This window comes from Erythrobacter sp. S249 (assembly GCF_057364975.1).
In genome coordinates, this window is the sequence record NZ_CP200287.1 from 627,337 (window position 1) to 683,847 (window position 56,511).

General features: G+C 59.5%; 50 protein-coding genes and 1 tRNA gene (1 of these 51 only partly in view). 18 read left to right on the top strand and 33 right to left on the bottom strand.

Translation table 11 applies throughout. From position 1 onward, the window contains the following. Window positions 1-166: 166 nt before the first annotated feature. A complete protein-coding gene (locus AC0V6V_RS03060; RefSeq protein WP_486163992.1) occupies window positions 167-712 on the bottom strand; it encodes a YHS domain-containing (seleno)protein in 546 nt (181 codons plus the stop codon). A gap of 305 nt (window positions 713-1,017) precedes the next feature. Between AC0V6V_RS03060 and leuA the strand changes: the two genes are divergently transcribed. Further along, entirely contained in the window at window positions 1,018-2,691 is a 1,674-nt protein-coding gene (leuA, locus tag AC0V6V_RS03065) for a 2-isopropylmalate synthase (protein WP_486163993.1), read from the top strand. A 115-nt stretch (window positions 2,692-2,806) separates the two neighbouring features. Here leuA and AC0V6V_RS03070 read toward each other — a convergent pair whose 3' ends face one another. Next, window positions 2,807-4,207, bottom strand: a complete 1,401-nt coding sequence (locus AC0V6V_RS03070; protein ID WP_486163994.1) for a methyl-accepting chemotaxis protein — start codon at window positions 4,205-4,207, stop codon at window positions 2,807-2,809. A 296-nt stretch (window positions 4,208-4,503) separates the two neighbouring features. On the opposite strand from AC0V6V_RS03070, the gene AC0V6V_RS03075 reads away from it, so the two are divergent. Both AC0V6V_RS03075 and AC0V6V_RS03080 read left to right on the top strand, forming a co-directional pair. Beyond that, window positions 4,504-5,562 (top strand): amidohydrolase family protein, encoded by a 1,059-nt coding sequence (locus AC0V6V_RS03075; protein WP_486163995.1) that lies wholly within the window; start codon window positions 4,504-4,506, stop codon window positions 5,560-5,562. 145 nt (window positions 5,563-5,707) lie between these two features. After that, window positions 5,708-6,694 carry an NAD(P)H-dependent flavin oxidoreductase gene (locus tag AC0V6V_RS03080; protein ID WP_486163996.1) on the top strand — a complete coding sequence of 329 codons (987 nt, stop codon included), beginning with the start codon at window positions 5,708-5,710 and terminating at the stop codon, window positions 6,692-6,694. 12 nt (window positions 6,695-6,706) lie between these two features. Here the strand turns inward: AC0V6V_RS03080 and AC0V6V_RS03085 are convergent, their stop codons facing one another. From AC0V6V_RS03085 to AC0V6V_RS03095, 3 genes are all read right to left on the bottom strand, one after another. Continuing rightward, window positions 6,707-7,246 (bottom strand): AHH domain-containing protein, encoded by a 540-nt coding sequence (locus tag AC0V6V_RS03085; RefSeq protein ID WP_486163997.1) that lies wholly within the window; start codon window positions 7,244-7,246, stop codon window positions 6,707-6,709. Window positions 7,247-7,267: 21 nt separating this feature from the next. Beyond that, window positions 7,268-8,110, bottom strand: a complete 843-nt coding sequence (locus AC0V6V_RS03090; protein WP_486163998.1) for a hypothetical protein — start codon at window positions 8,108-8,110, stop codon at window positions 7,268-7,270. A gap of 102 nt (window positions 8,111-8,212) precedes the next feature. Then, on the bottom strand, window positions 8,213-8,701 hold the full coding sequence (locus AC0V6V_RS03095) for a flavodoxin family protein (RefSeq protein ID WP_486163999.1): 489 nt from the start codon (window positions 8,699-8,701) through the stop codon (window positions 8,213-8,215). Between the two features lie 82 nt (window positions 8,702-8,783). Here AC0V6V_RS03095 and recJ point away from each other — a divergent pair, with 82 nt between their 5' ends. The 8 genes from recJ to phoB all read left to right on the top strand — a co-directional run bounded on the left by recJ (window position 8,784) and on the right by phoB (window position 17,084). Next, complete coding sequence (recJ, locus tag AC0V6V_RS03100; RefSeq protein ID WP_486164000.1) at window positions 8,784-10,571, top strand: single-stranded-DNA-specific exonuclease RecJ; 1,788 nt, start codon at window positions 8,784-8,786, stop codon at window positions 10,569-10,571. A 95-nt stretch (window positions 10,572-10,666) separates the two neighbouring features. Then, a tRNA-Glu gene (locus AC0V6V_RS03105) sits at window positions 10,667-10,741 on the top strand. A 98-nt stretch (window positions 10,742-10,839) separates the two neighbouring features. After that, a complete protein-coding gene (locus tag AC0V6V_RS03110) occupies window positions 10,840-12,099 on the top strand; it encodes an ATP-binding protein (protein WP_486164001.1) in 1,260 nt (419 codons plus the stop codon). Window positions 12,100-12,197: 98 nt separating this feature from the next. Next, complete coding sequence (gene pstC / locus AC0V6V_RS03115) at window positions 12,198-13,583, top strand: phosphate ABC transporter permease subunit PstC (RefSeq protein ID WP_486164002.1); 1,386 nt, start codon at window positions 12,198-12,200, stop codon at window positions 13,581-13,583. Then, window positions 13,576-14,841, top strand: a complete 1,266-nt coding sequence (pstA, locus tag AC0V6V_RS03120) for a phosphate ABC transporter permease PstA (RefSeq protein ID WP_486164003.1) — start codon at window positions 13,576-13,578, stop codon at window positions 14,839-14,841. Before pstC ends, pstA begins: the two co-directional genes overlap by 8 nt. Before the next feature lie 38 nt (window positions 14,842-14,879). Next, entirely contained in the window at window positions 14,880-15,626 is a 747-nt protein-coding gene (pstB, locus tag AC0V6V_RS03125; RefSeq protein WP_472640893.1) for a phosphate ABC transporter ATP-binding protein PstB, read from the top strand. Next, window positions 15,627-16,295 (top strand): phosphate signaling complex protein PhoU, encoded by a 669-nt coding sequence (phoU, locus tag AC0V6V_RS03130; protein ID WP_486164004.1) that lies wholly within the window; start codon window positions 15,627-15,629, stop codon window positions 16,293-16,295. A gap of 99 nt (window positions 16,296-16,394) precedes the next feature. After that, window positions 16,395-17,084 carry a phosphate regulon transcriptional regulator PhoB gene (phoB, locus tag AC0V6V_RS03135; protein WP_486138823.1) on the top strand — a complete coding sequence of 230 codons (690 nt, stop codon included), beginning with the start codon at window positions 16,395-16,397 and terminating at the stop codon, window positions 17,082-17,084. Here the strand turns inward: phoB and AC0V6V_RS03140 are convergent. The 3 genes from AC0V6V_RS03140 to AC0V6V_RS03150 form a co-directional block, all read right to left on the bottom strand. Continuing rightward, window positions 17,081-17,821 (bottom strand): extensin-like domain-containing protein, encoded by a 741-nt coding sequence (locus AC0V6V_RS03140; protein WP_486164005.1) that lies wholly within the window; start codon window positions 17,819-17,821, stop codon window positions 17,081-17,083. The genes phoB and AC0V6V_RS03140 overlap by 4 nt on opposite strands. Before the next feature lie 88 nt (window positions 17,822-17,909). Continuing rightward, window positions 17,910-19,367, bottom strand: a complete 1,458-nt coding sequence (locus AC0V6V_RS03145) for a UdgX family uracil-DNA binding protein (RefSeq protein ID WP_486164006.1) — start codon at window positions 19,365-19,367, stop codon at window positions 17,910-17,912. Next, a complete protein-coding gene (locus AC0V6V_RS03150) occupies window positions 19,364-20,608 on the bottom strand; it encodes a putative DNA modification/repair radical SAM protein (protein WP_486164007.1) in 1,245 nt (414 codons plus the stop codon). Before AC0V6V_RS03150 ends, AC0V6V_RS03145 begins: the two co-directional genes overlap by 4 nt. 293 nt (window positions 20,609-20,901) lie before the next feature. On the opposite strand from AC0V6V_RS03150, the gene AC0V6V_RS03155 reads away from it, so the two are divergent. Then, window positions 20,902-21,477, top strand: a complete 576-nt coding sequence (locus tag AC0V6V_RS03155; protein WP_486164008.1) for a phosphoribosyl-AMP cyclohydrolase — start codon at window positions 20,902-20,904, stop codon at window positions 21,475-21,477. Between the two features lie 89 nt (window positions 21,478-21,566). Here the strand turns inward: AC0V6V_RS03155 and AC0V6V_RS03160 are convergent, their stop codons facing one another. After that, on the bottom strand, window positions 21,567-21,890 hold the full coding sequence (locus AC0V6V_RS03160) for a PilZ domain-containing protein (protein ID WP_486164009.1): 324 nt from the start codon (window positions 21,888-21,890) through the stop codon (window positions 21,567-21,569). A gap of 102 nt (window positions 21,891-21,992) precedes the next feature. Beyond that, window positions 21,993-23,399, bottom strand: a complete 1,407-nt coding sequence (locus tag AC0V6V_RS03165; protein ID WP_486164010.1) for a sodium-dependent transporter — start codon at window positions 23,397-23,399, stop codon at window positions 21,993-21,995. 145 nt (window positions 23,400-23,544) lie between these two features. On the opposite strand from AC0V6V_RS03165, the gene panB reads away from it, so the two are divergent. Further along, window positions 23,545-24,417, top strand: a complete 873-nt coding sequence (gene panB / locus AC0V6V_RS03170; RefSeq protein ID WP_486164011.1) for a 3-methyl-2-oxobutanoate hydroxymethyltransferase — start codon at window positions 23,545-23,547, stop codon at window positions 24,415-24,417. Here the strand turns inward: panB and AC0V6V_RS03175 are convergent. The 6 genes from AC0V6V_RS03175 to AC0V6V_RS03200 form a co-directional block, all read right to left on the bottom strand. After that, a complete protein-coding gene (locus AC0V6V_RS03175) occupies window positions 24,414-25,388 on the bottom strand; it encodes a bile acid:sodium symporter family protein (protein WP_486164012.1) in 975 nt (324 codons plus the stop codon). The two genes, panB and AC0V6V_RS03175, sit on opposite strands and share 4 nt — an antisense overlap. 49 nt (window positions 25,389-25,437) lie before the next feature. Then, window positions 25,438-26,967, bottom strand: a complete 1,530-nt coding sequence (locus AC0V6V_RS03180; protein ID WP_486166197.1) for a tetratricopeptide repeat protein — start codon at window positions 26,965-26,967, stop codon at window positions 25,438-25,440. Then, window positions 26,951-28,315: a PEP-CTERM-box response regulator transcription factor gene (gene prsR / locus AC0V6V_RS03185; RefSeq protein ID WP_486164014.1), complete on the bottom strand. Its 1,365-nt coding sequence runs from the start codon at window positions 28,313-28,315 to the stop codon at window positions 26,951-26,953. The genes AC0V6V_RS03180 and prsR overlap by 17 nt, the downstream gene beginning before the upstream one ends. Next, window positions 28,315-30,447: an XrtA/PEP-CTERM system histidine kinase PrsK gene (gene prsK, locus AC0V6V_RS03190; protein WP_486164015.1), complete on the bottom strand. Its 2,133-nt coding sequence runs from the start codon at window positions 30,445-30,447 to the stop codon at window positions 28,315-28,317. The genes prsR and prsK overlap by 1 nt, the downstream gene beginning before the upstream one ends. Beyond that, the gene (locus AC0V6V_RS03195) at window positions 30,447-31,832 is read right to left on the bottom strand and encodes a TIGR03013 family XrtA/PEP-CTERM system glycosyltransferase (protein WP_486164016.1); all 1,386 of its coding nucleotides are present in this window, start codon (window positions 31,830-31,832) and stop codon (window positions 30,447-30,449) included. Before AC0V6V_RS03195 ends, prsK begins: the two co-directional genes overlap by 1 nt. Window positions 31,833-31,999: 167 nt before the next feature. Further along, window positions 32,000-33,337, bottom strand: coding sequence for a helix-turn-helix domain-containing protein (locus AC0V6V_RS03200; RefSeq protein ID WP_486164017.1), 1,338 nt, complete (start codon window positions 33,335-33,337; stop codon window positions 32,000-32,002). Window positions 33,338-33,492: 155 nt separating this feature from the next. Between AC0V6V_RS03200 and AC0V6V_RS03205 the strand changes: the two genes are divergently transcribed. Together AC0V6V_RS03205 and AC0V6V_RS03210 are read left to right on the top strand one after the other, a co-directional pair. Then, on the top strand, window positions 33,493-35,091 hold the full coding sequence (locus tag AC0V6V_RS03205) for an isocitrate lyase (RefSeq protein ID WP_486164018.1): 1,599 nt from the start codon (window positions 33,493-33,495) through the stop codon (window positions 35,089-35,091). A gap of 134 nt (window positions 35,092-35,225) precedes the next feature. Continuing rightward, window positions 35,226-35,405 carry a hypothetical protein gene (locus AC0V6V_RS03210; protein WP_472645551.1) on the top strand — a complete coding sequence of 60 codons (180 nt, stop codon included), beginning with the start codon at window positions 35,226-35,228 and terminating at the stop codon, window positions 35,403-35,405. Window positions 35,406-35,563: 158 nt separating this feature from the next. On the opposite strand, the gene AC0V6V_RS03215 is transcribed toward AC0V6V_RS03210, so the two are convergent. Further along, window positions 35,564-36,904: an amidohydrolase gene (locus AC0V6V_RS03215; protein WP_486164019.1), complete on the bottom strand. Its 1,341-nt coding sequence runs from the start codon at window positions 36,902-36,904 to the stop codon at window positions 35,564-35,566. A 230-nt stretch (window positions 36,905-37,134) separates the two neighbouring features. Next, on the bottom strand, window positions 37,135-38,934 hold the full coding sequence (locus AC0V6V_RS03220) for an SLC13 family permease (RefSeq protein WP_486164020.1): 1,800 nt from the start codon (window positions 38,932-38,934) through the stop codon (window positions 37,135-37,137). A gap of 162 nt (window positions 38,935-39,096) precedes the next feature. Here AC0V6V_RS03220 and AC0V6V_RS03225 point away from each other — a divergent pair, with 162 nt between their 5' ends. Beyond that, the gene (locus AC0V6V_RS03225; RefSeq protein ID WP_486164021.1) at window positions 39,097-40,146 is read left to right on the top strand and encodes an alcohol dehydrogenase catalytic domain-containing protein; all 1,050 of its coding nucleotides are present in this window, start codon (window positions 39,097-39,099) and stop codon (window positions 40,144-40,146) included. Here AC0V6V_RS03225 and AC0V6V_RS03230 read toward each other — a convergent pair. The 8 genes from AC0V6V_RS03230 to AC0V6V_RS03265 form a co-directional block, all read right to left on the bottom strand. Continuing rightward, complete coding sequence (locus tag AC0V6V_RS03230; RefSeq protein WP_486164022.1) at window positions 40,127-40,660, bottom strand: GNAT family N-acetyltransferase; 534 nt, start codon at window positions 40,658-40,660, stop codon at window positions 40,127-40,129. The genes AC0V6V_RS03225 and AC0V6V_RS03230 overlap by 20 nt on opposite strands. 130 nt (window positions 40,661-40,790) lie before the next feature. Further along, window positions 40,791-41,579: a LysR family transcriptional regulator gene (locus tag AC0V6V_RS03235; RefSeq protein WP_486164023.1), complete on the bottom strand. Its 789-nt coding sequence runs from the start codon at window positions 41,577-41,579 to the stop codon at window positions 40,791-40,793. Between the two features lie 60 nt (window positions 41,580-41,639). Continuing rightward, window positions 41,640-42,044, bottom strand: coding sequence for a Co2+/Mg2+ efflux protein ApaG (apaG, locus tag AC0V6V_RS03240; protein WP_486138802.1), 405 nt, complete (start codon window positions 42,042-42,044; stop codon window positions 41,640-41,642). Between the two features lie 143 nt (window positions 42,045-42,187). Then, complete coding sequence (locus AC0V6V_RS03245; RefSeq protein WP_486164024.1) at window positions 42,188-44,212, bottom strand: alpha/beta hydrolase family protein; 2,025 nt, start codon at window positions 44,210-44,212, stop codon at window positions 42,188-42,190. An 88-nt stretch (window positions 44,213-44,300) separates the two neighbouring features. Beyond that, a complete protein-coding gene (locus AC0V6V_RS03250; RefSeq protein ID WP_486164025.1) occupies window positions 44,301-44,930 on the bottom strand; it encodes a DsbA family protein in 630 nt (209 codons plus the stop codon). A 317-nt stretch (window positions 44,931-45,247) separates the two neighbouring features. Further along, entirely contained in the window at window positions 45,248-46,750 is a 1,503-nt protein-coding gene (locus tag AC0V6V_RS03255; protein WP_486164026.1) for a SulP family inorganic anion transporter, read from the bottom strand. Between the two features lie 185 nt (window positions 46,751-46,935). Continuing rightward, window positions 46,936-48,153 (bottom strand): trans-sulfuration enzyme family protein, encoded by a 1,218-nt coding sequence (locus AC0V6V_RS03260; RefSeq protein ID WP_486164027.1) that lies wholly within the window; start codon window positions 48,151-48,153, stop codon window positions 46,936-46,938. 10 nt (window positions 48,154-48,163) lie between these two features. Further along, entirely contained in the window at window positions 48,164-48,724 is a 561-nt protein-coding gene (locus AC0V6V_RS03265; protein ID WP_486164028.1) for a TetR/AcrR family transcriptional regulator, read from the bottom strand. A 75-nt stretch (window positions 48,725-48,799) separates the two neighbouring features. On the opposite strand from AC0V6V_RS03265, the gene AC0V6V_RS03270 reads away from it, so the two are divergent. Together AC0V6V_RS03270 and AC0V6V_RS03275 are read left to right on the top strand one after the other, a co-directional pair. Continuing rightward, a complete protein-coding gene (locus AC0V6V_RS03270) occupies window positions 48,800-49,210 on the top strand; it encodes a hypothetical protein (RefSeq protein WP_486164029.1) in 411 nt (136 codons plus the stop codon). 61 nt (window positions 49,211-49,271) lie between these two features. After that, entirely contained in the window at window positions 49,272-50,546 is a 1,275-nt protein-coding gene (locus AC0V6V_RS03275; RefSeq protein WP_486164030.1) for a phospholipid carrier-dependent glycosyltransferase, read from the top strand. A gap of 50 nt (window positions 50,547-50,596) precedes the next feature. On the opposite strand, the gene AC0V6V_RS03280 is transcribed toward AC0V6V_RS03275, so the two are convergent. The 7 genes from AC0V6V_RS03280 to AC0V6V_RS03310 form a co-directional block, all read right to left on the bottom strand. Then, window positions 50,597-50,902: a GIY-YIG nuclease family protein gene (locus tag AC0V6V_RS03280; RefSeq protein WP_486164031.1), complete on the bottom strand. Its 306-nt coding sequence runs from the start codon at window positions 50,900-50,902 to the stop codon at window positions 50,597-50,599. Between the two features lie 34 nt (window positions 50,903-50,936). Continuing rightward, on the bottom strand, window positions 50,937-52,046 hold the full coding sequence (locus tag AC0V6V_RS03285; protein ID WP_486164032.1) for a glycosyltransferase: 1,110 nt from the start codon (window positions 52,044-52,046) through the stop codon (window positions 50,937-50,939). A gap of 21 nt (window positions 52,047-52,067) precedes the next feature. Next, entirely contained in the window at window positions 52,068-53,129 is a 1,062-nt protein-coding gene (leuB, locus tag AC0V6V_RS03290) for a 3-isopropylmalate dehydrogenase (protein ID WP_486164033.1), read from the bottom strand. A gap of 10 nt (window positions 53,130-53,139) precedes the next feature. Then, entirely contained in the window at window positions 53,140-53,742 is a 603-nt protein-coding gene (gene recO, locus AC0V6V_RS03295) for a DNA repair protein RecO (protein ID WP_486164034.1), read from the bottom strand. 28 nt (window positions 53,743-53,770) lie between these two features. After that, a complete protein-coding gene (locus AC0V6V_RS03300) occupies window positions 53,771-55,762 on the bottom strand; it encodes a S9 family peptidase (RefSeq protein WP_486166198.1) in 1,992 nt (663 codons plus the stop codon). A 90-nt stretch (window positions 55,763-55,852) separates the two neighbouring features. Beyond that, window positions 55,853-56,104 (bottom strand): accessory factor UbiK family protein, encoded by a 252-nt coding sequence (locus AC0V6V_RS03305; protein WP_472638436.1) that lies wholly within the window; start codon window positions 56,102-56,104, stop codon window positions 55,853-55,855. Window positions 56,105-56,230: 126 nt separating this feature from the next. Further along, window positions 56,231-56,511: the 3' portion of a TspO/MBR family protein gene (locus tag AC0V6V_RS03310; RefSeq protein ID WP_486164036.1), read on the bottom strand. Its footprint extends 280 nt past the window's final position; only the last 281 of its 561 coding nucleotides appear in the window; the start codon falls outside the window, past its right edge; its stop codon occupies window positions 56,231-56,233.

Consider the following 56,511-nt stretch of genomic DNA (forward strand, 5'->3'; position numbering starts at 1 on the left):
TCGCGCAGCGACCGAAAGGGCGACCGCCCGCCCGCAGCGGCGCGGATTTATCCGCAAGCCGCGAGGAAAGCCTAGCGAACGGATGTGAGCGCCGGCGCTTGAGGCCAACAAAAGAGCCCCGCCGGATTGCTCCGACGGGGCTTTGAATTGTTCGAGACTATCTCGCTTAGTCAGTGAAGTGCTCGTCCGCTGAGTGGGTTGGATAGTTCGCATCGCCTGCTTCGATGAAGCCTGGAATGTCTTTCTGCCAATTCTCTTGAACGCTCTCGTTAAAGTTCAGGTAGAGCTTGCCATCAACGATTTCGTAGACGTTGGGGTCACCCGGTGCGAGCGCATCGTTCGCGCCAATCGCCCAGGCGCAATATCCGCCATAGGCCGGTGCATATTTGGCTGGCTCAGCCTTAAACTTCTCGGCGTTTTCTGCGCTGGCAAACCGATAGTCAAAGCCCTCATAACGCACGGTAAATTCTTCTGAGCCTTCGACGGGAACGCCGTCGCCTTCAAAATAGCTGACGGTGTCATAGCCGCTGACAGCCAGGGTATCGCCTTTGGTCGCAGTGTGAACTGGGCTCGATGCTTCGCCGCCAAGATCAGCGAACAGGCCAGCGCTCTCAGTTGCTTCTGCAACGTCAGGGGTTTGAGCTTCTTCAGCTGGCGCGCCGCAGGCTGCGACAGTGGCCATTAAGGCGATTGCAAATAGTGATTTACGCATTGGGGGGTTCTCCTATTATATGCCTACATGGCACGATGCTCTTGTGTTCGCGCGTATGCAACTTTCGGTTACATTCCACCGAAAATTCCTAGATACTTGCCTTGCGCGCCATTCTGCGCGATGCAGTTAATCATGACGCGAACACGCACGCAGCTACTCCTACGACTTACGCGCCCTTGGGCGTGACCTGACGTATGCTCCCGGCCGGGCATGCGCAGCGCCCAAGGGAAGCCAAGCAAACCCGCCAACAGTCGTAAAATTCAGCTGCCCAACGGCACTCACAAGCACACGAAAGCCGCGCCATCATGCCTATGCTCAACCAGCCTTCGCGAAAATACCGCCCCTTCCCGCAGATCAACCTGCCCGACCGGCAATGGCCTGCGCAGCAGATCACCTCGCCGCCGCGCTGGCTTTCCACTGATCTGCGCGATGGCAATCAGTCGATCATCGATCCGATGGATGCGGTGAAGAAGAACCGCTTCTTCGATCTGCTGATTGAGGTTGGGGTGAAAGAAATTGAGGTCGGCTTTCCCAGCGCGGGCGCGACCGAGTTCGACTTTATCTCTGGCCTAGTAAAGTCAGACCGCGTTCCCGAAGACGTGCTGGTCCAGGTACTCACGCAAAGCCGCGAGGATTTGATCCGCACCTCGTTTGAAAGCCTCGCCGGTGCGCGCGCGGCAATCGTCCACCTCTACAACGCGGTGTCACCCGCATGGCGCGATATCGTGTTCCGCATGTCAAAAGACGAAGTGCGCGAAATCGCCATTGCCGGGGCCAAGGTGATGCGCGACGAAGCAGGCGCGCGGCCCGATACGGACTGGCATTTCCAATATTCGCCCGAGACATTCTCTACCGCTGAATTGGATTTCAGCATTGAGGTGTGTGAAGCGGTGATGAGTGTGCTGGAGCCAACACCGGACAAGCCGATCATCCTCAATCTGCCCGCCACGGTTGAGGCGGCAACGCCCAATATCTACGCCGATCAAATCGAATATTTCTGCCGCAATCTGCCCAACCGTGAAAGCGCAGTGATCAGCCTGCACACGCACAATGACCGCGGCACTGGCGTAGCGGCGGCGGAGCTGGGATTGATGGCGGGCGCCGACCGGGTAGAGGGCTGTTTGTTCGGCAATGGCGAGCGCACCGGCAATTGCTGCCTCGTCACCGTCGCGCTCAATATGTACACGCAGGGGATCGACCCCGGCCTCGACTTCTCCGACATCGACCGCGTGATCGAGACGGTGGAATATTGCAACGATCTGCCCGTCCACGAACGCCATCCCTATGGCGGGGAGCTGGTCTTCACCGCCTTTTCCGGCAGCCACCAGGACGCGATCAAAAAGGGCTTCGAGGCGCGCGGCACTCAGAACGATGAAGGCTGGCGCGTTCCCTATCTGCCGATTGATCCCGCTGATCTAGGCCGCAATTACGAGGCCGTCATCCGCGTCAATTCGCAAAGCGGCAAAGGCGGTTTCGCCTGGGTTCTGGAGCAAGACCAAGGCCTCAAACTGCCCAAGAAAATGCAGGCCGATTTCAGCAGTCACGTGCAAGACATGGCCGACGATCTGGGCCGAGAGCTCAATGCGGCTGACATTTGGGAAGCGTTCAAGGCCGCCTATCACGTCCAAACCGCCAATAAGCATTTCCAGCTGGTCCGCTATGAGGAAAGCCGCACCGGCGATGGCACACGGGTCTTCGCCGGAACGATCACGGTCGCCGGGCAAGAACAAAGCGTCAGCGGGCGCGGAAACGGCCTCATCTCCAGCGTGCTGACCACGTTGGAAGAGAACTTTGGCCTCGACCTTAAAGTGCTCGACTACACCGAACACGCGCTGGGTTCTGGCCGCGATGCCCGCGCTGCTGCTTATCTCCAATGCGAGAGCGGCGGCCGCACGATTTGGGGCGTTGGCATCGACGAAGACGTCTCAACCGCCAGCGTGCGCGCTGTGCTGAGCGCGGCAAATTCGGCGGTCAAATAGGGTAAGAGGCGCGCGCAGGGGGAACGCAATTCCAACTGGTATTGCGAGGGCTATGCTCACTCCTGATGGCGATGGAGGCATCGTAGCCGACCTAAACCGCGCAATTGGCAAGAGCTTACTCGGCCGCTGATCTGCGCGCGGACTCGGGATAGCGCTGGCTTTCCTGCAGAGCAGCTTGAACGGAATTGAACGATAGATTTTTTAGGAATTCGTCAGCGCCCGTTTGTAGGTTCGCGATCTGCGCGTTGAGATTGCTGGTCAGACTGGTTGCCGCAGTCATTTCTTTGGCGATTCCATCGACCAGCTCACGAATGCGCTGAACCGCCTCGCTGGATGACTTTGCGCTGAGCGAAGTCTCGTCAACGCTCGCAGCGATCTTTGTGACGGTCGTCCCTTGCAGAGTTACCTCATCGCATACAGCCTGAGTGAGATCCCGGACTGTGCCAAATGTCTCGTGCATCGTGCGATTGGCATTGAGTGCACGGTCGCTGGCCTTTTCAATCCCGCCCAAGCGCGAAACGATATCATCAGTCGCCTTGGCGGTTTGTTCAGACAGGCCCTTTATCTCGCTGGCCACCACTGCAAACCCGCGCCCGGCCTCGCCTGCCCTCGCCGCTTCAATCCGTGCATTGAGCGCCAAAATGCTGGTTTGTGATGTGATCGATTGGATCATCTGCGCAATCGATTGGATCGAGGCATTTTGCGAGGTTAGATCATAAACTGTATCTTGGGATTCCTCCGCAATCTGCGTGGCGGCGCCCAAAGACTGCGATGCGCGGCTTAGCTCGTACGTCATATCGTCCAAGGTCATGCGCAGGCCACCTGCGGTGCTCGCAGCTTCACCCATCGCCTCGGCCGACTCGCTTGAGGCGATCGTCACCTCGTCGGCCAAAGCACGCAAATCGCGGATCAACTTGTTGGCTTGGTCCGCTTTGCGATTGCTCTGTGCGCTTTGCTGGGCAGCACGCCTAACCGCATCGCTAACAGCCGCCCGAAACATTTCAGTCTGCTCACCGACCCATTGAGAATGTTCGTTTTCACGGCATTGCTGAATCTTTGTCAGCATGATTTCGGCATCCAAAGTGTACATTCGGCTCAGCTCGGTAACCAATGATATGCCGTCATCAAAACTCTCAGCCGCCTCGAATACAGTTCGCAATTCAAACTGCTGCGAGACGCTGATCGCGCCCAAATGTGCCGCCGGATCTGTACGAGAGGTGTAGATCAGCTCAGCAATATCTTCGCAGCGCTCAATCCACTCCTCATCAAAAGGAGGTCGATATTTGGCGAGCAGATTCTTAGTAACCTCTTCGACAAACTTCTGACGCCGATCGCCCTTGATTATGGTGCCGACAATCTTCGCATATTGATCAACATAGATCTCCGCCGTCTGCGATGCGACCGCACTCAGAATTTCGTTGAGCCGATGGTACACGGGCTTATTCGGGTCGTTGATCTCATAGATCTGTAGCCGCGCCAACCGCGTGTTCACTGGGGCAATTCGGGTATGATACATTGGGCTGTCCTGGCTCGATTGCGTTGCAGCCAATCCCTCGCAAGGTATGATTAAGGACGATCTTGGCCGCTTATACGCGCAATGACGTAGCCCAGCATTTCCTACCTTTGCGTGGGCGGCTATGCCTCACCGATGAGCTATTTTCGCGCACAGCTAAATAATCGGAAAACCCGATCAAACGGCGGCGCTGTGATCGATTGGTTTTTCGGCCTAAGACTGTGTTCCACCTGTTCCAAACGTGCTTTGCGTGCGCCGAACGGAGTGGCTATGCCATGGGCCAAGGGAGAGACAATGCCATGAGTGAAGCGATACTTGAGCCTGAGCTGCCGATCATCGATCCGCATCACCACCTGTGGGACCTGCGGCCGATGCTGCCCATGTTCCCAGAGCCACGGCATCGCTTCATCGAGACGCTGGTGGACGCAGCCCATTACACCTTCGATCAGCTGCATTCAGACCTGCAAACGGGCCACAACGTCATCGCCACCGTCTTCATGGAATGCGGCGCGTTCTACAATCCGGCGCTGGGCGAAGACCTGAAACCGGTCGGCGAGGTTGAGTTTGTGAACGGTGTTGCAGCGCAGTCTGCCAGCGGACTCTACGGTCCGCTTCGCGCCTGCGCTGGGATCATCGGCCATGCCAACATGCTGCTGGGTGAAGGCGCTGGCCCGGTGCTCGATGCGCTGATCGAGGCGGGCGGTACGCGGGCAAGCAGCCGGTTCAAGGGCATTCGCCATCAGGGTGCGTGGGATGCGGATCCGGACGTGCTCGGCCCTCCGTTTCACGCGCCGCCAGAGCTGTACCGTGATGCCAGCTTCCGCGCGGGCTTTGCTGAGCTTGGGAAACGGGGGCTCACCTTCGATGCCTGGATCCTGGAGCCGCAATTGCCCGATGTGATCGACCTCGCGCGCGCCTTCCCCGACCAACCAATCTGTCTCGACCATTGCGGCACGCCGCTTGGTTCGGCGAGCTACACCGGCAGGCTCGAAGAGCGCTTCGACATCTGGCGCAGCAACATCATCGAGCTTGGCAAATGCCCAAATGTGATGGTGAAGCTGGGCGGATTGGCGATGCACAATTGCGCGATGCCCGAGGAAGGCCCCGCCGCTGGCGTCGGATCGGCAGAGCTCGCCGCCATGTGGAGGCCCTATATCGAGACCTGCATCGAAGCCTTCGAACCCAAACGCGCAATGTTCGAAAGCAACTATCCGGTTGACCGCTGGGGCGCGACCTATCCGGTGCTGTGGAACGCGTTCAAGCGGATCACCGCGGGCGCAAGCGCGGATGAGAAAGCCGCGCTCTATGCTGGGAATGCCGCGCGCTTCTATGGCATTGAAGAGGTTCTTACCGCTTGATTGCATCGCATTCCGCTACGGCAACGGGGGCTGGTCGCGACCCGACTGCGCTTGGCGCTCGACAGGGCGGGAACCGGCGCTATGGACTGAGCGTAGAAACGCAGACTAACTGCCTGAAACCACGACCGCATTGACGGAGAAATTGATGTCTCTTCCCGCTCCCTTTGATCGCCTGCGCCTGCCCCTGATCGGCTCGCCCCTGTTTATCGTCTCCGGTCCGGAACTGGTGATCGCTCAATGCAAGGCCGGGATCATCGGCAGCTTCCCTGCGCTCAATGCGCGCCCGCAGACGCTGCTCGATGAATGGCTGCATCAGATCACCGAAGAGCTGGCCAAGCACAACCGCGAGAACCCGGACCGGCCAGCTGCGCCGTTTGCGGTCAACCAGATCGTGCACAAGTCGAACGACCGCGTCATGGCCGACTTAGCGACCTGCGAGAAATGGCAAGTGCCGCTGGTCATCACCTCGCTCGGCGCGCGCACTGAGATCTTCGATGCAGTGCGCAATTGGGGCGGGATCACGATGCATGATGTGATCAACAATCGCTTTGCCAACAAGGCTATCGAGAAAGGCGCAGATGGCCTGATCCCGGTCGCCGCTGGCGCTGGCGGCCATGCTGGCACGCTCTCGCCCTTCGCCTTGATGCAGGAAATCCGCGAGTGGTTTGACGGGCTAGTCGCTTTGTCGGGCTCGATTGCAAACGGTGCTTCGATCCTGTCAGCTCAAGCGATGGGCGCGGACTTTGGCTATGCTGGCAGCGCCTTCATCGCAACCAAAGAAGCAAACGCCGACCAAGCCTATAAGGAAGGCATTGTTGAGGGATCAGCGGACGGGATCGTCTACTCCAACCTGTTCACCGGGGTACACGGCAACTACCTGCGCAGCTCGATCGAAAAGGCTGGGCTCGACCCGGACAACCTGCCGGAAAGCGATCCGTCCAAGATGAACTTCGGCAGTGGCGGCAACACCAAGGCCAAAGCTTGGAAAGACATCTGGGGCTCTGGACAAGGGGTCGGCGCGATCAAATCGGTCGACACAGTTGAGGACATGGTCAGCAAATTCGAAGCTGAGTACCACGCGGCGAAAGCAGCGCTGCTGACCAAGTCGGACTACACACGCTGGGCTGACTGACGGGACACTTGGCTAGGTCGCCTTCCAAAGCTGCTCGGCCATCATATCGAGCTCTGTGAAGTCATAGCCGCTGCCTAGCGGGTCCTTGCGGTTGAGCAGCAGCTTGCGCTTCTGACTGAGCAGGTAAGTGCGCAGCGCGCTTTGCAGCAATTGCAGGCGCATCAGCGCCTCAATGAAAGCGGCCTCAGGATCGTGAATGCGGGTCTCGGCCCAGCTTTGCTCAATCCGGCCAACGCGCTCCATCACCATCTCGTTGTAATGGCGATGCGGACCGCGATGCAGCGGCATGCCCGTGCGCACCGTTGCGTCTTCATTGGATGGCAGCAGCAGGCCGTTCGCGCGGAAATCGTCAAAGCCGATCGCCGTGCGGCTAACATCGGCGAACAGTTGGCCAAAACAGTCACGCCGCAGCAATTGCCGAGGTAGCAAATGGTGCCGCTGCAGACCCGCATCATATCCCGGCTCTCTGCGGCGATTGACCGATCGGAACGGGATGACCGCGCGTCGTTTCCCCAGCGCAGGCGCATGCGCTGGCCCGATATTGCCGTGCATGTTGCCCCCTCTAACCGCGTCCTATTCGCGCCAAACCCTCACAAATTTACCATTCTTCGATGGGCGCATGATCAAGCGGCTGCCGTCTGGCGCAACAATCCGCTCGCTCTCACTTAGCCCGCCGACCAAGATCAATTGATTGACCAACCGCACTCCCAATCTAGTAGCGGTAACTTTCCCATCGGCCAAAGGCGGTTCGATCCGCAATTCCTGCCCAATCCAATAGTCCAGCCCAACTGTTTGCAGCGCCCCGTCGATCGTCTCGCGAAAGGCCGTCAGGCCCAATGCCGGGAAAGACCCACCCTCAATCCATGCGGTCGAGACAGATTCGAAATACTGACGCCCAATAGCGCTCTTTGATGGAGACCAGACAACGGCCTCTACATCGTCAAAGTGGTGCGTCAGATCACGGGCAAGTCCCACCATGCCGCGCATGATCGGCAGCGAACGCTCCCCGCCTGACAGATGCTGTCCCACCACGATACGCATTGCCTCGAAGCGGAAACCATTCGGCGCTTGCTCCAGATCGAAGCGGTGCTCAATTTCAGGAAATTCAGATGCGGGGCCTGGCGCAATACCTTCCAGATCGAAGGTCAGTCCCTCGCGTAGCAGCTCCATCCAGGCATGTTCTTGTGCCTCAGGATTGGCAAGGCTGGCTGACTTATCGGACTGCACATGATCAGCATCCACCAATTGCAGCGGTGTCGCATCGCAAGGATCATGCGACAGCAGCACAGTGCTCTGCTCTGCGAAGAATTCCTTCATAGCGGCGCGATCCGGCCGCTTGCCCGTCGCAAACAGCAGGTACAGGCCCGGAGAGCCAGCTTGTCGGTCTTGATCGATTATCCCGGCCCCCTTCCTCATCCCGCCGCGAAATTTCAGATCGTTTGCAATACGATAGTGACTTGTTTCTCGTTCATCGTCGAGTCCCGTTTTGGATTTGCTTGGGGAAACCCATGCAGGCGATCAAAAAACTCCCAACCGCAAACCTTCGGACATTGCCTGGCCCAAAGCGCGCGATTGCTCCAGCGCTTCCGCTGGCACTTGTTTCACTGCAGCAATTTCTGGCGGGGTCTGCGCAGCGAAGTTGACGATCATCGGATCAGCTACTCTTTTGAGGCGCCAGCCAGTGACAATCCGGTCCAATTGCCTCTGCGCCCCTTCCCCGTCCGATCCAGCGGCAATGATGCTGGCATATGGCCTACCTTCTATACGTCCGAGCACATCGTAGTAATTTGCGTCAAACATCTCTTTCATCGCTCCGCTCATCGTCGCGAGATTTTCCGGACAGGCAAAGATGTAGCCGCCTGCTGAAAGCAAGTCCGCGCTCGTTACATCCTGCGCCCTTAAGAGCACACCGCCCTCGCCCGCCCCATCAGCCGCCGCTTTTGCCATGGCTTCGCTGGCCCCCGTGCGGCTGTGCCAGACGATGAGAAGCGAAGCGTTGTTTTCCATTCAACCATCACAAGCGAGCGGGCTGTCGATTGTCAATCAGCGGCGCTGTCACGCGGCGAAACAATGGGCTAAGCTTCACAGCATGGCATCTCCCACAATCTCTCACGTCTTAGGCGTCGCGTCTTCTCTGTCAGAGCGTGCCTGGCAATGGCGCGGCGGCAATATGGAGCTGGGCGCTGAGGCCAATACACTAACGAATGATATCCTCACCCAATTGTTGCTGACCCGGGGCGTCGCGCGCGAGGATGTGGCTCGCCACGCAAAACCCACCATGCGCGATTTTCTGCCGGATCCATCCGAGTTTAACGACATGGAGAGCGCAGCCTCGCGGATCGCCAAAGCTGTGCTTAGCGGCGAGCAAATCACAATTTACGGCGATTATGACGTCGATGGCGCGACCAGTTCTGCCTTGCTGGTTCAGCTGCTGCGCGATCTCGATGTGGAGGCCGGATATTACATTCCGGACCGCTTACTAGAGGGTTACGGCCCTAGCGGTGAAGCCTTAGTCAAGCTCGCGCGTTCGGGATCAAGCCTGATCGTTACCGTCGATTGCGGCGCGATGGCGTACGAAGCGCTGGGCATGGCCCGCGATGAAGGCGTGGATGTGATCGTCGTCGATCATCACAAATGCGGCGCCGAATTGCCGCCCACCACCGCTCTGGTGAACCCAAACAGGCTAGATGAAAACGACCTTGCCGCCGCGCATGGTCATTTGGCCGCTGTCGGGGTCGCCTTCCTGCTTGCGATTGCATTGGTTAGAAACCTGCGCAGCGAGGGTTATTTCAAAGACCGCAAAGAACCTGACCTCATGGCGCTGCTTGATCTGGTCGCGCTAGGCACTGTGGCCGATGTCGCCGCGCTGCACGGTCTCAACCGCGCTTTCGTTGCGCAGGGGCTGAAAATTCTCGCGCGCCGCGAGCGGATTGGCATGGCGGCGCTCATGGACGCGAGCCGTCTCAAACGCGCACCGCAAGCAAGCGACCTAGGCTTTGCCCTTGGCCCGCGGATCAATGCGGGCGGGCGGATTGGCGAATCGACGCTGGGCGTGAAGCTGCTGACGACGCGTGATCCAGAGGAAGCGCGCGCCATCGCGGAACAGCTAAGTCAGCTCAATGAAGAGCGCCGCGCTATTGAGGCCGAAGTCCAGGAAGAGGCCGAGCGGCAGCTTGAGGGGCAGCACAACCATGCGGTCCACGTGCTTTCCGGCGACGGCTGGCATCCGGGCGTGATTGGCATCGTTGCTGGGCGCATAAAGGAAAAGACCGGCCGCCCCGCCATCGTCATCGCCCGCGACGAAACCGAGGGCCAAGGCAAAGGCTCTGGCCGCTCCATCAGCGGCGTTGATCTGGGCGCGGCGATCATTGCCGCACGAGAGGAAGGCCTGCTGGTCGCGGGCGGCGGACATGCCATGGCGGCGGGTCTCACAATCGAGAATGACAAACTCGCCGCATTCGCAGAATTCGTCGACACTCGCCTCGCCAAGGATATTGAGCGCGCACGCCTCGGCCAGCGCATGCAGCTTGACCTGTCGGTTGCGCCCGGCGGATTGACGCCAGAGCTGGTAGAGACGCTAGAGGCGGCGGGTCCCTATGGGGTCGGCTGGCCTGCCCCGCGCTTGGCTGTCGGGCCAGTGCGCATCATAAAGGCCGATATTGTTGGCAAGGATCACCTGCGCCTGATTGCGGCAGGCGAAGATGGTAAGTCGTTTAAAGCCATCGCCTTTCGCGCGGCGGAAACCGAAATGGCGCAGACCCTAATTCACCGATCCAAGGGGCGCCGTTTCCATCTCGCCGGGCGCGCAAAGATCGACGATTGGGGGCCGCGCCCTGCGGCAGAATTGCACCTCGAAGACGCCGCCTTTGCCGATTGATTGCAAGAAACCGCCAAGAAACGCCAAAGTTCTTCGATTACAGGCTTGACCGCCAACCACTACCCCACTAGATGCGCGGCCTCGCACACAAGTGTGGCCCCTTCGTCTAGCGGTTAGGACGCGGCCCTTTCACGGCTGAAACACGGGTTCGATTCCCGTAGGGGTCACCACCTCCTTACAGAACCAAAGTTTTTAAACGCCGATTTTCGGCGCAAATGCTGCTGTGCCCTTCCCACGCTAGTCGCTTGGGGTTACAGGCGAAATTGCGATGGGCAGCCAACACTCAATCCCTCCGGTTAGCGCGCTTTTGGCGCTGGTGACGTTTGTCGCATTGCTGCTGCTCGGCGTAGACCTGATCGTTGCCTGCGCGGCTTTGCTTTTGTGGCTCGGGTCTTTGGTGCTCGCCACCTCAAGCGCGCCCGATCCGCCGAACACGAAGACTGAGGCGCCGATTACGCGGGATGCGATGCGCAATCTGATTGAGAACTCGTCAACGCCGCTTCTTGTTACAGAAGACAACACAATCGCCATCGCCAATCGCACCGCGCGCAAAATGCTGGGCCAGCATATTGTAGGGCAGGACGCGCGCATGGCCTTTCGCCAGCCAAAGGCGATCTCGCTGCTGTCAAAGGGGCGCAACGGACGCGCGGTCGTGCGCGGACTCGTGCAGCGGCGCGACATCTGGCAGATCAACCGTCAAGCGATCGACGAAAAACTTGCGGTGATCGAGCTCATCAACAAAACCGCCGAGGCGGACATTAGCCGGGCGCACACCGACTTTGTCGCCAATGCCAGTCACGAACTGCGTACGCCGCTGGCAGGCATCATTGGCTATGCCGAAACGCTCAGCGACGGCAAAGAGACGCTCGATTCGCCGATCCCACAAAAGTTTCTCGGCACTATCCAGCGCGAGGCCAATCGCATGCAGGCATTGGTATCCGATTTGATGTCGCTATCACGGATCGAGGCCGAAAAGCACGATAAGCCAAGCGAATTGCTCGAGCTTGCACCAATCGTGGCCCGCGCGGCGCGCGATGCAGCAGGCGCTGAACGTCTCGAACGGCTACAACTCGGCAAATTTGAGACGGTGCATATTCGCGGTGACATGCAGCAATTGGAGCAATTGGTTCGCAACCTCGTTGATAATGCGATGAAATATGGCGCAGAGGATGGACCAGTTGCCGTCGACCTTATTCGTTCTAAGGACATGCAGCAGGCCCGGCTGACTGTCACCAACACAGGTGAAGGCATTCCGCCCGAACATTTGCCGCACCTAACCCGCCGCTTTTACCGCACCGATCCAGGACGCAGCCGGGCCTCCGGCGGAACCGGATTGGGCCTCGCGATTGTAAAACATATTGTGGAGCGTCATCGCGGCAGGCTCGAAATTGAGAGCGAATTGGGTCAAGGCACTCAGGTGATCGTGCGAATCCCGCTCGAAACACAAGAAAATGATCAACCGCAGCAGGGCACAAAAGACAGCGATATCAAGGGGCGCTCAGCAAACCAGTCCGATCCCTCCAATTAGTTGTCACGAATTTGTCTTATTTCTTCAACATCGCGGGCGCAGGCACTCAAATTGATGCTGATCCTGTAGCGATTCTCAGGGGTAAACAGGGCTAACACATGTCGCCGATTACGCTTATCCTGATTGCTATTGGTCTCGGCCTTGCCGGATGGCTAGCAGGCCGTGCGAAGGCGTGGAGCTTCCAAAAGTCTGACGCCAATGTGCGCCTGGTGGCGCGCCCAACCTATCACGCTTGGTATGTTGCCGTTTGGGTTGTCCTGCCTGTGCTGGCATTCATTGCGCTGTGGTCGTTCCTAGCCCCGCAGCTGGTAATGCAGACCGTGCTGGCATCGCCTGGTGCGGAAGGCCTACCTTCCTTCGGTTTCCAACGCGATTCGATCCTGTCAGAGGCCCGCGCCGTTGCCACGGGCAGCGCGCAAGGCGTGTTCAATTCTGATGCGGAGGCTCTGATCGAGCCATTCCGCGAGGCGATCTCGCATTACAATCTGATCGGGCTGGTCGTCACAGTGATGATCGCCTTTGCCGGCGGCGCTTTTGCATTCCTGCGGGTGAAACCAGATTTCCGCGCCCGCACTCGGGTAGAGCGCACGGTGATGATCGTGCTGCTGCTCGCCTCACTGGTCGCGATCCTGACGACATTCGGCATTTTTGCGAGCCTCGTGTTCGAGACGGTGCGTTTCTTTGGCATGGTCTCGCCGGTCGACTTCCTGTTCGGCTCGTTCTGGGGCCCGGACCCGATGAGCAACCCTGAGGCGGCTGATGGGACGCGCTACGGCGCGATACCGCTGTTCTGGGGCACGATCTTTATAGGCGCGATCATCGCGATGATTGTCGCGATCCCGCTGGGCCTGATGAGCGCGATTTACCTGACCCAATATGCCAACCCCAAACTGCGCGCCTGGGTGAAGCCTGCGCTTGAGATTCTCGCCGGCGTCCCGACGGTCGTCTATGGTTATTTCGCTGCGCTCACAGTCGCCCCGGCTATCCGAGACATGGCCGTCGCAGTGGGTATTTCCGGTGCCTCTACAGAAAGTGCGCTGGCCGCTGGCGTCGTCATGGGCGTGATGATCATCCCGTTCGTTTCGTCCATGGCCGACGACTCGATAGCTGCCGTGCCCAGCGCCATGCGCGATGGCAGCCTCGCGATGGGAGCAACCCAATCAGAGACCATCCGCCGCGTTCTGTTTCCCGCCGCGCTGCCAGGTATTGTCGCGGGCGTGATGCTAGCCGTAAGCCGCGCGATTGGTGAGACAATGATTGTGGTGATGGCCGCCTCAACTGCAGCCAACTTGACGGTCAATCCGCTCGAGCGAATGACCACCGTTACCGTTCAAATCGTCAAGATGTTGACCGGCGAAGGCAGCTTCGATCACCCGGCCACGCTCAGCGCCTTCGCGCTAGGCTTTGTTCTATTCATGGTCACGCTGGCGCTCAACTTTATCGCTCTTCGCGTCGTCAAACGCTTCCGAGAGGCCTATGACTGATACCGCCAATCCAGAACTAGTGCATCCAACCCGCACACCGGAATTCGCCAAGCGGATTGAGCAGCGATACCGCTCCGAGCGGCGTTTTCGCGCGCTTGGGCTGGGTGCGATCGTATTCTCCGTTGCGGTGCTGATTTTCCTGCTCGGCAATATGCTGATGAATGGGATTGGTGGGTTTCAGCGTGCAGAGCTGGCCGTGCCGATTGACTTTGCCGAGGCAGGTCTGACGGGGGATGCGCAATCGCTCAGCTCACCTGGAGCGCTCCAGTCGCTCGAAACGCAGGGCCTGCGCGCCGTGGTTGAATTCTACGCTGAGCGCGAGCTTGGCGAAGCCGGTGCAGCGGAGATTAGCGATGAGGCCTGGCGCGATGTCGCCAGTGATCTGATCAGCAACCCTTCACTGATCCGCGGTTCTAACACGTTCAATCTGCCCGCATCATCCGACCTAGCATCGGGCTTATCGGGTGAAGGCTCTGCCGAAATGCAGGCGCTCGCACAGCAGCTGGTGAGCGACGGCAAGCTATCGAAGAATTGGGACGCCGGGTTCATGACCCGCAGCGATGCGACCAGCCCGCAGCAGGTGGGCATTTGGGGCGCGCTAAAGGGCTCAATCCTAACGATGACGATCACGCTGCTGCTGGCGTTTCCCATTGGCGTGCTCGCTGCCCTCTACCTAGAGGAATATGCGCCGAAGAACCGTTGGACCGACATTATCGAGGTTTCGATCAACAACCTCGCGGCCGTGCCATCGATCATCTTTGGCTTGCTCGGGCTAGCCGTGTTCCTGACCTTATTTCCGAACCTGAGATCTGCGCCGCTGATCGGCGGTATGACCTTGGCGCTGATGACCATGCCAGTAATCGTCATTTCGGGCCGCAATGCAATTAAGGCGGTGCCGCCGTCGATCCGTGACGGTGCGCTCGCTGTCGGTGCCTCGCCTGTTCAGGTAGTGTTCCATCACGTGCTGCCTCTGGCCCTACCGGGCATGCTAACCGGTACGATCATCGGCATGGCACGCGCGCTTGGCGAAACAGCGCCGCTGTTGATGATCGGGATGCGCGCCTTTGTGGCGACGCCGCCCGATGGCTTCACCTCTCCAGCGACCGTCTTGCCGGTGCAAATCTTCCTCTGGTCCGATGAAATCGACCGCGGCTTTGTCGAACGGACAAGTGCGGCTATCATCGTGCTTCTGCTGTTCCTCCTGTTGATGAACGGCCTCGCCATTTACCTCCGCAACAAATTCGAGAAGACCTGGTGACTGTCATTCACGAGAAATTGGTAGACACGAACGCAAAGATGCGCGCGCGTGATGTGTCGGTCTATTATGGCGAAAAGAAAGCCATTGATGAGGTGTCGATCGACATTTCACCGGACTATGTCACGGCCTTTATCGGGCCGTCTGGTTGCGGCAAATCGACCTTCTTGCGCTGCTTCAACCGCATGAATGATACGATTCCGGTTGCGCGCGTCACTGGCACAATTGAGCTGGAAGACGAAGACATTCATGGCAATGCGATGGACGTGGTTCAGCTGCGCGCGCGCGTCGGCATGGTATTCCAGAAACCAAATCCTTTTCCAAAGTCGATTTACGAAAACATCGCTTACGGCCCGAAAATTCACGGGCTGGCGGAAAAGAAACCAGACATTGACGAAGTGGTCGAAAAGTCCCTCACCCGCGCTGGTTTGTGGGACGAGGTAAAGGACCGGCTCGACGAATCGGGCACAGCCCTTTCCGGCGGTCAGCAGCAGCGCCTGTGCATCGCGCGCGCCATTGCGGTTGATCCAGAGGTCATCCTGATGGACGAGCCGTGCTCTGCGCTCGACCCGATCGCGACGGCCAAAATCGAAGAATTGATCGACGAACTATCCGGTCGCTATGCGATCGTGATCGTCACCCACTCCATGCAGCAGGCCGCGCGCGTTTCTCAGCGCACCGCCTTTTTCCACCTGGGCAAAATGGTCGAATACGGGCCGACTTCCGATATTTTCACCAACCCAATAGAAAAGCGCACCCAAGACTACATCACGGGACGGTACGGTTAAATGGCAGAACATACAGTCAAAGCCTTTGACGAGGACATCACCCGGCTTCGCGGTCTGATCGCCGAGATGGGCGGTCTTGCGGAAGTTGCCATTCAGGGCGCGCTCGATGCTCTGGTGCGCGGCAACCAAGAGCTCGCCAAGAAAGTCGTCAAGAACGACAAGAAGATCGACGCGCTAGAAGCCGAAGTCGACAAGCTCTCGGTGCGGATCATTGCCCTGCGCGCACCGATGGCGGATGATTTGCGCGAAGTGATCGCGGCACTGAAAATCGCCGGCGTGGTGGAACGCATTGGCGACTATTCGAAAAACATCGCCAAGCGCGTGGGCGAGATTGACGGCAAAGACCGGTTCGAACCGCTTACCCTGTTGCCTGCCATGGGCGAAGTGGCGAGCGAAATGGTACACGATGTGCTAACGGCTTACGCGGCGCGCGACCCAGATCTGGCCCGCGAAGTGATCGCGACTGACGCTAAGGTCGATGCCTTTTACAACAGCATTTTCCGCAACCTAGTGAGTCACATGGTGGAGAACCCTGCGACCATTTCAAGCGCAGCCCAGCTGCTGTTTGTGGCCCGCAATCTGGAGAGGATCGGGGATCACGCGACCAATGTTGCTGAGATGGTGCATTACGCCGCGACCGGCGAATATCCGCCGGACGACGACCAGTAGGCGCAAGCTGACATTACTTTCACAAATGACGCGAAGTTGTAGTGAAAGTGACAGATAAAACGCTCTATCGCATCCTTGGGAACGGGAGGGTTCTCAGACATGTCCGCTACCAAACTGCTATTGGTCGAAGACGATCCGGCTCTGTCGGAGCTGCTCGAGTATCGTTTTCAGAACGAAGGCTATGACGTCCGCTCAACCAGCGATGGCGACGAAGCATTAATGCTGGCGAGCGAGGATGTTCCTGATCTCGTGATCCTCGACTGGATGATTGAGGGCACCAGTGGGATTGAGGTTTGCCGCAGGCTGCGCCGCGACAAGCAGACCGCGCATGTCCCAATCATCATGCTGACCGCCCGAGAGGCTGAGGACGACCGCGTTCGCGGCCTCGATACAGGCGCAGACGATTATTTGACCAAGCCGTTCAGCCCGCGTGAATTGCTCGCCCGGGTGGCCGCAGTAATGCGCCGCATTCGCCCTGCCTTGGCCGGCGAGACTGTCGAGGTCGGCGATATCCTGCTCGATCCGGTGGCGCATAAGGTGATGCGCGGCGGCAAGTCGCTGCAACTTGGCCCAACCGAATACCGCTTGCTAAAGTTCTTTATGGAAAGTCCAGGCCGCGTGTTCAGCCGCGGCCAATTGCTCGACGGTGTCTGGGGTACGGGCTCAGATATCGAGCTGCGCACGGTCGATGTGCACATTCGCCGATTGCGCAAAGCCATCGAGGTCGAGGGCGCGAAAGATCCGATTCGCACAGTCCGCTCCGCCGGCTATGCGATGGAAGCGGTTTAGCGGCACACGCCCGACCAGCGCGAGGCTTGGTCAAAATGGAAATGGTCTGCATGGGCAGCGTTGTAATCTGGCGATAGAACGGTCGCGAAAACCCCGCATGCGCCATCGCGGACCTCGCGCAGAAAACGCGCTTCATCGCTATCTTCTGGCCAATCGCGAAGGACGCTGATTGTTCGGCCATCCGTCAGAGTAAATCCCGCAATATCAATCGCATTGGCGGTTGCATGTTCGCTCCAGGCGTTTGAACTGCCGCCGCGCATCCGCCGGCAATTGAATGCTCCCAAATGCTCGATTGCGGCAATCTCGCTGCCTAAAATCTCGAGCGCAGCGGGCTCTACACTGCGCGCGCGCCACATCTCCAAACCGGTGGCCACGGGGCAAGTGACTGCCGGCGTATCGGGAGCAAGCGGAAAAGCGCTCAGCTGTGTGCGATCGGGGCGGGCACAAGCACCCTCACCCGTCGCCGCCAGCGCATCAAAGGCGACCGCACTCCGCTCCAGCACGGCGCGGCATTGCGGCACATCGTCTTTCAGCGCCGCCAGCTTACCCGCCGTTGCCCAGCCAATCGGATGACGCAGGTCAAGCGGTGCGGCGGGATCATGCTCTGGATGCGCCTTCAACCAGCTCCATCCTGCGAACAACACGGTCGCGATGATCGCGAATAGAATGAAACGCCGTTCTTTGCGAAATTGCCCGATCCGGCGACTGATTTTGGTTGGTTTGCGCTTATGAGGCATATCAAGGCCTTAGTAGAAGTCGCGCGACTTCGGCAATATCCGATGGTTACGCGGATGGCCCGTGACGTTTGGAGTTTACCCAAGCGGCCTAAGAAAGCGCATTCAGGCGAGCTTGGACCTTAGCCAGGTCTGCGGCAAACAAAGCTGCTTGCTCTGCGTGCGCTTCGCCATCCAAGCGCAGCAAATAGGCTGGATGCGCGGTGACCCACAGCTCCGCCTTGTCCTCGAGCATGATGGGAGCTCCGCGCGCAGCTTTCAGGCTCACCGTCTTGCCCAGCAATCCGCGCGCCGCCGATGCGCCCAGGGCCAGTATGATGCTCGGTTTAATGATTGCCCGTTCGCTCTCCAACCACCAGCGGCAGGTGTCGATCTCTTTGGCTGTCGGGGTCTGATGAATGCGCCGCTTACCCCGCTGGATGAACTTGAAATGCTTCACGGCATTGGTGACATAGGCTGCGCTGCGATCAATACCGGCTTGCGCCAAAGCTGCATCCAGCAATTGGCCCGCTGGCCCCACAAACGGTCTGCCCGCCAGATCCTCCTGATCACCCGGTTGTTCGCCAACGATCATCAACGGCGCGCTCTGTGCGCCCTCGCCCATAACCGCGTGCGTGCCGCAATCGGCGATCGGGCAATCGCGGCAATTGCCGGCCGCTTCAGCCAGCTCAGCCAAGCTATCCGGGCGTTCGCGCGCCTCGCGCGTTCCGGCTGACACCATTCTCGCCTCGCGCGCCTGCGCCCCGGCGATCAGATCGGGAATGAGCGAGGCCTCTGGCATGTTCTTCCAGTATTTCTTCGGCATTTCGGACAGCATCGCGCCGACTTTCAGCCGCGCCGGATTGAAGATCGATGCGTAATACGACTTCCACAGCTCCTCCACCGGATCGCCATCCGGCGCATCGCTGCGCTGCGCGGGGCCGCTTTCCCGCATAGTCTCACCATCCCAGTGGAGGCACCCGCGCGGGGTCAGGATCGACCAGTTCATGTTGGCAAAGCGCCGCATGAAAAAGCCCGCATTGGCGCGCACGATATGATGATCAGGCTCAAACCAGGCCACATAGTGCTCGCCGCCCGAACCATCCTCAACCTGTCGAAACCGGACGAAGGCGTGCATTTTATGACTGTCACGGCGCACCGACTTATCGAGCTCCTCCACCCGGCGCACATCAAGGTCGGTCTTGTCTTCCATCATGCGCGGATTGCTCTGGAGCCGCCACAGCAGCCGGTAAAGCAGCGCAAAGCGTTCTGGATCGGAATGCAGCGCCGCATTGCGCGCCAGGCTGAGGAACCGCTTGCTCGCCCGCGCAGGCCGGGAATCTCGATCTGGCACGGGCAAACGTTTCGCCAGACCGGACGCGCCGCTTTGCGCAAACAGATCGCCCGTCCCGCCCGGCTCAATCCAAGACACTCTGTCTGGCGGCACTTCGCATTGGACCAGAGCGCGCGCCTGATCCCGCCAAAACGCAAAATCATCAGGCGCTGGCAATTGCACAGCATAATGCGCGCCTATGGAAGACGCCCGTGTTGAGAGAGCTTGCCTGCTCATGATGCAAACAGCTCCAGCTGTTCCTGCTTAGGCGCGAGAAGGCTGCGCAAATCGGCCCGGTCCGTCAGCGTCGTCGGACGCCAATCAAGCGCGGTGATAAAGGGGCGCACCTTGGCGATCGATTGGGTCAGCCGCGCCACGTCATCAAGCCGCAGGGTCCGGTGCCGCCGCGCAGCAATGATGCGCCGCACCGCTGTCGGCCCCAGCCCTGGCACGCGCAGCAGCATCTCCTTGCCCGCGCAGTTCACATCCACCGGGAATATCCCGCGAAATTTGAGCGCCCAGGCAAGCTTAGGATCAATATCGAGCGGCAGATTGCCATCCGCATCCGTCGCCTCGCACACCTCGCCCGGCGCATAGCCATAAAACCGCATCAGCCAATCAGATTGATACAGCCGGTGCTCACGCAGCAAGGGCGGGCGTTGCAACGGCAAAACCGCGCTCGCATCGGGAATGGGCGAAAAGGCGCTGTAATAGACCCGGCGCAGACCAAAGGAATCGTAAAGCCGGCTCGCTTTGCCAACGATATCCGCATCAGACGCCCGGTCCGCACCGACGATCATCTGGGTCGATTGCCCTGCCGGGGCAAAGCGCGGTGCGTGGCGAAAGCGTTTGCGCGCATCCTTTGCCTCGATGATGTCGTCCTTCGTCTTCGCAATCGCCCCTTCGATCTGCCGCTCGTCTTTGTCGGGCGCGAGGCGGGTCAGACCACTGGTCGTTGGCAGTTCGACATTGATGGAGACCCGGTCAGCATACAGCCCCGCCTGGCGCACCAGCTCCGGATCCGCCTCTGGAATGGTCTTTAAGTGGATGTAGCCACGAAAATCATATTCCTCGCGCAGAATGCGGGCGGCCTCAACCATCTGCTCCATCGTGAAATTGGAGCTTTTGATAATGCCCGATGAGAGGAACAGCCCCTCAATATAATTGCGCCGGTAAAAATTGAGCGTGAGGTCCGCGACTTCTTGCGGGGTGAAGCGCGCACGCCGCACATTCGAGCTCTTACGATTGATGCAGTAGTGGCAATCGAAAATGCAATGATTGGTCAGCAATATTTTGAGCAAGGAAATGCACCGGCCGTCTGGCGCATAAGCGTGGCAAATGCCCATTCCCTCGGTCGATCCGATCCCTTTGCCGCCCAGCGAGTTCTTTTTCGCCGTCCCCGAAGACGCGCAAGAGGCATCATATTTCGCCGCATCAGCGAGAATCTCGAGCTTTTCTAAGAGCGATTTTTGAGCCATCGGAACATCCCTTTTGTTCCTTATATGTTCTAATTGAGCTCAGTAACAGTGCGGAATTTGCAACCGCAATTCGAACACGTAGCGATGTGTCACTGAGGTTCGATATCCACCGCACATCAAAGAAATCAGACAAAAGCGCTCCGATTCGGGAACCTCCTCAGCCGCAGTGAGTATTTTGCACAAGTCCGGGCCCCTCTGGCGAGCAATCGTGCTCGTGATGTCGGACGGTAACATGCGGCCACGACCGCACATCTATGACGGGGGCGCCACGGTCCCCCGCAAGGGAGTATGAAATGAAGAAGTTTGTTTGTGTTTCTGTACTCGGAGCAAGCGCTCTGACTCTGGCAGCTTGCGGTGAAACGGCAACTGCGACTGATTCAGGCGAAGGTTCCAACAGCAACCCAATCACTGCAGCAGAAGTAGAAGCCGCTCAGCAAGCATGGGGCGAAGGCATCGTCGCCATCGGCGCGACCTTCACCGAAGAAGGCGATTTCCGCGCACGCGCTGAAGAGCACATCAACACCCACTATGCTTACGCCGATGACGCAACGATCCTGTTCAAGCCAACTTTGGCCGCTGAAGATCAGTTCCGCGAAACCTTTGACGAAGCCCTGAGCTATTTCGTAGGCACCGAAGGCACTGAAGATGGCGGTTTCGCGATCGCTCCTTACACCGCAGTGCGCTGGGAAAATAACGGCACAGTGATCGACGAAGATGGCGACATGGCGGTTGCCATGGGCAATTACTTCTTCACCGGCACCGATGGAAACGAGACCAAGGTCGAGTATTCATTCGCCTATGAAAAAGACGAGAATGGCGAGCTGAAGATCGTTCTTCACCACAGCTCACTGCCTTTCAATCCGAGCTAATCGTTCAAGATTGACACGCTGAATGGGGTCGGTGCCTGGCGGCATCGGCCCTTTTTGCGTTTAGCGATGCTGAAATTGGAAGCGCGCGCTTACTTTTTGCTTGGATCGAAATCGCTAAGGCTTACGCCGTTCTGCTTGCACAGGTGATCAATGATCGCTGCATGCATCTGGCCTTCAAAGGCAACACCCGCGAACTCGCCTTCAACCCAAGCGATCGTTCCCATTGGCGCGTTGATACCATCAACCTTCATCACCACTCGGTCGCCGATGCTAGCAAAGCCAGACTTAGCTTTGATCTTGCAGCCACCTTCGGAGATATCGATCAAATCAACAAACACCACGCGCGAACGAACGCGGCTTTTGACCATCAGGCTAAGCGGCTTTCTGTCGGCCGTGCGAGGGATGCTGTGCATGTTCATGCTGCTGACGTAGCTGAAAACGGTAAACGAATAATAACCGTGCCCCTGCGGAAGAGCAGCCGATCGGGCCGCCCTCCCCCTCAAAGTCACCAGCATCTAGCCAAACAGGCCGAACGCCAAAATGATGGTCAGCACAATCGGGCACACGAAGCGCACGAGAAGGCGCCAGGTTTGGTGGAGCAGCCCGTCCAGCCCGTTCTCATCATCGATCAGCCGCGCATCCGCGATCCAGCCAACAAAGATGCAGGTCAGGATTGCGCCAATCGGCATGAACAATTTCGCAGTGACACCGTCCAGCGCATCAAAGAAATTCGCCTCAGCAAAGATCGGAATGAACGCCAGCGGCCGGAAATCAGCCATTTCATTGAACGACAATGCCGAGAGGATACCCAGCACCGCTGCGCCCACACCGACAATGGCGGTCGCAACCGGACGCGGCAGCTTGAATTTCTCAAGCGTGTAAGCAGTCGGCGCCTCCAGCAGCGACACCGAGCTGGTGAGCGCCGCAAAGAAGATCATGATGAAGAACAATAGGCCGATCAGCGAACCAAATGGCATCTGCTGAAACGCGACCGGCAGTGATGCAAACATCAGTCCCGGCCCAGCGCTGGCGGAAAGGCCAGCGGCGAACACGATTGGAAAGATTGCCAGACCAGCAAGCAAAGCAACCGCCGTATCCGCGCTGGCGATAATGCCTGAGGTCTTGCCAAGGTTCGTCTCGCGGCTCGCATAGGCGCCGTAAGTCATCATCCCGGCTACACCGAGTGACAATGAGAAGAACGCTTGGCCAACCGCCGCTAGCATCACTTCTCCGGTCAATTTGGAGAAATCAAAGGTGAAAAGATAGCTCACCGCTTGGCTAAACTCACCGGTGAACGCGCCGTAGATCGTGATCGCCAGGAACAGTACAAAAAACAGCGGCATCAGATACACTGCCACCCACTCAATCCCGCTGGAAATACCGCGCGCCACGAAAAACAGGGTCAGCGCCAGAAAGCCGAGGTTGAGCCCAACCATCAGGCCGCCATTGCCGAACAATCCGGGCAGCAGCCCTTCGATATCGCTCGCAGCGCGCCCTTCAAAAGCGCCTCCGGTTAAGCCGGTTTGCACCAGATCGCTCGCAAAGACGCCAATATAATACAGCACCCATCCGCCAACGACGCAGTAGAAACTGAGGATCAGGAAGGCGGCAAACACGCCCATCGAGCCAAGAATGCCCCAGCCCTTCGATGCGCCGGAATCCGCCGCAACACGGCGTACGCTTTCCGGCGCGGACGCCTGACCATGACGGCCAACCAGCACTTCAGACAGGAGCACCGGTAAACCGATGAGAAGCACACAGAAAATGTAGAACAGAACAAAGGCCCCGCCGCCATTCTCGCCCGCCTCAGCAGGGAAGCGCCACATGTTTCCGAGGCCAACAGCCGACCCCACTGCGGCCAGAATAAAGGCTGTGCGCGAGGACCAACCCTCACGCGCGCTCGAACCGGAAGAAGTAACCATTTATGTATTACCCTCTTGCGCGCCGATCCGGCGCAAATTGCCTTGCGCAAGTCATGCAAGAAAATTGCGGCGGCGTAAACGCCTCTTACAAACGCTCCACGGCGGGCTTTGCCAAGCTTGCATTGCGCGGCTAGAGACTAGCGCCATGTCGACTACATTTCAGCTTGATACGAGCACGAGCCGCGCCACTCCCATGCCTAAGCCGAGGAAACGCCTCACTGTGCCGCGCATTCGCGACCACAAGAAGGACGGCACAACCAAAGAACCGCTGGTGATGCTCACCGCGTACACCGCTCGTCAGGCGCAATTGCTGGATGCGCATTGCGATCTACTGCTGGTCGGAGATTCGCTGGGCCAAGTGATCTACGGGCTCGATTCCACTCTGCCAGTAACGCCAGAAATGATGATCGCGCACGGCGCAGCGGTCGTGCGCGGCAGCTATCACAGCGTTGTCGTGGTCGATATGCCGTTTGGCTCTTACGAGGGATCAAAAGAGCAAGCCTTTGACACAGCCAGCCGGATCATGGCCGAAACAGGATGCGCCGCTGTAAAGCTTGAAGGCGGCGAAGCGATGGCGGAGACGGTCGCCTTCCTCTCCAACCGCGGGATTCCGGTGATGGGCCATGTCGGCCTGACCCCGCAGGCCGTGAATGTGCTGGGCGGATATGCTGCGCGCGGGCGCAGTCAGCACGAGCATGAGAAGATCATCGCTGATGGCAAGGCGCTGGAGGAGGCTGGCGCCTTCTCCATCGTGGTTGAGGGTGTGATTGAGCCGATCGCCATTTCGCTCACCCAGTCGCTAGAAATACCAGTGATCGGCATCGGAGCCTCGGCGCAATGCGATGGCCAAGTGCTGGTCACCGAGGACATGCTTGGCATGTTTGAACGCGTGCCACGCTTCGTGAAGCGTTATGAAAACATTGCGGAAGTGATCGACAAGACGGTTGCAACCTATGCCGAGGAAGTGCGCGCGCGCAGTTTCCCAACCGCTGAGCAAACGTACCAGCCGAAGAGCTAGGTCGCGCTTTCCTGACGGCTCGCGAGCATGCTGGCCAAGGGTGCCGCCCACACCAGTTGCAGCAAATGATAGAGCAATAGCGGCGCGATTACGAAGCCAGCGGCATTGGGCGGGAATAGGATCGCGGCGAGCGGCGCGCCTATGGCGACGCTCTTTTGCGCTCCGGCAAATAGGAACGCGATCCGGTCTGCCCGCGGGTAGCGGAATAACCCGCCGGTGAGCCATGCCCCGCCCATGCCGACGATCAAGAACCCGATGACCAAGCCAAGTAATGCGGCCCATTCAGCAAAGCCGAACATGGTCGCCAGTCCTTGCTCAACCGCGCCCGAAAAGGCGACATAAACCGCAACACCGATCACCATCCGGTCGAGCCAGGCGACATGGGCCTTGCGCTCTTTTAGCCAGCCGATTGTCCAGCCCTGCAGCGCCTGACCAATCATAAATGGCAGGATCAGGATCAGGCCGATGCGGACAATCGTCTCGCTGCCAATGTCCGCTGCGCTGCCGCCTCCCAATGCCGCGAACAATGGCGCGGTGAGGAAGACGCCGGCAATATTGATCAGCGCCGCGCCGACCACCGATAAAGCGACATTGCCGCCTGCAAGGCTAGTATAAGAAGTCGCCGATTGGATGGTGGATGGCAAAGTGCCGAGATAAAGGAAACCCAGCGCGACCAGTGGCGGTAAGGCCAATTGCGCGAGCAGTGAAAAGCCAAGGCCCGAAAGCGCCATCGCCCCAAACACCCAGAGGAACAGCGGGCCGAAGAAGCGCCAATTGGCCAGTCCCCGCGCGATTTCGCCGCGCGCTATCCGCATGCCATTGACCAGGAACAGCACGAAAATACCCGCGTTCGACACCGTCTGAGCGGTCTCGCGCAGCTCTCCAGCCGCCGGAAGCATCAAGGCGAGAACCGTCGCCAAGATCAGCACGGCAATCATCGGATCAGCCAACAGGGATAGTCGCGATTTCATCGCGCGCGCTCTGCCCGGCCCTTTGGCCTTTGTCGAGAGGAGTGCGCTCTTACTTTGCCGGCGGCGCAAAGGCGCCCGGACGCAGGCTCTCCGCGGCATTCGCAAAGCCCCGCTTCTCGCTGTCACGCTCCAGCCCACGTGCAGCCGCTGCCCTTAGGACGAGCAAATGCGGGTCATTGCCCGCCCCCAGATCAATCGCATAGTCGAGCAGCACCGCCACTCTCAGCCAGTCCTCTGCCGCTGCGCTGCGCTCTGCCAGCATCAGCACCGCCTCCGCATTGTTTGGCTCGCCAGCAAGATGACGCACCAGCAACGTGTCAGCAGCAATATCATCACCGGTCATTCGGTAAGCTGCAATGATCCGCTGGGTCAGCGGCCATGGCCGCCGGATTTGCGCGGCTACTTGGTAGAGCGCCAGCGCTTGCTCTGGATCATTCACCGCAAGGCCAACGTCGCCAATCAGCGAATGCACATCAGCTGATCCTGGAAACTGACGGCGCAGCGAATTGGCAAGCCGTGCGGCCCCCGCCAAGTCATTCTGAGCAATCATATCGCGCAGCTGGCGAGTCGGCGCGGGCAAGACCGCTCTGCCACCGGCCGTGCTGCCGAGCACCACGAGGCCCCGAACGCGCCCTTCCGCCGCCCGCTCCAGCAGAGGCGCTGCCGCTTCTCGGTCAGCCAGTCGCTCATATGCGCGTCCAACGATACTGAGCAGGTAAGGCGATGCATCCAGCGAGGCCGTGCGCGGGGCAAAGCGCTCAACCAATTCAGCCTCACGCTCACCGCGTAGCAGCGCCAGAGCGGTTAGCTCTAACAGGCGGACATTGCCCGGTTGGCGCTCTGCCAAGGCGCTCAGCTTCAAGGCCGCGCTGTCATAAGCATTTTCATTGAGATCAATCAGGCCATCGAGCAGCAGAGCCGCCGGGACATTGCGGCTCATCATCCCGCTACGTTCAAGCAAGGAGCGCGCGAGGATCGGTTTGTCAGCGCGCGCCGCCAGCAGGGCCTGAAGATAGTGCACTTTGGGATGCTTGGGATCCACTTTGGCAAGCTTGCGAACAGCCGCCAGCATATCGCGATTACGGCCCAGATCGCCCAAGGTCGCAGCCAGATCAGCAAGAATTTCTGCGTCTTCAGGAGCCGCCTCATGCGCGGCCTCAAACCATGGCAATGCGTCCGATAGGCCATGGGCATCGCGCACCATTTGCGCGCGCAAATGCAGCGCCAGGGACGATTGCGGGCCCAGTTCTAATGCTCGCTCTGCAGCCTCTAACGCGGGCAAATGCTCTCCCCCGCGAAACCGCAGACGGGCAATCGCAACCCATAGAGCAGGATTCTCCGCGTCGATTGCGAACGCCTGATCCAGCAATCCGCCCGCTTGGGACAGATCACCGTCACGCATGGCTGCGCGCGCATCTTTGATCAAAGCGACAAATTCATCGCTGCCTTCAATCGCGGCTTCAGCGGGCGCGCTGGCCTCTTCGCTGGTTAGCGAGCAGCCACCCAGCGCCAGTGCGCACCCGGCCATCAGCCAGCCCAGCGCAAGGTTTCTAAGGCCAGATTTAGGCCTGCAGATCATATTGCTTGAGCAGGTCGTACAAAGTCGGCCGGCTGATCCCCAGCAGTTTGGCCGTGCTTGAGATATTGCCCTCGCTCCGCGCCAAAGCATGGCGGATAACCCGGCGGTCCGATTGCTCACGCGCCGCCTTGAGGTTCAGCACTTCGGCATCTTCCTCTTCGCCGCTGTCAAAATCGAGGTCTTCTGCGTTTACCAGCTTGCCATCGGCCATGATGACCGCGCGCTTCACGCGGTTTTCCAGCTCGCGGACATTGCCAGGCCAATCATGCGCATCAATCGATGCCAGCGCATCAGGGCCAAAGCCTGTGACCGCTGGGTTCATCTCGGTAGAGAAGCGCTTAAGGAAAGCCTTGGCCAGCAAGATCGCGTCCCCGTGCCGCTCGGCCAGGTTCGGGATGCGCACGACGATCTCTGCCAGACGATAGAACAAATCCTCGCGGAAAGTGCCCGCACCGATCATGTTCTCAAGATCTTGGTGGGTGGCGCAGACGATCCGAGTGTTCACCTCGATCTGTTTGCGTCCGCCAATCCGCTCAATCGTGCGCTCTTGCAAGAACCGCAGCAATTTGACCTGCAAGGGCAGTGGGATATCGCCAACCTCGTCGAGGAACAGCGTGCCGCCATCCGCGCTTTCGATCTTACCCTCGGTGGTTTTGACCGCGCCCGTAAACGCTCCCTTTTCGTGGCCGAACAGCTCGCTTTCGAGCAGGTTCTCTGGGATCGCCGCGCAATTGATGGCCACAAACGGACCGTTCGCGCGGTCGCTCGCATCATGTAGCCCTTGCGCGAGCAGTTCCTTGCCGGTTCCGCTCGCGCCCAGCAGCATGACAGAGACGCTGGTGCTCGCCACCCGTTCAATCGTGCGCGCCACTTTCACCATTTCTGGCGCGCCTGTGATCAATCGGCCAAGGACCGTCTTTTCCTCGCCAGCGCTCGCAACCAGTCGGCGGTTTTCCTGCTCGATCAAATGCAAATTGTAGGCGCGGCGAACAATCAGGCCGAGCGCTTCGATATCAACTGGCTTCTGATAAAAGTCATAAGCGCCGCGTTCGATTGCCTGCAGCGCGCTTTCCCGCGCGCCGTGACCGCTAGCCACAATCACTTTGGTATCGGGCTTAAGCTCCATAATCGCATCAAGCACGGCAAATCCTTCGCTCGTACCATCGGGATCAGGCGGCAAGCCGAGGTCGAGCGTCACAACGGCGGGCATTTCGCTGCGCAGCGCCGTGATGGCGGCCTCACGATTGCCAGCAATCACGACCTCAAAATCGTCGTAAGCCCATTTGAGCTGAGCCTGCAGGCCCTCGTCATCCTCGACGATCAATAGGGTGGGTTTCTTGTCGGCCATTATGCGACCTCGCCTGATTTGGGTTGTTCTTCTTTCGCAAGAATTTCAGCCGCCTCGCGCAGCGGCAATATGATGCTGAACCGTGTGCCCAGCCCTTCGCGCGATTCCACGTTCACACGTCCGCCCATCGCTTTCACGATCTCGCGCGCTTCGAATGCGCCAATGCCAAAACCGCCATCCTTTGAAGAAACGAAGGGTTTGAACAGACCATTGCGGATGAAACCGGGCGACATGCCAGATCCGGTGTCGATGATATCGAACTGACCATTGAGGCCATCGCTCGACACGTCGAGATAGATCGGGGTTTCGGGATCGCTTGCATCAATCGCGTTTTGGATCAGATGCATGATCGCCTGCTCCAGGCCTTCGTTATCGGCCAACACGACCGCCGAATCAGCTCGCGTCAATTGCAGCGGATGCGTCACCTCAAAGCGTTTTGCCAGACCCTTTGCCATGGCAGCAAGATCGACTGACCGGCGCTCCTGAGATTGCCCAGAGCCGTAGCGGCCCAGACGGGCGAGCAGATTGGTGAGCTTATCGGAAGAATTGCGCAGAGTGACAAGCATATCAGCCCGAAACTCTGGGTTGTCCGCATGCTTTTCTGCATTGCGGGCGAGCAAGGACAATTGGCTCGCCAGGTTTTTGATATCGTGCATCACAAAGGCGATCCGGCGATTGAACTCGTCAAACCGGCTCGCCTCCATCAGCGCCTGTTGGCCCGACTGCTCAGCCAGATAACTGGCAAGCTGCTGTCCCACGACTTTGAGCAGATCGTAATCTTCCCAATCGAGACGCCGCTCGATCCGCGGGCGCGCCAGCACAATCGTGCCAACCAACCGGTCAAAGTGGACCAGCGGGACAAGCGCCCAAACATCTTCGGCATCGGTGAGCCATTCGGGCACAAGAGCAACTTCGCCAAAATGGTCATTGCCAGCGCGCACATCATCGAGATCAAGGATGTGATTGTGCTGCTCCAGCAGGCTTGAAAGCTCATAGTCTGCCGCGATGGCGGGCACTGCGATGGTCGGCCAGTTGGAGCGCTCCACCAGCTCCAATTGCGCCTCTTCATTGGGCGCCAGCAGCAGGCCAGCGGGACTGTCAGTGATATCGGCAATCGCCCTAATCGCCCGCTCTTGGAAGCTCGGCATACCCGATGCGCCTGGGGTTACAGAGGCACTGCCAACTGTCTGAGTAAAGCGCAGCCATTCCTCACGGTAATCATAGCGATGCTGAAACAGGTGCTTCGTTGCCATTACCCTCAGCCAGGCGCGCGCGCGCTCAGAAGGCAGCCAAAGAACCGCAGCCATGCCTGCCAGAGCAAGGAAAATCACTTGCGTCGCGCGGCCCAAATCGCCTCCCAGCATAGCGAGCGACTTGGTCACAAAGATCATCAAGACGAGATAGGAACCAATGACCAAAAGCGACAAAGTCTGGAATGTTACCGCGCGCGAAGGGCGGAATTCTAGGTCTGCGCTGCGAGCATTGGCTCCAAGCGCAAGAACGCCAATCATCGCGCCGGATAGTACCCCGCGCAAAGCAAGCAGCAGGCCAGGCTCTTCGCCGCTGAGATAAGCGATTGTGTAAAGATTGAGATCATAGCTCCACAAGCAAGCGAGAGCGACGCCGCTCCAGCGCAAGACACGGCGCGCCGCCATGGATGCGCCCACATAGAGGTTGTGCAGCAGCACCAGAGCGCCGATCGCAACCAGCATGTTGAGCGCAGAGCTGACTTCGAACGCCATGTTCAGAAGCTCTGGCTCAGAGGCCACTCGTGCCTCAATCAGCAGCAACACGGGCTGCAACAATTGGACCAACGCCAACGTAATGATCACGGGCCGGGTGGGCTTAAGGCTCTCGTCGCGCCCATCATTGGCAAACAGACGGAAGATCAGGAATATCCACGCGCAATTGCGCGCTGTCTCGGCCAGCCGAACAAGCGGCTCCATTGGCCCCTGCGCAGCAGCCAACGCACACCAGATCCCGGTTAATGCGATGGCGCTGAGCGCAGCCGCCCGGTCAGAGCGCGAACGATCTCCATTGCGCGCTGCCCAAAGGGCCGCCACCGCGCAGCACACCGCCCCGGCAATATAGCCAGCGAAGCTGATCATTGTGAGAAGCTCGCTCTCAGCCATCAGCGAGCGCCCTCTGGCCAGAGCACCACGCGCACGGTTTGCAGCAGGATCACCAAATCAAGAAACGGCGTGTAGTTCTTCGCATAATAGAGGTCATATTCGAGTTTCTTGCGGCTGTCTTCGGTCGATGCGCCGTAAGGGTAATTGATTTGTGCCCAGCCGGTGATGCCAGGTTTGACCATATGCCGCTCGCCGTAAAACGGGATTTCTTCCTGCAGATCGTCGACGAATTTCGGCACTTCAGGACGCGGCCCGACAAAGCTCATATTGCCTTTCAGAACGCTCCAGGTCTGCGGCAGCTCATCAATGCGAACCTTGCGGATGAAGCGCCCAAGACGAGTGATGCGAGGGTCGTTTTCTTCTGCCCATTTCGCGCCGTCTTTTTCCGCATCTGTGCGCATTGAACGCAGCTTGATGAGGTAGAATGGCTCACCATAAAGGCCCACACGCTTCTGCTTAAAGAAGGCTGGTCCTTTGCTGTCGAGCTTTACCAGCAGAGCGAAGATTGCAATGATTGGGAAAGTCAGCAGTAGCAGAACTAAACTGGCAACAATGTCAAATATCCGCTTGAATGCGCTAGAAATAACGCGACCAGACGAAAATCCATCAGAGAAGATCAGCCAGCTGGGATTGACCGTATCGAGATCAACTCGGCCCGTCTCACGTTCGAGGAAGCTGGAGAAATCATTGACGTGCACGCCCTTGGTTTTGATCCGCAAGAGGTCTGGCAGTGGCAGCGCGTTGCGCCGTTCCTGCAAGGCCAGCACCACTTCACTCACACCGAGGTTTTCGACAAACCGGCCAAGGTCATGGATCGCCTCACGAGCAATCGCCTCTTCGACGACGCGCTCTGGCTCGTTCATCGCAATGTAGGAGACGATCGCAAAGCCGGTTTCCGGCTTGTCGCCAAGCTCGCGCAATCGCTGCGCCCTGTCCCCTGCGCCAAGCACCATTACTCGGCGGCGAAAGGCTGAGGAGCCTAGGAAACTGTTGAGGAACATCCGGTCCACCACCAGAAGGCCGATGGCGAAACACATGGTGTAAAACAGGGTAGAGCGCCAGAACGTGTCGGCGGCCAGTACAAAGTCGATCACCGCCAGAGCAATGATCCCAAGACTGATCGCGACGAGTAGCCTTGCGCCTGCAAACCGCAGGCTTCTCAGCGCATAAGGCCCGTAAACGCCGACGGAGATCATTGCGACCCACACCACGGCAGCTGAGCCAGTTAGTGGCAACCAACGCTCCGCGACGGGGCCCGGATCCATCCCGATCTGCGAAGCGCGCAGCTGCCATGCAAGTTCACTGGCCAGCACCAAAAGCGCAAAGTCCAGCAGGCCGAGCAGTAGCACAGCATGAGGGATATAGTGCTTAAACAAGCGGATCATCAGGTTCAAAGCTCGCAGTAATTGCAATTGCGAGTGTGGCTTTACGCGCGAGACCTTAAGTGTCGGTAAATTTTACAGGGCTTCCTCAAAGCCGCGTGATGCGCCGATCTACACGGTTAATGACTTGTGAAAAACGCACTACGTAGTTGCACCTAGTTGTGAGCGGTTCAGCCGCGTGCCTGAGCCGCCAAACGCGTGGTTTGCGGTGTCAAACAATCCGGCCTGCCGCAGCGTGAGCAATTCACGCCCAATGGCACCGCGTCCTCCTGTGCCAATGACACACCGCGTGCCTCAGCCAATTCGCCCGCAAACCTCGCCTCTATTGCCAACACAATCGCTTGGCGCGCGGAGCAAGTGACACCGTCGCCATCGACAGTGCGCGCGATAGTGAACCAGTGCTTGGGTGCCGCCTCACCTTCGCTGAACAGCACCGGTTGGGTAAGCAACGTGCCCGGGCGCTCAAACGCCGAATACGGCGCCCAGGCGGGCCAGCGCGCGCCGTCCAATGGGAACATCGCCCCGCTCGCCCCAGCGCTAAACCCGGCAAGCTCGCCGGAACGATCCAGCCGCGCGGAGAAGAACGGCAGGCCGCGCTCGCCCACACGCTGCAAGGTCGTTAGCCGCTGGGCAACTTGCGCAAAATTGACCGCAAAGCGCCGCTGCAAAACCGTCAGATCATAGCCGGTTTGCTCGCACGCCCTGAGAAACCGGCCATAAGGCATCAACAAAGCGCCCGCGACATAGTCACTGACCGCGCTGCGCATGGCATCGCGCGCCTCGCGGCTGGTCAGCCCTGCCCCTTCGACCACTGCATCGATTGCCTCGCGCTGCTCCAGCACGCCGACTTGCCGCGCAATTTGAAACCGCCGCGCCGCGCCGGGCAGCATTTCAGACAATTGCAGCTGGCGCGCGTGCAGATCGAGCCGCGCCACTTGGCCGGGGATCACCTCAGCGGGCAGAATGCGCACCGACAGACGATGCCGCTCTCGCAAGCGCTCATTTAAGGCCACGCTGATTTCGGCGCGCGACAGCCTGAGCTGATCGGCAAGATCCTCGGCTGCGTGATCCAGGTCGGAGAAATGGTTCTGCCAGCGTTCCACCGCCTCGCGGGCCTGACGCTGAGGATCATCGCCGCGCGCCGCCACTACGCCGCCAGCATCAAACAGGCGCGCAAAGGCCGCAGCGGCCTGAGGAGCGGCGGCGAGGAATTCCTGCACCTCCTCCCGGTCAATCCCAAGATCGCTGAAACGCTCATCGGATAGTCGACGCGCGAGGCCATCTAGACCGCCAATCGCCTCATCCTCCCGCAGGCTGCGCGGATCGAAGTCGAACCGCTCAATCACCTGCACCAGCACACGCGCAGACAGCGGGCGCTGGTTGCGTTCAATAAGGTTGAGATAGCTAGGCGAGATACCGAGCGAGGTCGCCATAGCGGCTTGAGTGAGGCCTTCGCGCTTGCGCAAACGGCGCAAGGCAGGACCGGCGAGCAGGGAGTTATCAGCCATAGCAGTCTTGTAAATTACTTTACATCTTCACACAAGAAATACCGCTTTCGAGCCGATACAGACACGATTGTCTGTAAGGTTTACTGGAGAATCGCGGCACTGTCGGGCAAATAGAATGGCGTAACCCTCCCCATCACGAAGCCGAAAGAACAGACATGACTTATCAAGCAACCACCGCGAAAATGCAGCAAACCATCAACGCCAACGGTCCAAGCTGGGACGCCATTGATGCAGAGGCGACCGCCCGCATGGCGATCCAAAACCGCTTCCCCACCGGACTTGATATCGCAAAATACACCGCGAAGATCATGCGCGCCGATATGGACGCCTATGACGCAGATCCTGCGAAGTACACTCAGTCACTCGGTTGCTGGCACGGGTTCATCGCGCAGCAGAAGATGATTTCGATCAAGAAGCACTTCGGCAGCACGAAACAGCGCTACCTCTACCTCTCAGGTTGGATGGTTGCAGCCTTGCGCAGCGAGTTTGGCCCCCTTCCCGACCAATCGATGCACGAGAAGACCAGCGTTCCGGCGCTGATCGAAGAGCTCTACACCTTCCTCAAGCAAGCTGATGCCCGCGAGTTGGGCGGCATGTTCCGCGCCCTTGATGCAGCACGCGAGGCTGGCGATGAAGTGGAAGCCAAGCGCCTTGAACATGCAATCGACAATTACGAAACGCATGTCGTTCCGATCATCGCAGACATTGATGCGGGCTTTGGCAATGCTGAGGCGACCTATCTGCTGGCCAAGAAGATGATCGAAGCGGGCGCCTGCGCTCTACAAATCGAGAACCAAGTCTCTGACGAAAAGCAGTGCGGCCACCAAGACGGCAAGGTTACCGTTCCGCACGAGGACTTCGCTCAGAAGATCCGCGCTTGTCGCCACGCCTTCCTCGAAATGGGCGTTGAAGACGGTATCATCGTCGCTCGCACAGACAGCCTTGGCGCTGGCCTGACCAAACAGATCGCCTACACCAAGGAAGAGGGCGACCTCGGAGATCAGTACAACTCTTTCCTCGACTGCGAAGAGGTTGATCCTGCAAACATCCAGAATGGCGACGTTTTCTTGAGCCGCGGCGGTAAGCTGCTGCGTCCAAAGCGCCTGCCTTCGAACCTCTTCCAGTTCCGCGCAGGAACCGGCGAAGACCGGTGCGTTCTCGACGGGATCACCTCGCTTCAGGCTGGTGCTGATCTGCTCTGGATCGAGACCGAGAAGCCCCATGTTGAGCAAATTGCTGGCATGGTTGACCGGATCCGTGAAGTCGTCCCGAACGCAAAGCTGGTCTACAACAACTCACCTTCGTTCAACTGGACTTTGAACTTCCGCCAGCAAGTGTTTGATGCCTGGTCAGAAGCCGGCAAGGACGTGTCTGCCTATGACCGCGAAAAGCTGATGAGCGTTGACTATGACGCGACTGAGCTTGCCGCTGAAGCCGATGAGAAGATCCGCACCTTCCAGTCTGACGCTGCGAAACGCGCTGGTATCTTCCACCACCTCATCACTTTGCCGACCTATCACACCGCGGCGCTGTCGACTGACAACCTCGCTCGTGAGTACTTCGGTGAGCAAGCCATGCTCGGTTACGTCAAGAACGTTCAGCGCGAAGAGATCCGTCAAGGCATCGCTTGCGTGAAGCACCAGAACATGGCCGGCTCTGACATTGGCGATGATCACAAGGAATACTTCGCCGGTGAAGCTGCCCTGAAAGCGGGCGGCAAAGACAACACTATGAACCAGTTCGCGGCTGCTTGAGCAGCAGCCTGTGGGGACGCGTTCGCCGCACCCTGATTGAGCGGCGAGCACCTGGCGGGGCGGATTTGTCCGCCCCGCCGGGAACCAACCACAGGCCTAGAGAGCTTTAGTCTCATCAGCCTAGGAGAGTGACAATGACCGATACTACCAGCCCAGAACCAGCCCGCGCCCGCGCGCTGCTCTCAACTGCCGACATGAAGCTGCTGCGCCGTGCGCTGGAAAGCCATGCTCGCAGCACCGAAGATCGCGACGAGCTCGCCAAGATCAACGCATTGCACCACCGTCTCGGGACTTACGCACCAGCGCCTGAGTAGGAAAGCAGCTTAGCGTACCCAGTTTACCAGTCTCCTGGGGAGGAGAATACGGCCGTCAAAGCAGCAATGCTTTGGCGGCCGTAACATGTGGGCTTGGGCTCAGGCGCCGGTAGTCGCACTTGCGGCCTTGCAGGCCGATGCGTTCTCCAGCGCGCCAATCACCCACCCTTACGAGGCAGCAGGTCGAGCGTTGCCGCTGTCATTGCCTCAGTCGCGGTGGAGATCACGGCTTCTGCATCAGGGGCCCAGAACGGCGAATGCAGCGATGGCAGATCTAGCTCGCCTGCTTCTGATTTCGCCCATTGGTCCTGCGGCACGCCGCCAACCCAGAAGATCAGCGATTCGATGTTCTCCGGATCAGCTAGGTAGAACTGGCCGAAATCCTCGCCGCCCATCACGGGCGGGGTCTCGAACACACGCTCGCCAAAGCGCGCTGACAGGCCCGCCATCACCTGCTCGGTGAACTCCGGCGTGTTGTAGGTCGAGGGCAGATACGGGTCCTGAACGCTCACCACCGGCATCCGGTCCTCCGGCATGCCCGCCGCCATTGCCTCGGCCTTAGCGATCCGCTCGATCCCCTCCAGCAGAGCCGCCCGCGATTCCGCGCCGTACGAGCGCACCGTCAATTGCAGCTTCGCCTCATCGGGGATGATGTTGTGCTTTGCACCAGCAAGGAAGCTACCGACTGTCACAACGGCGGGATCAAGCGGGTTCTTCTCGCGGCTGACAAGGGTCTGCAAACGCATCACAATGCTGCTCGCGACCACGATCGGGTCCTTTGTGGTGTGCGGATAGGCGCCGTGCCCGCCCACACCCTTCACCGTGATGTCGACGCTGTCCACATTCGCCAACGCATAGCCCTTCGCATAGCCGATGGTCCCGGCTGGCGCGCCTGCGGCATCGTGGAAGCCCAGCACATAGTCAGGCTTTGGAAAGCGGGTGAACAGGCCATCTTCCAGCATGGCCAGCGCGCCCAGCCCCAGCTCCTCGGCCGGTTGCAGGATCATCACCAAAGTGCCCTGCCATTCGTCCTTACGCTCCGCCAGCAGCTGCGCCGCGCCGATCCAGGCGGCCATGTGTGTGTCGTGGCCGCAGGCATGCATCAGGCCGCTCTCGATCCCAGAGGCCGGCACGCCTTTCGCCTTGGAGGCATAGGGCAGTCCGGTTTGCTCCGTCACCGGCAGGCCGTCCATATCCGCGCGCAGCATGACCGTTGGCCCCGCGCCATTGCGCATAACCGCGACAACGCCGGTCTGGCCAACGCCCTCTGTCACCTCAAAGCCGAGGTCGCGCGCGCGGGCGGCCAGCTTCTTGGCGGTCTCGAACTCCTGAAACGACAGCTCTGGATTGGCGTGCAGGTCCTTGTAGAGCTCCATCAGGCCCGGCATGTCCTCGCCCACCGCATCGCGCAGCTCGTCCGCTTGCGCCGGTACAGCCAGCGCCACCGCGCCCAGCACCAGCCCCAAGGCCGCTGCGCTTTTCCGAATTACCCGAACCATCGTCTCACTCCCATTGTGATTGCCCTAGTGTCACCGCCCAGCTCCGTTCGCCGCGTGTGAAGCACGCTTGGAACAGCTGGAACACAGTCTAAGGCCAAAAATCCATCCGATTGAACCATGCCTGTTTGATCGAAAAAAGCGATCAATCGCGGGGCAAAGTGGCTCATCAAAATCATACAAAGCGGTGTCGCATATTTTCACCGCAGTAGGAAATCGCCAATCGGCCGACCCTACAGACCATAGGTGATCGCGAGCAGCACCGACAAAGTCGCCACCATCAACACCACCAGCGGTACGCCAGTGCGGACATAATCGGCGAAGTCGTAATTCCCCTCCGCCATGATCAGCATATTGGTCTGATAGGCAATCGGGGTCGCGTAACACAGGTTGCACCCGAACAGCACGGCCAGCACCAGCGGCTCTGGCGGCAGGCCAAGCTGGGCCGCAATGCTAAAGGCAATCGGCGTGCCCACCGTGGCGGCGGTTGCGTTGGAGGCAAAGTTCGTCAACACCGTGACGAACGCCATGATCGCGGCCAACACCAAGGCGGGCGGCAACAGCACCAGCCCCAATGACAGAGCCTCGCCCAGCCACGCCGCTGCCCCGCTTTCATCGATAATTCGGCCTATCGCGATACTGGCCGCGACCAGCACGATCACTTGACCAGACAGCGCCCGGCCCACCCGGTCAAACTTCACGCAGCCGGTGACGAACATCAAAATGGCGCCCGCGAGCGCAGAAATCGCAATCGGGAAAATCCCAATCGCGGCGGTGAACACCGAAAAGCCCATGATCGCAGCGGCCAGCATCGCCTTGGAGCGACGCGGCACTTCGCGTGCGCCGTCCAGCATCAGCAGGCTGTCGGCGCGCGAAAACGCCTCCAGATCTTCCTGAATGCCCATCACGAGCAGCACGTCGCCCTCTGTAATGCGCAGGTCGCCGCCTTCAGAATATTGATCCGGCCCGCCCAAAACGCGCGCTGGCCGGTGAATACCCAGCACCGCGACGCCATACAGATCGGCAATGCCGGAGGACGGCAATGTTCGCGTAATCAGACGGGAATCCGCCGTCACCGTCATTTCAAAGACAAGAATATCGCTGCCCAGCGCGGCTGAGCTGCGCTTAATCCGGTCGAGCACCCAGTTTGGCGCAAGCTCTCCCTTCAGCTCGCGAACCGCATCCTCCAGCGCCTCATGCGTGCCAGAGATATGGATGCGCTGCTGGGGCTGTATCGGCCCCTTTTGCTCGCCGTGAAAGACGATACCATCGGGCAGTTTCGGCAGGATATCAGCGACATCTTGGCCGATCAGATCGCTATCACCAGCGATCCTAAGGCGCGTGTGGAACCGCCGCACATTTTGATCCGCTGCGACCTTATTGTCTTTCAGCAGGCGCGGCATGACCAGCCACATATAAGGCAGCGCAACCAACGCCGCACCGAGCACAATTGGCGTAAAATCAAACACGCCCATCTCGCGCATGCCCAAGTCAACCGCGATGGAGACCACCAGAATATTGGTCGATGTGCCAATCGTGGTCGCCAGCCCGCCGATGAGCGATGCCGAATTGAGCGGCATCAGCGTCTTTGACGTGGGCAAAGCCCCGCGCGCAGCGAGCGCAGCGAAAATCGGGATCATCAACACCAGCACCGGAGTGTTGTTGACGAACATCGACAGGAACAAAACAATCAGCAGCGAAACCAGCAGGCCAAGCTGAAGGTTGAACTTGAACACCCGTTCCAACACGCGGGCCGCAGGCTCCAGCGCTCCTGTTACGACAAGGCCCCTGCCCATCACCATCAACGCGCAAATCGTGATCAGCGCGTAATGTCCAAACCCGCCAAATGCGATGGCCAGGCCATCGATCTCGCGCGTGCCGGGCAATGGGAAGAAATACAGGCCAACCGCGATCACCGCGATGGTCAGCAGCGATACGATCTCAATCGACATGCGCCCGCGGACAAAGCCGACGAACATAAGGACCGTGAGGACCATGGCAGCCATGGCGTGATATGTTGGAAGCGACAGCATGTTCGTTGCGCGTGAATTCCCAAAGGTCGCGCAGAATATCAAGCGAAATCGGATAAAGCGGGACAGTCTGGCTCTTTAGGTCCGCGCAGGAGAATGTCGCTTGCGGTCAGCCGGTGATCCAGCAATGGGTGAAGCCAACGGGTTTCTGGGAGGGACAAATCAATGCAAGCGCTGGTGTTCAACGGACCGCGAGACATTCGCTATGAAAGCTATGCCGACCCGGAATTGCGCAGCGACAACAGCGTTATTCTAAAAGTCGAAAGCTGCTCAATCTGCGGCAGCGACCTGCACATGTATCACGGCGCGCACATCGGAAACACCGAATATGGCTCTGATATCCCTAAGTTTTGTGTTGGCCACGAATTCATCGGCGAGGTCGTTGAGGCGGGCGACGACGTTCATGGCTTTAAGGTCGGTGACAAGGTTCTGGCTGCGGGCGGAACAGGCTGCGGCAGTTGCTCTGCCTGCCGCACAGGCAATGCCGCATCCTGCCGTAAAGCGACCGCCTTTGGCCTCAGCACAGAGCTGCAAGGCGGGCAGGCCGAATATGTGAATGTGCCCAATGCCGATGCAACCCTGTTCTCCACCGATGGGCTGACGACGGAACAAGCGCTGCTGCTGACCGATGGCATGGCGACCGCTTACTTCGGCCTAATGCGGGCCGATCCGAAGCCCGGCGGCAGTGTGGCCGTGGTTGGTCTTGGCCCGATTGGCCTGATAGGCGTGGAGCTAGCATTTCTGCTTGGCGCGAGCCAAGTGATCGCGGTTGATCCCGTGCCCGCGCGCCGCGCGATGGCGGAAAAATTGGGCGCCACCGCGTTCGCTCCGGGACCAGATCTGCATGCGCAAGTGATGGAGGCCACCGGCGGCCACGGCGCTCAGTCAGTGTTCGAGGCAAGCGGCGCGAAGGGAGCGATCAATGCGGTGCTGCCGCTGACCGCGCGCAATGGAAACGCCAGTTTTGTTGGCATTCCAGAACCCGACGATGTGCTGCCTTTGCCGCTGATTATGTTCAAGAATATCACCGTACGCGGCGGAATTTGCGACGTGCAGAATATGTGGCCGCATCTCGTACCACTGGTGCAATCCGGGCGGATGAAGGCGGACGGATTGTTCAGCCACCAATTCAACCTGAGCGAAGGGGCGGAGGCCTATAAACTGTTCGACAGCCGCGATGACGGCGTGCTGAAGCTCAGGATTGATGTGGGGTAATTTGGTCCCGCGCAAGTAGCCCGTAAAGACACACATCACGCAGGCCGATATGCGTCGTCTCATGCTCGCGCAGATGCGCCTCGCGGGCGAAACCAAGGCTCTCGAGCAGCCGGATCGACGGTTCGTTATCGACATCCACCTCAGCGATCAGCTTGCGCGCGCCCTCATGTAGCAAGTGCTTCACAAGCGCTTCCGTGCATTCGCGCGCGATGCCCTCGCCCTGGCGGTGCATTACCGTGACATAGCCGACTTCCTGAACGCCATCCTCATGCGCGGGCATGGCGACAAACCGGCCCAGAACCGCGCCTTCGCTGTCTTCGGCGATCCATGTGCGACCATTCCAGTCAGGGTCGACCAGCCAGCCCCACAGCTCCGCCTCTGAAGTGAAGTGTGCGCGGGACATATACAGGTTTTGCTGCTCATCCGCGAAGGTCGGGTACAGCGCGGCGCAATCCGCCTCGCGCAACGGCCGCATGGTGAAGCGGGTTGTGGTGAGGGTTGGAATGTCGGTCATTACTTTTTGCGGCTCAAGCGCCGGCGTTCGCATCCGCTCACTTGGCTATCCTCCGCGCAAAGCGCTCCGGGCGGGCGGTCGCCCTTGCGGGCCTGCGGCCCGATTACTAGCTCTTCTCCGCGAGGCAGTGTCACGTCGTAAGATGCGCGACCAACGCCTTCACCTTTTTCTGGCGCCATTGCGGCAGCGGCGCGAGCAGCCAATAAGCGCGCTGGCTTTCGCTCGGTTCCTCCAGCGCCTCCAGCCGCCCATCGCCCAGCGCCTCCGCCACCAGAGGCAGCGGCAAAATTGTCCGGCCCATGCCCGCCAGCGCAGAACTGAGCGCTTGGCCGGGATTGCCCGCCTTAATGCACGCCTTTGTTCCCTCTGGCAGAGACGCACCCGGCCAATCGATCCAGGCATCGCGGCAATTGGGCGCGGCCACCGTCACCCGCTGAGCCGGGGCCAATTGCGCGCCCTCCAGATCGCCGGGTCCATCAACCAGACGGATCGCCAGATCGAGGTTCGCCTCGGTAAAATCGGCATTCTCATCGGAAACGAGGATATATTGCACCCCGTCTGTTCCAGCCTGAAATTCCGCCAAGCGCGGGGCGAGCCACTGCGCATAGAACTCGCGCGGGACCGCAATTGTATAGCGATCAGAGGCTTGCCCCGCCTGCATCGCCTGAACGCTTTGTTCGAACTGCAAAAAGCCTTCTCTGAGCGGATCGAGCCCCGCCTCGCCTTCCGGCGTCAGCTCCAGACCCTTGCTGGTCCGGCGGAACAGCACCACGCCGAGGTGATCCTCCAGCGCGCGGATCTGCTGGCCTACTGCGGCCGGCGTCACCGCCAGTTCGTCTGCCGCCCGTGTAAAGGAGAGATGCCGCGCCGCTGCATCATAAACGCGCAGCGCATTCAAAGGGAGATGGGTCCGTTTCACGCAGCCGATCTAGCCAGCCGCTAGCAGCTGCGCAAGCTTACGCCGCGTCGCACTTAATGCTTAGGAACGATCCGCTGTTTCAGGCGCAGCCAGCGGGAAGAACGGAATGCGCACTTCGATCGGCGATCCATCACCGCGTAGGAAGGTGTAGAACCCCTCCATCGAGCCATGCGGCGTCGTCAGCGGGCAGCCAGAGACATAATCGTGGCTTTCGCCCGGTGCGAGCTTGGGCTGTTCGCCAACCACACCCTCACCATCGACATGGTTCACCATGCCGCGCGCATCGGTGATCCGCCAGTGACGGGTGCGCAGTTGCAGGGGCTCGTGAGAGCCGTTTTCGATCCGGATATGATAGACCCAGAACCACTTGCCCGCCTCCGGCTGCGATTGCTCGGGTAGAAAATTGACAGCGACCCGGACGGTTACCCCGTCGGTCACAGCAGCGTGTTGAAACAGCTCTTTCATAGGTCTCTCAAGGTAACGATTCTCAGGCCCTTCACAAGAGCACCAACGCGCTTAATCCCCCCTGTATCCCAGATTCATCGCGAATTGCCGCAATTTAGGGACAGTGCGTAAGGCCGTAATGAGAATTCCGTCCCCGAAAAAACCTAACCCGCCGGGTCTGCCGGATTGTGCTCCGCGAGGAAATTTTCCAACGCATCGTACCATGCCTTTTCGTTCTCGGGCTTTGAGAAACCGTGCCCTTCATCCTCGATCACGAGCGTTGTTGGCGGCATTTCAGCATCGCGCGCCTCTTTTTCAAACATGCGATATTGTCTGAACGGAACCACGGAATCCTCTGTACCATGAGCCAACAGCAAAGGCCGCTTCAGGCCTTCAGCCAGCCGATAGGGAGACACGCTGTCGAGGCTTTCCACCCCTTCCCCGCGCACCCGCTCACGCCAGCGTTTGAAGCTCTGACGGCCGAAGAACTGGCGATCGTATTTGATGATCTTGTCCCAGTCGGTGACCCCGGCCCAACTCGCCGCGCAGCGATAGCGCTCTGGATTGCGCAGCACTGCCCAAATCGCGGCATAGCCACCGTAAGAGCCGCCGACGACACAGACGCGCGCCGGATCGGCAATGCCCTGCTCCACAGCCCAGTCCATCGCATCATCCAGGTCATCTTGCATGCCCCGGCCAATCTGGCCCGCGCCCAGCTCAAAGAACGCATCGCCGTATCCGCCCGAGCCGCGAAAGTTCGGTTGCAGCACCGCATATCCGCGATTGGCGAGCAATTGTACCTCGTCATTGAAGGCAAGCTTATCACGGACACCGTATGGCCCGCCGTGAGGCAGCAGAATGAGCGGAAGGTTCTTCGCCTCGCGCCCCTTTGGCAGGGTCAAATACCCCTTAATGCTCACCCCATCGCGAGCTTTATATTCAATCGGCTTGGGCGCGGCGAGTAGGCGGAAATCGAGATTGGGGCGATACTCCGCGATCTGGTCGAGCCGTTTGGCACCAGGATCAAAAAGATAGAGCACGCCAGGGTCGGACTCGCTGCCCGCCCACACCAACATGCGCGAATGATCCTTTGAACGCGATGTGACCCAGATTTCCAAATCACCGAGCGCTTTTCGCAGACCAGCATATTGCTTGGCCGTCTTTTCATCGAACCAATGCACTTCATCACGGTCGGCGGTATAGAAGGCGGCGAATGGCTTTCCATCGCGCAGGGTGACGGTGTCGATATCCCAGTTTGGGTGCTCATAGAGCGTTTCAACGTCTTCGCGCTTTGCAAAATCGAACAGCCGCAAGCCAACTCGTCCATTCTCGCCTTCAGAAAGCACATATCCCTGATCAGACCCGCTGACGATTTGCAGCGCATCCCAATAGCCATCCTCATCATCTTCGCGCTTGATCCGGGCGATTTCCTTTAGCTTCGATTGCGCATCAGGCCGGTAAAACACACGCAGGCGCTTGCGCAGCCAGCCAGTCCCCATCCGCACGGTACCATCATTGTCGGCGACCCAGTTCCAGACGCCGTCCCGCGGTTTCTGAACTACCCGGATTTTGCCTTCTGCATCCAGATCATGACGCATCACTGACGGATAGTCATAGATAGACCGCTGCATCGCGACGAGAATATGCGACCCGTCTTTTGCAACGTGGATCACATCGTCCCCGCGCACCGCCTCATACTTCTTGAACAACAGCTCCGTATTGCCCTCGTTCGGGTTCGCATAGATGAGCCGAGTGTAGCGCACTTCGTCGCCAAAGAAGTTTCCGACGGTCGAGATTGAGATGAGCATTTTGTCATCTGTCACCCATCGATACCATTCAATGTCATAGTCTTTTGGCATCGCGAAAACACGGTGCAATTGCTTGTCATCAATGCGCAAGATTGCGAATTGGACCTCACCTTCCTTTGACCGGCGCAGGAACGACATTTTAGACCCGTCAGGCGACAGTTTCGCATTCCAAAACAGCGAACGCCCAGCAAAGTTTTCAGTCGGGATTACAGGCGGAACAGCCGATGCCTTTTTCGCCTCTGGCGGAGCAAGCTTGGGTGTTTTGGCTTCTGGTGCAGCGGCGCTTTCCCCTGCGCTCGGCGCGTTCGCCGCTTCATCCTGCGCAAGCGCAGGCGTACCCATCAGCCCCAATGCCGCGAGTATCCCCAAACTTCTGATCATGTTTCGCCCCTAATGCGCGCAGCCCCCGCTGCGTGCGCACAAGTCTATAAAACGAAAGTCAAAAGACAAGCGCAAATAGACGAAGTATTTATCCCTTTGCCAATTCTTCTTCGACCTGGTCCAGGCGCTCTTTGCCGAAGAACATTTCATAGGTGGAGGGATCGGCGCCTGTTTTGCCGACGAACATAGTCGGAATGCCAAACGCGCCGCGCTCAACCACGGATGATGTGTTTTGGACCAGCCCTTCTTTCACTTCGTCGCTTTGGCTGCGCGTGAATAGATCCGCCGCGTCGAAGCCCGCTGCGCTGAGCGCCGCGCCCAAGGCATCTTGGTCGGTAAAATCGATGTTTTCTTCCCAAATCGCCTTCAGCATGGCCTCGACAAATTGGACCCCGCGCCCGTCCTGATCGGCGGCATAGAGCATCCGCTGCAATGTGATCGAATTAAACGGAAATTGCGGATGCATACGGTAATGGCTGAGGCCGTGCTTGGCGATGAAACGCTGCATTTCCAGCATCGCATATTCATTCTTACCCTTCACATCGGCATCGCGCATAAATGGCGGAGCGTTGCCGGTAAGCTTATGCATTCCTCCGAGAAAAACCGGGATCACATCAATCTCTGCCCCGGTCCGGCGCAGCACCTCGCGCAGCGGCCACCACACCAGATAGGCATTCGGGCTGACGAAATCGAAAGTGAGCTCAACGCGGTTTGCCATGTGGTATTTTCTCCCGTTCTTGTTGGGCAGAATGGGTTGCACACGGTCGTTGGCAGAGCAAGAGTGAGCGGCAAGAGTATTTGTTTTTGCGCACGCACATCCGCGAGTGCGATATCCTCGCTCACGCGATCGTAGATCGCATCGCTGCGGGCGGGCGCAAGGCCCTTGCGACGCCTGCGGCGTCGAACCAGTCCCACAATACTGGCTTAGGCTCGGTCGCGTCAGCGACCGCAAGGCCGACTGGCCGCCCGCAGGGGCCCGTAGCGAAGCGGAGGAATAGCCCCGAGGACGAAGGCGCGGATGCGCCTTCGCTAAAATCAATGCGGCGCTAGCCCCGTTTCCAGACCAGTGCGGTCTTCCAGCGCGAACTTATCGAACAGGTCGGCGCTCGCCGCGTTCAAGCCGACAATCCGCGTGTGGCGGCCGTTGCGGCGCATCCGGTCGACCGCCTTTTCCAGCGCGCCAATGGCCGAAATATCCCAGAAATGCGCTTTCGACACATCGATCACGACATAATGCGCGGCGTCATCATACTGGCTTTCCGGGCCGAGCGCATTTTGGAACTTGTCGACGCTGGCGAAGAATATCTCGCCGGTTACGACGTAAACCGCGCTGTGCTCTCGGCGAACACGCTCGACAGAGAACAGGTTGCGGACCTTGTTCGCGAAGAAAATGCCCGAGAGCAGCACGCCGACCAGCACGCCGAGCGCCAGATCATGCGTCCAAACCACGACCACGACGGTCGCGATCATCACGGCTGAACTGGTCGGCGGATGGCGGCGCAGATTGGGGATCGAGTTCCAGCTGAACGTACCGATTGACACCATGATCATCACCGCGACCAGCGCGGGCATCGGCACCTGTCCAACATAGCTTCCCAGCACGGTGAGCAGAAACAGCAGAAACGCGCCCGCTGTAAAGGTCGACAAACGACCGCGGCCGCCGGATGCGACATTGATCACCGACTGGCCGATCATGGCGCAGCCGCCCATCCCGCCGAAACATGCGGCCACGATGTTGGCGATGCCTTGGCCGCCGCTCTCGCGCTGTTTGTTGCTGTCTGTGTGCGTCATGTCATCGACGATTTGCGCCGTCAGCAGGCTTTCCAGCAAGCCAACCGCCGCCATCGTAGCCGAATAGGGCGCGATAATCCTGAGCGTTTCCCATGTCAGCGGCACATCAGGCAGGGCAAACACCGGCAGGCCATCGGGCAGCTCGCCCTCGCCGGCGACATTGTTGACTGGCAGATTGTAATAGATCGCCACCGCCGTCAGCAGGACGATTGCGACCAGCGGACTGGGCACGACCTTGGAGATGCGCGGGAAGCCATAAATGATCGCGAGGCCAGCGGCGACCATCGCATAGGTCTCCCACCCCACGCCGGTAAGCTGAGGAATTTGCGCAAGAAAAATGAGGATCGCGAGCGCGTTCACAAAGCCGGTGATGACCGAACGACTGACGAATTGCATCAACAGATCGAGCCTTAGGACGGCCGCAATCCCCTGGAAAATGCCCATGAGAATGGTGGCTGCGAACAGATACTCAACCCCGTGATCTTTAACCAGCGGGATCACCACAACCGCCACCGCAGCGGTCGCTGCCGAGATCATGCCCGGACGCCCGCCGGTGAGCGCAATCACCATGGCAATCGCAACCGAGGCATACAGGCCAACGCTCGGGTCAACGCCCGCGATCAGGGCGAAACCAATCGCCTCTGGGATCAGCGCAAGGGCGACAACGATGCCGGCAAGGATGTCTGCGCGCGGCTGAGCCAGCCAATCGCGCCGGAAATTGCCCATGAACGTGGCATCCGCAGCCATAAAGAATTCCAAAGCTTGAGTGCGGCGAAGACCCCCTTCACCGATTGAATTGCCGCGCCCCTAGGCTTTTATGCTGCAACGCACAACCGCGCGAATGCGTATTCATAGGCGGTTTTGGGTGCGTGAGGCGCTTTGGCCACGGGTGCGTTGCGGCGGGAGTTGCTTCGCTAACTGGAGAGCAGGATTTAGAGCCCCGCCCTAGCCAAAGCCTGATCCAAATCCTCCATCAGGTCGGCCGGGTCTTCCAGGCCAACATTGATCCGCAGCAAGCCTTCGGTCACGCCCATTTCCGCGCGACCTTCTTCGCTCATCCCGGCATGCGTGCTGGAGGCAGGGTGGCACATTAGGCTGCGCGCGTCGCCAATATTGTTCGAAATATCAATCAGTTCCAGCGCATCTAGCAAAGCGAAAGCGCGCGCGCGCGTGCCGACATCAAAGGCGAAGATCGGCCCGGTCGCATCCATCTGAGCCTTCGCGAGATTGTGGCGCGGATGGCTTGGTAGGCCGGGGTGCAGCACGCGCCCCCCGCCCTTCGATATGCGCGGCTCCAGAAATTTGCCCAGCGCCACAGCCTGCTCACTTTGCTTGTGCGCGCGCAGCTGCAGCGTCTCCAGACCCTTGTGCACGACCCAGGCGTTAAACGCGCTGATCGTTGGGCCGGTGTTGCGCTGAAATGGCATCAGCGTCTCATTGATCCACTCTTCACTGCCGCAAATTGCCCCAGCGAGCACGCGGCCTTGTCCGTCCATCAGCTTGGTCGCGCTGTAAGCGACAACGTCTGCGCCGAATTCCATCGGCCGCTGCAGCGCTGGCGAGGCAAAGGCGTTGTCGACCACGCTGGTGATCCCATGCGCCTTTGCCAGAGCGCAAACATGTTTAAGATCAACCACATCCAACGTCGGATTGGCCGGAGTCTCAAAGAAGAACACTTTGGTGTTTGGCCGGATCGCGGCCTCCCACGCGGCATCATCCGCGCTGTCGATGACGCTGGTTTCAACGCCAAATTTCGGCAGCAACTCATCCACCAACCAGCGGCACGAACCAAACGCCGCGCGCGCCGCCACCACATGATCGCCAGCGGACACTTGGCACAGCAAAGCCGCCGTCATCGCCGCCATTCCGCTAGCTTGCGCGCGGCATGCCTCCGCCCCTTCGAGCAGCGCGATCCGCTCCTCCAGCATCGCCACGGTCGGATTTTGCAGGCGCGAATAGGTCATGCCCTGCGCATCGCCCGCGAACCGGTCTGCCACCGTTTGCGCATCGTCATAGGTGTAGCCGGATGTGAGAAACAGCGCCTCACTCGTCTCGCCATGCTCGCTGCGCCAGGTTCCCCCGCGCACCGCGCGCGTTGCAGGCCGCCAATTGCGCGTCGCCGCGCGGTCCATTCCAGTGGTCTTTTTCATGAGGGCGCTTCTAAGAGGGAGACAGATCACTCGCAAGCAGTCCTTCACGCGCCGTGCGCGCATGTCCGACCACGCCCAGCATCAAACTGCCCTCGATCAGGGTCAGCAGGTAACGCGCCCCGCCCGCAGGATCGGGATCATCGGCGGGCATTTGCGTCTCCAACCAGCCGAGCAGCTCCGCCATCATGCTCTCCGCCGCCTCGCGGTAGCCGGGAACGCCGCGCGCCGCACCCGCCACAATCTCCCACCACAGCGCCATAAACGGCTGCATCGCCGGTTCGCGGCCCTGGGCAAGGATGCGGGCCACGCATTGCTGCCGCGTCACCGCTCTTTCGTCGCCCACACCCGCATCCAGCGCGGCGGAATAGATCCCGGCGATATGCTCCAGTACATCGGTAAGTAGCTGTTCTTTGTTGCCAAAATGATAGATCAGCATACGGTCGCTGGTGCCCGCGGCCTTCGCCAATGGGCGCAGGCTTGCCCCGCCGAGGCCGTGCTCCAAAATATGCTGCGCGAGCAGTGGCAGCAGCGATTCCTTCGACATTTGCGGCTTGGATATGAGTTTTGACATAAGCCCTTGTAGCGAACGCTACACTGCGTTACAAGCGCCTGTAGCACTTGCTACATATGCACGGAGAATCGACCCATGAATCCGCTTGAAATGTCCCCGCTCGAAATTCTGGCCGCCGCTGGTTTGATCTCGATCGCCGGTGTCGCTGCCTATATGGTGATGGCGGATCGCAAAATTGGCAGCCCGGCCATCGCCGCCGCGCTATGCGCCGCGTTCCTCACCTATAGCGGGGTCACGATCTACAGCGAAGGATTGCTGCTGGTCTGGACCAATCATACGCACAATATGTGGGGCGTGCAGGTCTGGTGGGATCTGCTGTTTGCCGTTGGAATCGCTCTATTTTTCATCGCGCCACGCGCCCGCGCCGTGGGTATGAATGTGCCGCTGTGGACGCTCGCTATCCTTGGCACCGCCAGCATTGCCTTGCTGGCGATGGCGGCGCGCCTGTTCTGGCTCGAAAGCCAAGCGGAAACCGGTACCGATTAACAATATGCACTGATCCAAACACTTGCCGCTGAGGAGGGGCGCGGCTAATCGCTCCTCCGAAATGAGCGAAGCCCCTCCCCATCCGAGCGACCCATGGCTGGCCTGTCTGGGCATCACGGCTGTGTTCGCCGCTTTGGGGTGGGTGCGGCTGACGATCCCTTCGAGTCCGATGTTTGATGAGATCCACTATCTGCCCGCTGCGCGCGCGATTTTGGAAGACGGCATTTATCTCAATCGTGAGCATCCGCTGCTCGGCAAGCAATTGATTGCACTGGGTATTACTCTGTTTGGAGACAATGCACTGGGCTGGCGCATCATGCCGATGATCGCGGGCGCTGCGGCGCTTTTCGCGGCGATGCGCGCCATGTGGCAGGCCAGCTTTGACCGGTTTGCGACCATTGCCTTTGGCGTGCTGGTCGCCAGCGGATTTCATCTCTTTATCCATGCCCGCATCGCGATGCTGGATGTGTTTATGGCCGCGTTCCTTTGCATCGCAGCGTGGCAATTCGCCGGTGCGATCAGAGAGGCAGAGCGTGGACGCTTGCGGCTCGCGGCCTGCGGCGTGGCTCTGGGCCTGGCGATGGCGTCCAAATGGAACGCAGTGCCAATTGCGGTGCTACCGGGCATCGCTTTCTTCGCTGCGCGCCTATCCGCTGGCAGGCAGCGACTGCTCACCAGCACACGCGGTATTCCGGTTCCGGGCATATCGCTGGCTGAGGCGTTTCTGTGGCTCGGCATTGTACCGCTCGCCGCCTATGCCGCGACCTATCTGCCCGCTTACGGCCTGCTCAATTCGCCGCTGGCAGAACAGGGCATAATCGGCCTCCACCGCGAGATGATCGAGCTGCAGGCCTCCGTCAAACAGCCGCATCCTTATCAAAGCACGTGGGACCAATGGGCGCTGAATACGCGCGGCATTTGGTATCTGTATGAGTTTACGGACAACGCTCAGCGCGGCGTGCTGCTGATCGGCAATCCGCTTACGATGCTGCTCGGCCTGCCCGCGCTGGTGTGGTGCGCGCTCAGCGGCGCGACCACTCGCAATTGGGCCAAGATTGCCGTTGTCGCGGGCTATGCCGCCAGCCTCGGGCTGTGGCTGATCGCGAACAAGCCGATCCAGTTCTACTACCATTATTTCATGCCGAGCCTGTTCCTGCTGGGCGCGCTGGCGCTGACACTCGGCGATCTATCGCGCAGTAAATTTCGCTGGGCCAGTTACGGAGTTCTGCTCGGTAGCGCGGCGATGTTTGCGCTGTTTTTCAAGATCTTGACCGCTGCAGAGCTCGATGGCCCGATGAGCTTCGTCCATTGGACCTGGATTGAAGGGTGGAGGTAAGAGATAGCCTCCCTTCGTCATTGCGAGCCGAAGGCGAAGCAATCCACGGTCTAGCGGGCAATATCAAAGAACAGGTCTCGCCAGTCTGGGTTCGATGCCTCAATTAGCGAAATCTTCGCCTTCCTCGACCCAGCTTTAAGTTGCTTCTCTCGCATTATCGCATGTTCCATAGTCGAGTGCAGTTCAAACCACACGAGCCGCTTGCAATTGTACCGTTTGGTAAAGCCCTCGACCGCTCCGCTGCGATGTTCCCACGCCCGCTTTAGCAGATCCGAGGTAACGCCCGTGTAGATCGTGCCGCTCTTGTGGTTCGCCATTATGTAAACGGCGGGCTGGAAGTTTGAGGACTGGTCCATGGATTGCTTCGCTACGCTCGCAACGACAATAAATTCAATACCTTCCCCAGACGAACCGGCTGGATAGGGCGTAATTCCAAACCGATCCGATCAGGATTCCAGCGAGCGCGGCGAGTGCCCAATAAATGCCCCGACTTTCCAGCAGCGTCGCCACCGCGACATTGGCGAACGCGCCCACTGCGCAGGTCGCGCAAAAGCCAAGCCATCCGCGCAGCACCGCGCCCGGTCCGCGCAGCCGCTGATCACGGTAGGTCAGCCAGTTATTGAGCCAGAAATTGAAGCTCATCGCTGCGAACACAGCGCCCGCTTGCGCGATGGTGAAGGCTTCTTCCAGCCACAGCAGCAGCAGCGCCAGCACTGCCATATGCACGATCACGCCCAGCGCGCCGACTGTGCCGAACAGAGCAAACCGGGTCGGGATCACGCGGCCCAGAGTCTTGTCGTAAAGCCCGGCCAAAAAGTCGAACAGGATCGCGCGATCAAGCTTGCTTTCGCCCTCGCGGCGTTTGGCGAATTTGAGCGGAAATTCCTTTACGCTCAGAGTCTTGCCAGAGGTCGCCAGCAGGTCGAGTAGTATCTTGAACCCGATGCCGGAAAGGCGCGGGACAAGCGCGCGCGCCGTCTCACTGCGCAGCAGGAAATAGCCGCTCATCGGATCGCTCAGATCGGCCCCGGTTAGGCGCCGCGCCATCGCATTGGCAAAGCCGGACAGACGCTCTCGCTCCGGCGCTGCCCAGTCCTTTGTGCTAGCACCCGGAGCAAACCGTGAAGCGACCGCTACGTCAGCCTCCTCGCTACGCACCGCATCCAACATACTCCCGAGCAATTCCGGGTCGTGCTGATGGTCAGCATCCATCACCGCCACATAAGGCGCAGCGGTGGCGCAAAAACCCTCAATCGCCGCGCTGGCTAGGCCCCGCCGGCCAATCCGTTGGATCACGCGCACCCGCGCATCCCCCAGCGCAATCGCGCGCGCCTCATCCGCCGTGCCATCGGCGCTGTTATCGTCGATAATCAGCACTTCCCAGCCGTTCGCGCCCAAAATCGGGGTCAGCGCGGTATCAATCCGCTCCACCAAGGGCGCCAGATTGCCGCGCTCGTTCAGCGTCGGCAGGATAATCGCAAGTTCAAGCCCGGCCGTCATTGTGCATGCAGCCCCGAGCGCTCAAAGCCGCTCGATAATCGCGCTGCCAATCGCCTCGCAGCCGTGCGAGCCGCCCAAATCGCCGCCGCGAATGCCGTCTGCCAGCGCTTTCGCCACCGCTGTCTCGATCCGCGCTGCCTCTGCCTCAAGCCCAAAGGAGTGGCGCAGCATCATCGCCGCTGACAGGACCGTCGCCATCGGATTGGCCTTGCCCTGCCCAGCAATGTCGGGCGCGCTGCCGTGGATTGGCTCGTACAGGCCGAAAGTGCCGTGTTCCGTTTGGCGCGAGCCCATGGAGGCACTGGGCAACAGGCCGATTGAGCCGACCGCCGCGCTGGCGAGATCGGACAGAATATCGCCGAACAGATTGCCAGTAACGATCACGTCAAATTGCGATGGCCCGGTGACAAGCTGCATCGCGGCGTTGTCGACATACATATGGTCGAGAGCAATGTCGTTGTCTTGCTCCGCCGCATATTCCAGCACCGTTTCGCGCCAAATACGGCTGGTTTCCAGGACGTTAGCCTTGTCGACGCTGGTCACCCGCCCGCCGCGTGTCTTGGCCGCGTTCCACGCGATGGCCGCGATCCGGCGGACCTCGCTGACGGAGTAAGACATCATGTCCCACCCTTCGCGCTCGCCCGCGTCATTCACGCGCTCGCCCTTGTCGCCGAAATAGACATCACCGGTCAGCTCGCGAACGATCAGCAGGTCAAAACCCGCTGCCTGCTCCGGCGCGAGCGGGGAAAGCTCCTCCAGCCCGTCAAACACCTTGGCCGGGCGCAGATTGGCAAACAGATCAAGCTCTTTGCGCAGCCCCAGGATCGCTTGCTCCGGGCGCAAATGCCGCTCCAGTGTGTCGCACGAGGGATCACCCACTGCTCCAAACAGCACCGCATCGGCCGCGCGAGCCATCTCCAGCGTCTCTGCGGGCAGAGGATGGCCGTGGCGCTTATAAGCAACCGCGCCAATATCACCTTCAAACAGGGTAAGGCCGGGCAGCGAGAGCGCATCGAGCACGCGCAAGGCCTCTTTCGTCACCTCTGGGCCAATCCCATCACCGGGAAAAACTGCGATCTTCATTGGCAAACTTTCACGTCATCATCCGGGCCAGTCGCTCTGTGAGCAGCACTCGCGCGGCCATAACATCGCGGTCACGCTCGGCAAGTACGTATCGCGCGAGCGGGGCCTGAAGCGCCCTAAATTGCGCCATTTGCGCGGCCAAATCGCTGTTTGGATCGGGCTTACCGCCGCCATATCCGAGCGCGCGCAGCAACATCGCCTCGTAAGTGACCAGCACAGACAGCCATCCGCGCGCAGAGGGCGCATGGCATATCGCGCCCAGCAGCGCATTCAGCGCTTGATAGAGGCTGGGATAGGGATTGCGTTCTGGCAGAGCGGTCGCCGTCAGAGCGCAAACCCATGTGATCGCAGCGGCCGGCAGTGGCTCTGTCATCCACGGCCCGCGGCTTTCTGAAAGCTCGATCCGCGCAAACGGCAATTGGCTGTCCGATTTAGAGCGTAGCTCCGCCTCAATCGAATTACCCGGGATCATCACCGGGCGCAGCCGCCGCCCGCGCCCGCCCGCGACATAGCCTGCGACGAGCCCGTGCTCCTCGGTCAGCATGCGCGCAATCGCAGCGCTTTCCCCATGAGCGCGCGAGGCGACAAGGATGGCTGGCGCTCTGATATTCATGACATTCTGCGGTGCAGCGCGCGGGGCGTCACTGCCCGTCGCTCAGCCCCAGATGCTGTTCGATAAACTCGGCCTGTTTTCGGAAATAAAACAGCTGATTGCTGAGTTTGCGCCAGCCGTGGCCTTCATCAGGAATGCGGACGAATGGCGCTGGCACACCGTTTGCGCGCAGCGTCTTCACCATGGTTTCGGTCTCCATAATGTCGATCCGGGGGTCCATGACGCCGTGCGAATAGAGCACCGGCACATTGATCTGATCAGCTTTGCGGATCGGCGAGTTCACCGTGTAATATTCGCGCCAGCGCGGGTCTTCGATATCGCCATATTCGATTTTGTCGGAGGCCTTGAGCGCAGGCGAGGCGATCTCCAGCGCGGTGACCCAATCCGCCACACCGAATAATGAGACCCCGGCGGCAAATTCGCCCGGATATTCCGCCAGCACCGCATTGACGGCATAGCCGCCATAAGAGCCGCCCATCACCGCCGCCCTACCGCCATCGATCAAGCCATCGGCGGCCAGAGCATTCTTTAAATCAACCAGATCGCGCACCGAATCCAAGCGGTTTTCGCGGTCGTCCAGCGTCGTATATGTGCGCCCCAGCCCGGTAGAACCGCGCACATTGGGCTCAAACACGGCGACGCCGCGCGCGACGTGATATTGCGCAATCGCATCAAAGGTTGCCTGAGATTGAGCCGTTGGTCCGCCGTGGACGGAGAAGACGACCGGCGGCGCGTTTTCGCCCGTGCCCGCGCCCTCTGGCAGATAGAGCAGCCCCTGCAATTCCAGGCCATCGCGGGCCTCATAACGAACAACTCTGGGGCAAATCAGTCGAGCCGGATCAAGCCCAGCGAGGTTGGCCTCCATGACCTTTTCCGCCGTCCCTTCCAGCGGATCGATCATCCAGAGCTCACCCGGCGTTTGCCAGCCATTGACGCGCACCATCAGCTTGGGATCAGCCCCGCCTTCGCAATCAAGCGTGTAATTGCCATCGGGCAATTTGGGTACGGTCAGCTGCAGGCCCTCGTCTTTGCTCCGTATGAAAAGCCGGTCAAACCCGTTGTGGTTTTCGGTGTACGCGATGACGCTGCCGCCAGGCCCGCACAGCTCAACATTCTCGACGTCGGCCTTCGGGAGAAAGGCGGTCTTGATCTCGCCATTGCTCAGATCATAGCGCGACAGAGCGGAATATTCACGGCCCAGATTGGTCGAGAAATAGACCGATTCTGAATTCTCGCCCCATTCAAACCCGCCGATCGTATGGCTCGCGCGGTCATCCACGGGCGGCTTAGAGATCGTAGTCATTTCCTTGGTCGCAAGATCGAGCAGATAGAGATTGTCGGCATCCTCACCCACCGTTTCGGTCACGATGGCGTATTTCCCATCTGGCGAGATCGATTCCGGAATGAGGCCCAACTCGCTCTCGACAATCAGTTCGCTCTCGCCAGCCATGGTGCCGCGATAAATGTCGAACACGCCCGCCCCGCGCGCGGTAGAGGCGTAGACAAAGCTGCCATCGCTCGCAAAATCGCCGAAGACACGAAAATCACCGCGGGCCGCTGGCAGCACTTCGGTCTCGTCTTTGCCGTCTGGAGTGATGGTGAAATAGCCCGGCTGCTCATTGCCATCGCGGTCGGCAGCATAGAACAGGCGCGATCCATCGGGCGTCCAAACCGGCGCGCTCACCCCGGTCTTAAAGGTCACTTGTTTGGGCACGCCCCCGCTGGCGGGCATCACCCACAATTCCGATTGCCCGGTTACATCCCAGCTGAAGGCGATTGTTTCGCCATCGGGCGAAAGGTTGGCTGCCCCCGGACCATTTGCGAGCAGATAGCGCACAATGTCCGCCGGATGCTCACCCGCGCGGCCAATCGGCACGTCGCTACCGTCAGGTTCCATCGCTTCGATAGAGAGGTCTGCGCCCTTAGCGCCGCCGAAACTCTCCTCTGTGTCTTGCGCCAAGAGGGCCGCAGGCAAGAGGGCAATTACGCCAGTGGCGACAAGGAGCGATGTGCGAAGCATGGACGGCCTTTCATAGCGGAGCAATTGCCCGCGAACCTAGAGGAACGCCGCAAGCTTGCAATCCCGCCGTGGCCGGTATTTCTGGGCAGACTACTTCTTGGAGAGTTTGGCTTCAAGCTGTTTGATCCGCGCCTCGAGCGCTTCGTTCTGCTCGCGCGCCTTTTGCGCCATCAGCTTGACCGTCTCAAACTCTTCGCGGCTCACAAAGTCGACCCCGCCCAAGGCTTCGCGCATTTTCTCACGCGCGCCCTCGCGGGCCTCGCGCGTCATGCCGGCCATTGTGCCAGCGGCGCTGTTTGCGAGTTTGACGAAGTCGGCGATGATCGGGTTTTCACTTTGCATGGAAGTCAAATGGTGAAGCGAGCAGGATTTGTCCAGAGTAGAGTGTTTGTGCGTGAACTCAGTTATCGCGCCAATCCTCGGCCTAGCCAGCGTGCGCTCTTGCTCCGCGGCCAAGCCGTAACTGCTTCATAGCTGTATCCGCTGCACTGCCGCGCTTTCACCAGACGCACCGCCATCTGGGTTGAGTACAAGAAATTGGTAATTGAGCATGGTGGCAAACAGCACCCAAGTCAAATAGGGCAGAAGCAGGAGCCCCGCCAGTTTGCGCACCCGATAAAAGGCCCAGATCACTGCCAGCATGGTGGCGATCACGCCGCCGAGCAACCACAGGCCGCCGACGATATCTTGCATCGCGAAGAACACCGGATGCCACGCCAAATTCAACGCGAAGTGGATCACAAAAAGCC

Excerpts from the sequence above, each read along its gene's own strand:
- AC0V6V_RS03175 (WP_486164012.1), bottom strand. The coding sequence starts at position 25,388 with ATGAAATCGCGACTATCCCTGTTGGCTGATCCGATGATTGCCGTGCTG.
- leuB (WP_486164033.1), bottom strand. The coding sequence starts at position 53,129 with ATGAAGATCGCAGTTTTTCCCGGTGATGGGATTGGCCCAGAGGTGACG.
- AC0V6V_RS03095 (WP_486163999.1), bottom strand. The coding sequence starts at position 8,701 with ATGGAAAACAACGCTTCGCTTCTCATCGTCTGGCACAGCCGCACGGGG.
- AC0V6V_RS03165 (WP_486164010.1), bottom strand. The coding sequence starts at position 23,399 with ATGGTTACTTCTTCCGGTTCGAGCGCGCGTGAGGGTTGGTCCTCGCGC.
- AC0V6V_RS03255 (WP_486164026.1), bottom strand. The coding sequence starts at position 46,750 with ATGGCTGCGGATGCCACGTTCATGGGCAATTTCCGGCGCGATTGGCTG.
- recJ (WP_486164000.1), top strand. The coding sequence starts at position 8,784 with ATGGCATCTCCCACAATCTCTCACGTCTTAGGCGTCGCGTCTTCTCTG.
- AC0V6V_RS03225 (WP_486164021.1), top strand. The coding sequence starts at position 39,097 with ATGCAAGCGCTGGTGTTCAACGGACCGCGAGACATTCGCTATGAAAGC.
- AC0V6V_RS03110 (WP_486164001.1), top strand. The coding sequence starts at position 10,840 with ATGGGCAGCCAACACTCAATCCCTCCGGTTAGCGCGCTTTTGGCGCTG.
- AC0V6V_RS03270 (WP_486164029.1), top strand. The coding sequence starts at position 48,800 with ATGAATCCGCTTGAAATGTCCCCGCTCGAAATTCTGGCCGCCGCTGGT.
- AC0V6V_RS03060 (WP_486163992.1), bottom strand. The coding sequence starts at position 712 with ATGCGTAAATCACTATTTGCAATCGCCTTAATGGCCACTGTCGCAGCC.
- AC0V6V_RS03150 (WP_486164007.1), bottom strand. The coding sequence starts at position 20,608 with ATGGCTCAAAAATCGCTCTTAGAAAAGCTCGAGATTCTCGCTGATGCG.
- AC0V6V_RS03160 (WP_486164009.1), bottom strand. The coding sequence starts at position 21,890 with ATGCACAGCATCCCTCGCACGGCCGACAGAAAGCCGCTTAGCCTGATG.
- recO (WP_486164034.1), bottom strand. The coding sequence starts at position 53,742 with ATGAATATCAGAGCGCCAGCCATCCTTGTCGCCTCGCGCGCTCATGGG.
- AC0V6V_RS03080 (WP_486163996.1), top strand. The coding sequence starts at position 5,708 with ATGTCTCTTCCCGCTCCCTTTGATCGCCTGCGCCTGCCCCTGATCGGC.
- AC0V6V_RS03230 (WP_486164022.1), bottom strand. The coding sequence starts at position 40,660 with ATGACCGACATTCCAACCCTCACCACAACCCGCTTCACCATGCGGCCG.
- AC0V6V_RS03205 (WP_486164018.1), top strand. The coding sequence starts at position 33,493 with ATGACTTATCAAGCAACCACCGCGAAAATGCAGCAAACCATCAACGCC.
- AC0V6V_RS03215 (WP_486164019.1), bottom strand. The coding sequence starts at position 36,904 with ATGGTTCGGGTAATTCGGAAAAGCGCAGCGGCCTTGGGGCTGGTGCTG.
- pstB (WP_472640893.1), top strand. The coding sequence starts at position 14,880 with ATGCGCGCGCGTGATGTGTCGGTCTATTATGGCGAAAAGAAAGCCATT.
- AC0V6V_RS03280 (WP_486164031.1), bottom strand. The coding sequence starts at position 50,902 with ATGGACCAGTCCTCAAACTTCCAGCCCGCCGTTTACATAATGGCGAAC.
- panB (WP_486164011.1), top strand. The coding sequence starts at position 23,545 with ATGTCGACTACATTTCAGCTTGATACGAGCACGAGCCGCGCCACTCCC.
- leuA (WP_486163993.1), top strand. The coding sequence starts at position 1,018 with ATGCCTATGCTCAACCAGCCTTCGCGAAAATACCGCCCCTTCCCGCAG.
- AC0V6V_RS03300 (WP_486166198.1), bottom strand. The coding sequence starts at position 55,762 with ATGCTTCGCACATCGCTCCTTGTCGCCACTGGCGTAATTGCCCTCTTG.
- AC0V6V_RS03265 (WP_486164028.1), bottom strand. The coding sequence starts at position 48,724 with ATGTCAAAACTCATATCCAAGCCGCAAATGTCGAAGGAATCGCTGCTG.
- AC0V6V_RS03075 (WP_486163995.1), top strand. The coding sequence starts at position 4,504 with ATGAGTGAAGCGATACTTGAGCCTGAGCTGCCGATCATCGATCCGCAT.
- AC0V6V_RS03090 (WP_486163998.1), bottom strand. The coding sequence starts at position 8,110 with ATGAGGAAGGGGGCCGGGATAATCGATCAAGACCGACAAGCTGGCTCT.
- AC0V6V_RS03305 (WP_472638436.1), bottom strand. The coding sequence starts at position 56,104 with ATGCAAAGTGAAAACCCGATCATCGCCGACTTCGTCAAACTCGCAAAC.
- AC0V6V_RS03250 (WP_486164025.1), bottom strand. The coding sequence starts at position 44,930 with ATGGCAAACCGCGTTGAGCTCACTTTCGATTTCGTCAGCCCGAATGCC.
- AC0V6V_RS03200 (WP_486164017.1), bottom strand. The coding sequence starts at position 33,337 with ATGGCTGATAACTCCCTGCTCGCCGGTCCTGCCTTGCGCCGTTTGCGC.
- prsR (WP_486164014.1), bottom strand. The coding sequence starts at position 28,315 with ATGGCCGACAAGAAACCCACCCTATTGATCGTCGAGGATGACGAGGGC.
- AC0V6V_RS03260 (WP_486164027.1), bottom strand. The coding sequence starts at position 48,153 with ATGAAAAAGACCACTGGAATGGACCGCGCGGCGACGCGCAATTGGCGG.
- apaG (WP_486138802.1), bottom strand. The coding sequence starts at position 42,044 with ATGAAAGAGCTGTTTCAACACGCTGCTGTGACCGACGGGGTAACCGTC.
- AC0V6V_RS03210 (WP_472645551.1), top strand. The coding sequence starts at position 35,226 with ATGACCGATACTACCAGCCCAGAACCAGCCCGCGCCCGCGCGCTGCTC.
- AC0V6V_RS03145 (WP_486164006.1), bottom strand. The coding sequence starts at position 19,367 with ATGAGCAGGCAAGCTCTCTCAACACGGGCGTCTTCCATAGGCGCGCAT.
- AC0V6V_RS03085 (WP_486163997.1), bottom strand. The coding sequence starts at position 7,246 with ATGCACGGCAATATCGGGCCAGCGCATGCGCCTGCGCTGGGGAAACGA.
- AC0V6V_RS03070 (WP_486163994.1), bottom strand. The coding sequence starts at position 4,207 with ATGTATCATACCCGAATTGCCCCAGTGAACACGCGGTTGGCGCGGCTA.
- AC0V6V_RS03275 (WP_486164030.1), top strand. The coding sequence starts at position 49,272 with ATGAGCGAAGCCCCTCCCCATCCGAGCGACCCATGGCTGGCCTGTCTG.
- pstC (WP_486164002.1), top strand. The coding sequence starts at position 12,198 with ATGTCGCCGATTACGCTTATCCTGATTGCTATTGGTCTCGGCCTTGCC.
- AC0V6V_RS03155 (WP_486164008.1), top strand. The coding sequence starts at position 20,902 with ATGAAGAAGTTTGTTTGTGTTTCTGTACTCGGAGCAAGCGCTCTGACT.
- AC0V6V_RS03195 (WP_486164016.1), bottom strand. The coding sequence starts at position 31,832 with ATGATCCGCTTGTTTAAGCACTATATCCCTCATGCTGTGCTACTGCTC.
- phoU (WP_486164004.1), top strand. The coding sequence starts at position 15,627 with ATGGCAGAACATACAGTCAAAGCCTTTGACGAGGACATCACCCGGCTT.
- AC0V6V_RS03180 (WP_486166197.1), bottom strand. The coding sequence starts at position 26,967 with ATGATCTGCAGGCCTAAATCTGGCCTTAGAAACCTTGCGCTGGGCTGG.
- AC0V6V_RS03140 (WP_486164005.1), bottom strand. The coding sequence starts at position 17,821 with ATGCCTCATAAGCGCAAACCAACCAAAATCAGTCGCCGGATCGGGCAA.
- prsK (WP_486164015.1), bottom strand. The coding sequence starts at position 30,447 with ATGGCTGAGAGCGAGCTTCTCACAATGATCAGCTTCGCTGGCTATATT.
- phoB (WP_486138823.1), top strand. The coding sequence starts at position 16,395 with ATGTCCGCTACCAAACTGCTATTGGTCGAAGACGATCCGGCTCTGTCG.
- AC0V6V_RS03285 (WP_486164032.1), bottom strand. The coding sequence starts at position 52,046 with ATGACGGCCGGGCTTGAACTTGCGATTATCCTGCCGACGCTGAACGAG.
- AC0V6V_RS03220 (WP_486164020.1), bottom strand. The coding sequence starts at position 38,934 with ATGCTGTCGCTTCCAACATATCACGCCATGGCTGCCATGGTCCTCACG.
- AC0V6V_RS03245 (WP_486164024.1), bottom strand. The coding sequence starts at position 44,212 with ATGATCAGAAGTTTGGGGATACTCGCGGCATTGGGGCTGATGGGTACG.
- pstA (WP_486164003.1), top strand. The coding sequence starts at position 13,576 with ATGACTGATACCGCCAATCCAGAACTAGTGCATCCAACCCGCACACCG.